Here is a 57,671-nt window from a genome sequence, read left to right as displayed (position 1 = left end):
AAAGTTTCATCTGTCCAGTCTTTTTCTTTCGGGTTGTCTATCACTTATTATAGAAACTAAACGCACTAATCGGGTTGATATGTTATAATGTTGATATTTAATTGAACGGAGGCAGTCGCATGGGAAATGGGATTATTCACTATGGAATTGGTGAAGTAGTAGATATATATATGTATATTAAAACGAGTACAAAGGCGGTTGCGAGTAATGGAAAGCCGTTTTTGACACTGATTTTGTCTGATAAAACTGGGGAGATTGAGGCTAAGTTATGGGATGTCTCCGAGACTGATGAGAAAACATACAGTGCAGAAGCTACGGTGAAAGTTCAGGGGGAAGTCCAGAATTATCGAGGACGAAGCCAATTGAAGATCCGTAATATTAGACTTACTGCGGATGCTGATGGCATCACAAAAGCGGATTTGATTCAAACGGCACCTTTAAGTCAGGATGAAATGATGGAAACGATTACTCAATTCATTTTCGAAATGAGGAACCCAAATATCCAAAGGGTGACCAGACACCTTATCAAAAAATATCAGAATGAATTCTTGACGTTTCCTGCTGCTACTAAGAACCACCATGAGTATATGTCAGGACTCGCATATCACGTTGTGTCGATGCTGGGATTAGCTAAAGCCATTTCAAGCCTATATCCTTCGCTCGATAAGGATCTTCTTTATGCAGGGGTCATTCTACATGACCTTGGAAAGGTACATGAACTATCTGGACCTGTGTCGACTGTATATACGGTTGAAGGTAACCTTCTAGGCCATATCACCATCATGGTAAATGAAGTCGGTAAAGCTGCAGAGGAATTAGGGATCGATGCAGAAGAAATCATGATCCTCAAGCACTTAATATTAAGTCACCATGGTAAAGCTGAATGGGGCAGTCCTAAACCACCAATGGTAAGGGAAGCAGAAGTACTTCATTATATAGATAACATGGATGCCAAAATAAATATGATGGACCGGGCATTGGAAAAAGTAAAACCGGGTGAATTTACGGAAAGAGTCTTTGCACTCGATAATCGTTCATTCTATAAACCAACATTTTAATGAAATATGTTTCTTTCTCAATCGAGAAAGAAGCATATTTTTTTTGTTTCTGCATATTCTCTAGTAAATGACTAGGAGACTTATTTGGGAGGGAAAAGGACATGCCAATATGGATCTGGTTTGTGTTTATTGGAATCATCGTTAGTGCAGTCATGTCAATATGGACAGCTAGGCAAGAACGCCTTATAGATGATGCTTGGATTGAGAAGGAAGGTCAGAAGTATATTGAAAGGATGGAAGAGGAAAGAGAGAGGCGTAAAAAGGATATAAACCAGGGAGCCTAGCCTGAAATAAAAAAAGCGACAGGACATAGTCCTGTCGCTTTTACTATTCAAAATTACTTTTCTTCTTTAGTTGTGCCACCAGATGTAATAGCATCTTTTAAATCTTTATCATTAATCTTCACGTCTGCTTTTTTAACCTCTGCATCCAGAATATCTTGAACTTTAGTTTGGTCAATTTGAGCGACCTTCAAATCATATTCAAGATCTTTTTTCATATCTTTGTATGGTTTCTTTTCTTTTGTATCAAGCAGTTGGATAATGTGGTAGCCGTAATCAGATTTAATCGGTGCGCTGATTTCGTCTTTCTTCATTTTGTAGGCTGCTTCTTCAAATGCAGGAACCATTTCACCTTTACCGAACCAGCCTAGCTCTCCACCTTTATCTTTTGTGCCTGTGTCAGTAGAATACTCTTTAGCAAGTTTAGCAAAGTCTTCGCCTTTATCCAATTTTGCTTTAACTTCGTCTGCTGTTTTTTTGTCTTTTACAAGGATATGCCTAGCTTTGATTTGTGGTTTATAGTCTTCATAAGCTTTTTTTACTTCAGCTTCTTTCACGGTAATATCCGCGATGGCTGCTTTCTCTTGAAGCATGCCGATTTTTAGTGCACGTTTAAGATCATCTTCGCTCTTATATCCGGAAGAGGCTAGAGCTGTTTCGAAATTCTCACCCATTTGCTCTTTAAGCTCGTCCGTTTTAGCTTTAACTTCTTTATCCGTTACGGTATATTTTTCAGAAAGAACTTTTTCATAAACAAGTTCTTGAAGAACTGTATCACCATAACGGTCCTTCATGACATTGTAAAACTCTTCTTTAGATATATCTCCTGCTTTAGTTTCTACGACTGCTTCCTTGTCGCTGTTGCATGCTGTAAGTCCGATCAATCCTGCTGTAACAGCAATCGATAATGCCCATTTCTTCATTAAAAAACAACTCCTAGTTTTAAGTTTCTTGTTTGCTCTTCTTAGTATTTCCACAAAATTAACTATAACATATTCTGGTTACTTTACAAAAAATAATATATTGATGTATGAATAAGAATTTTACGAAAATTGGGTAAATACCTAACCGGATAATAAACCTTAACATATGATAAATCGAGGACAACAAAGGAGGTAGGAAAATGGGTAATGGATTTAACGGAGGTTTCGCTTTGTTAGTAGTGTTATTCATTTTATTAATAATTGTAGGGGCAGCCTTTTGCTAATTATACTCAAAATTAATAATGGAAAGAGCCCACTCCTTTTGCAATGGAGTTGAATAGGATAGGGTAGCCGCTCAACAAGAAATGAATAAAATGCTTATCAAGCTAATGAAAGGAATGATTCCTTTTAGCGGATATAAGAGTGTGCATGAAATTGCTATTACTTAAGAATGGAAAGGAGGAAGATCAATGTCTGGAGGAATAGGTGGAGGCTTTGCTCTAATTGTCGTTCTTTTCATCCTGTTAGTCATAATTGGAGCTTCTTGGTTATAAACTCATAAACAAAAAGGCGAAGCTGCTCGCTTCGCCCTTTTCTTTATGTGGATAATGCCCCGGGTATCATCAATGTATGTAACAAATGATAATCAACATTTGTTGCTCATCTCTACGTATACAAAATTTCAATATAGGAGGATAATAACATAATAGTAATTAATACATTAATGGTCCTGAATACTTTAGGCTGCCGGTCTTCAGCAATTTCCTTTTGAATACATAAAGAATTTGTCATTCTATTAATATTATAAAGAATCAGTATAGCAAAAATAATAAACCAGAACGAGATCAAAACCTAAAATCCCTCCTTACAAAACATCATGTATAAATACGATACCAAATTATAATGAAAAAAGATACCTAAAAATCTGTCAGTCATCTTTTTGAATAAAAAGACAATCAATTACTTTTGGATGAGGATGTCGTATCCTTCTCCATGTTCTTCAATAAAGGAATGCCCTGGCGAACCAACTAGATTTTTTATATAAATGAAATCCGATACACATAATCCGGTGTGCAGGGAAAATAAAATAGTGAAATAATGGATGTAATGTGGATAACTAAGGGCACACCCAATTAATATGACAGACATAATTAAAAAGGGTAGCACTAGCGTCAAGAGATATAGGTGCTTTCGAATGGGGTAATGCACATTTATTTTGCATGTGAGCACGAGTCTCCACTTCAAAGACCAGGATGTTTTCACTTTTTTACATAGTAATCGTAGAGGTAAATAGTGTAATAGTTTGTGAACAGGATATAATAAGAGCAATAGGCTAAAAAATACCATTGTTTGATCGTCATACAAAACGACATGAGTTGAAAAGACACTTAATAATGTATAGATCATAACAAAAGACATCAATATAGTAAAAACTGAAAAAATAATTAAACGGCAACTCCCATATTGTTTTGTTACGTCTATTGTTTTCCACGAATTCATTTTGAAATCAGCCCTCCATAGACCGTTGAATTTACTTACATACATTACGATGAATGAGTTGAAAAAGCAATAGAATTTTTGGATTTAGTTTGAAGATAAAAAACAGTGCAGAATGAAGAAGGCTACAATAAGATAAAATCGAGTTCTAAATGAAGAATAAGGTGGATTTTGGGCGGAATAATGGTTTGGAGTCTTTATGCTAAATAATGATTGATTGGGGATTAATAATGTATGGGAAATATAAATGAAGAAATAGAAATACTCCGTTTTCATCAGCAACTATTATTAAACCTTATACGTAATCCGGAGGCAAAGTTAGACTTTCTTTTTGTGGAAAAAAATTTCACGAAGAAGGAAGCGGAAGAGTTGTTGGAGACATGTGATATATTGAGCAAACGCTATGAAATAGAAAAAGCGGAAGGGTACATGAACTTTCGACCGCTTTTTATTCAATTTGAAAAAAGGTTGAATCCTAAAATAACCATAAAAGAATGTATTAACGCATGCCTCTCACAAGGTTTATATGTATCATTCATGAAGGAAATGAATAGAGTGTGAGATTAAATTAAACTGGCTCAGTTTCTTTCTCTATCTTTTTTTTTGTGATTTTGCCTTCAACGTCAGTAAACTCCTGATCAATGTTATCGAATGACCGTTCAAAGATTTGCATGAAATCTTCCCCGTATATGTTACGAATGACAGCCATCATTTCAATCATATCCGGAAACTTACCATAAAGTTCACGAAGTGGAAGTGCACCTGAGAAAGCTGAGTTTTTACTTGGGTCATATGACTCCATTAACTCAAGTAGAACTCTTTCACCTTCTGGAGTTATCTCAATATACGTATTTCTTTTGTCATTCTCTTTCTTGGAGAATGTTAAAAATCCACGTTCCTCTAATTTTTTTGAAAAGTTAAATGCTGTTGAAACATGCATGACCCCAAATTTTGCAACGTCTGAAATGGAAGAGCCATTAAGATGATAAGCAATCCAAAGAATATGGTGCTCATTGATGTTTAAATCATAGGGCTTAATCCATTGCTGCCAATCTTTTTCAATCGATTTCCATAATGCTTTGCTTAATTGTGCAATTCGTTGACTAAAAATCATTGCTTCTTTCATAGAATAATTTTTATTCTGCATTTTATGGGCTCACCTACTTATCAGATTCTGTATATTTATTATGACAATAAAATAAAAATTAATAAAGATAATATTTGCAAAATTTTTAGAAAATTTAAGGTTTTTTAATAGATTCTCCATTTTTCTCTAATAAACTATGCAAATTATTGGGAAAAATGGAGAATCAGCCTTGTATGATGGTGTTAACTTTTAGTTTTTAGGAGAAGGTAATGCTGTTTCTAATTCTTTCAGAGAATCTTCAATTTCTTGAACATTCTTCAATAATTCCGTTTTATTTGGTTCAATTTCCTGCTTCCAGTTCTCAATGACCACCTGAACATCTGAAATGAAGGTTTTCACCGTTTCTTTGCTGATTTGTGTAGCTTCCATTGTGTCATCTTTAATATTTAACAATTTTGCCTTTAACTCATCAATGACTGCCTTAATTTCTTCCGTGTTTGTTTTGATGCGAGTCCGTAAGTCTTTACCAGAACTTGGTGCAGAAAGTAAGGTTGCTGCTCCCGCTACAACTGTTCCAGTTAAAAAGCCAATTAGTAATGATTTTGCTTTCATTAGGATCACCTCATTTTATAATATTGATTTCGCTTTACATGGTCTAAATCCCTGCTGGAAAAACATCAATTGGAAATTAAGTTATATAGGGATATAAATACTATTGATAACAAAATACCATAATTTTCATCCTTAGGGAAGAGTCTCTACCATTTTATCTTTATATCACAAAAATATTTTTTTAAACTTAGATATTAAATATATAATATTTAAAAATAACTTGAAAATTAATCTATAAATGCTTCATATAAAGAAAAGAACGGCATATAGATAGTAAAAAACTAGCTGTCGGATCATTGATGGCATTGGTGGGTAATAATGAAATTTATATTTTTATTAGGCCTAATATGCCTGTGTGGAATGGGGTATTTTCTAAGGAAAGCAAAAAATCCTGGTATCTATCCTCCTAAGAGGGTGCATCAAACTAGAGCGTTCGCTTTGGGCCTACCTGGGGTCTTTCTGCTTTTTATTTGGTTTATGTGGGTATTGATTCATTAAGCCTCAGAGGATTTGTTTTAATGTCAGAGATAAGTCTAGATGCTGACTAAATCCCAGATTCATAAGGAGAAAAAAAAGCACCGGTCATTCCGGTGCTTTTTTAAGTATGATATTCCTGCTGTTTAAGCATGAGCGGGTATATTTGATTTTTTTACAATGCCGTTCACAATTGGATAAATGATAACCATCGCAACTGTATTTAGCAGTACGGCAGGAAGGACAACAGCTCCGAATAGTGCAACGAAAGGCCCTGGTAGGGAGACGATATAATAAGCCGAACCAAGGAAGGCAGCGCCGGAAATAATTGTTCCTACGGCAGTCAATATACTTACGGTGACAACGGATGTTGAAAACTTCTTAAGACTGATAAATAAAAGATAAAACAGAAAAGCTGTTACCAACTTGTCTATGATATTTGGAATTTGTCCTCCGGGGAATGTTGTTGTCATGGCAGAGATAGCTCCAGCAGCCAAGGCTACAATGAATACATTCTTTTTCTCGGGAAACAGTGCAATCGCCAAAAACATCATCAACAGCATCATGTCCGGTTTCATTCCTAGGAAGAATCCTGGAACAATAAAATGCAAAGCAGCCCCAATCCCGATTAAAAGGGATATTGACACAAGAGTTTTCGTTTTCATTTACTCATCTCTCCTATTCTCATCTCAACTAAAATCTTTTCTTCAACAATGCACTACTGCTTGTTGCAAGAAGTTTAAAATAGTATATCATAAGACCTATTTTTTTAGAAGTCTTAAATTTGCATAGAAACTAGAGGGCTTGTGCTTCAGTTGCTTTATAGGATTCTTGAAACTTTTTCATGAAGTCAGCAAGATCTTGGCAATGTGAAAGCGGTACCGCATTATAAATGGATGCTCTGCAGCCTCCAATAGATCGGTGACCGTTTAGTCCCACAAATCCAGCTTGCTTAACTTCTTTCAGGAATTGTTTTTCAGCTTCTTCAGTCGGAAGTGTGAACGTTACATTCATATGTGAACGGCTGTCTGGAAGGGCATGGCCTTTGTAAAAACCATTGCTGTTGTCGATAGCATCGTAAATGACTTTTGCCTTTTCTCCATTTACTTCGGCAATCTTCTCTACACCGCCCTGTTCTTTGGCCCAATCCAACACAAGTGACAATAAGTAAATCGCTAATGTCGGCGGTGTGTTATATAATGAGTTATTTTTTGAATGAATAGAATAATTCAACATGGATGGGATTTTTTCATTATCAGTTATTAAATCTTTACGGATGATAACGACGGTAATTCCAGAAGGTCCTAGATTTTTTTGTGCACCAGCATAAATGATTCCGAATTTACTAACATCAATTTTTTTGCTAAGGATATCACTTGACATATCAGCTACTAGTGGAACGTTACCTGTTTCTGGGAAATGTTTCCATTGTGTTCCGTAAATTGTATTATTACTTGTAATATGAAGATATGCCGCATCTTCATTCAATTTGATATCCTCAAGTTTAGGAATGAACGTATATTTTTCATCCTTAGATGAAGCAACGACTGCTGTATTACCAACTTTTTCGGCTTCCTTTAAAGCTTTTTCCGACCAAGAACCTGTTAGTACAAAATCTGCGCGTTGTCCCTCATTCAAAATGTTCATAGGAATCATAGAGAATTGAAGACTGGCTCCCCCTTGCAGAAAAAGAACCTCATAATTTTCAGGAATTTCCAAAAGATCTTTTAAGGATTGAATGGCATGGTTATGAATTTTTTCAAATTCAGCACTTCGATGGCTTAATTCCATGACAGACATACCAGAATCCTCAATATTCAACCATTCGTTTTGAGCTCTTTGTAAAACTTCTAAGGGAAGGGCGGCTGGCCCAGCGTTAAAATTGCGTGCACGTTTCAATTTTCTTCCTCCTATACGGCTATGTGTTAAAGTATTCTAGTCTATTTATATCCTACCAGAAAACTAAATTCAATAGGAGGAAAATTTAGAATTTTAGATGGATAATCATTTTGATTTAGGAAGGAGTAGAAGAGGAGGAAATAAATAGGTCCTTCACTGTGAGTGAGGACCTATTTAGGGTATTTAATTGTCACGGTACAACTGAATAGTATTGAACGTAAGTTGTAATCTTCTAAACATTTTGGGAGATAGACAATAACCCTTTACTGATAGCGGGAGTTTCACCTAATATGCTGTGCAATAGAGTCGGCTATTTGTTTCAGGTCATCGGGTGTATAGTCACGTGTATGTGTTTTCCAAACTGCCCCAAAGCCGTCATTTTCTCCGTGTCGTGGAATTAAGTGCATATGAAAATGGAAAACGGACTGTCCGGCTGCTTCCCCGTTATTATTTAAAAGATTAAGGCCGACAGGTTGGAATTCTTGTTTCATGGCACGGGCAATTTCAGGCACGACTTCAAATAGATTTTTGGCGATTTCCGGTGTTAACTCGTAAAGGTTTTCCTTATGTACTTTAGGAATCACCAAAGTATGGCCTTTTGTTACTTGACTGATATCAAGAAAAGCTAGCACATGTTCATTTTCAAAAACTTTCGTACTTGGAATTTCACCATCGATTATTTTGCAGAAAATGCAATCACTCATTAAAAACGCCCCTTTAAAAAAATTAATGTATTTGGTTAATCGTACCATAGCTTGATTCCCTGAGAAAAGAAAAAACCATAAAAACAGGATGCAACGGAAAGTTGCACCCTGTCTGTTTGAAAAAGGGGGTTTTGCTTCAATTCGCATTAGCATAAATTCTCTGCGACAAACACCTCATCTACAGTAAAGTAAAGTAAAATACGGTTATCTGATTAGAGATTTTCCATTCAAAGCAACCATCTCCTATATCTTTAAAGTTTCATCAACTTTCAAAGCATAAATGATAATTATTGAATGATTTTTCTGCTTTTACGTGCAAGCGAACCATCTCCTTGCTCGATACGATTTTTTATGAAGCTTCTGGTTTAATTCAGTTTATACGTCTTTAACTGACACCTCATTTACAATATGATGTGAATCATTTGTAAAAAAACGTTTGGGCATTTCAGTGTAATACGTCTTTAACTGACACCTCATTTACAATATGATGTGAATCACACGTAATGACTAACCCCTTCTTCCTTAATTATGATGGCCATTAAGTAGAAAAAATATAATTGGTTATTTGTGGAAATTTATTTCTGGGGACACTCGACTATATAAAAGCAGAAGAATTTGATAAAATGGAAATAAGAACCTCTATATAGAAAGGATCGTTTATATGTCCTTATTGGAAATTAAGCAACTAGTCGGGGGATACACGAAAACGCCCGTTTTAAAAGGAATAAGTTTTGACATTCAACCCAATGAGCTAGTTGGATTAATCGGGCTTAACGGGGCTGGGAAAAGTACAACAATTAAACATATTATCGGACTCATGGAACCGAAAGGCGGAAGTGTCTCGATTCATGGAAAAACACTTGCGCAGGATCCGGATACATATCGAAAACAATTCTCTTACGTACCAGAAACTCCTATCTTGTATGATGAGCTGACACTTGAGGAGCATTTAAAGTTGACGGCCATGGCGCATGATTTGGAAGAAGCGACATATAAAGAAAGGATGAATGTCCTTTTAAAGGAATTCCATATGGAAAAGAGACTGAAATGGTTTCCGGCCCACTTTTCAAAAGGGATGAAACAAAAGGTCATGATCATGTGTGCCTTTTTAATACAGCCATCTTTATATATTGTTGACGAACCTTTTGTAGGTCTCGATCCGCTAGGCATTCAATCGTTGCTTGATTTAATGAGGAAAATGAAAGAGAGTGGAGCCGGGATCTTAATGTCCACTCATATTCTGGCAACGGCCGAGAGGTATTGTGATTCTTTCATCATTCTGCACAATGGAGAAATTAGGGCAAAAGGTAATCTAGAGCAACTTCGCGAACAATTCTCCATGCCGGGGGCAACACTTGACGATTTGTATATCCAATTAACGAAAGAAGAAATTGGTCATGAATAGTCAAAATCTCTGGACGGAAAGATATTTAGGCTACATCAAGGAAATGCAAAAATATTTGCGCTATATTTTTAACGGCCATCTTGTCTTCGTAATGGTATTGGCATTTGGTGGTTTGGCTTATTATTACAGTGACTGGGTTAGAACATTAGACAGTAACTTCCCGGCTGAATTGATTATGGCCTTTGTTTTAGCAATCATTGTAACCAGAAGCCCAATAAATACATTTTTAAAAGAACCAGATACAGTGTTTTTGCTTCCGCTTGAAACTAAATTGAAGAGCTATTTCAAAAATTCTCTTTTATTAAGTTGGGTTATGCAAGGCTTTATCCTGTTGATTGTCTTAACTGCATTTATACCGATGTATGCGAAGGTTACGGGTGCAAGCGGTGCAGACTTTGGGGTCATTCTTGTTGTTTTGTTGATAATTAAATATTTAAATTTAATTATGCGTTGGCACGTGTTGAAATATCAGGATGCATCAGTGAGTCATTGGGACTCCTACATCCGTTTTTTACTTAATGGTGTGCTGCTCTATTTTGTTTGCACAAAAGCCAATATTCTATTTGTACTTATAACCTTCATATTATTGGTAGGACTGTATAGGTATTACCGTAGTGCAACTAGGGGCTTTGTATTGAAGTGGGAGCGGCTTGTTGATCTTGAAAACAAAAGAATGACTTCCTTTTACAAGATCGCGAATATGTTTACTGATGTTCCTCATTTGAGAGGGAAGGTTGCAAGAAGGAAATGGATGGACTGGCTGTTAGACTTCATACCGTATGGTAAGAAATCAACGTATAATTATCTTTATGCCCGAACATTACTGCGTTCCAATGATTATGTTGGACTTTGCCTGCGATTAACGGTAATTGGCTCAGTTGTTTTAGCTGTTTTTACAAACATATGGGCACATTTGATTGTCACCTTTATTTTCCTATTTATGACAGCTCTCCAACTTCTGCCGGTTTGGAAGGCACATGAATGGAAAGTATGGGTGTCACTGTATCCTTTGCCAGCAAAAATGAGAGAAGTCGCAGTAATAAAGCTTATTTCTTATTTCCTATTATTTGAGGACCTTGTCTTCAGTATAGTCCTGCTTATAAAAGGGGAATGGATGTCTGCTTTAGTCGCTTTGGCGATGGGGCTTGTTTTCCTGTTGGGCTTTAAAAATTATGCAATAAAGAAAATAAAAAACTTTTAAAGATGAAGCTGATTTTTCAAAAGAAAAATCAGCTTCATCTTTTAAAAAGGCTCTGTTAAACGATAGTAAGTTTTTCTTTCACAATCGTGGAAGAAATGTTGAATTACAACATAAAATTACTCTGAACGGGTGCTTTAGTTCATCAAGGTACTTCCAAAAGGACCGGTAACGGCCCTTTTAATTTTTCAAAAAATCAACATGTTTGTTTAACTGAGCCTTTAAGAAAGAAAATTGAAACTAAAAGCCATATCAGGAGTATATACATGAATAGTGGGGGTGGGGAAATGAATGCATACGAACAAATGGCACTTTCTGAACTTGTTTCATGGAAAAAGAAAATTGCTAAGAAATCGGGCATGCTTGAGCGCATGTCCAAAAAGGCTCAAATAAAAGTGAACAGTTATATTCCAAACCGAGTGCATAAAGTAATTGCTGATAGCATTAAAAGTATGGTAGATGCCGTATTATCAGGGTCTAAATATATGTCAAAAGAAAAAAATGTGATGCTGCTATCTTTACAACAAAAAGAAGAATGGGTTGCGGAAACTATAGCGGCCTATCGAAAAACAGCTGTTATTGAAGGTGTAGGAACAGGAGCAGCCGGTCTTTTAATAGGGTTGGCTGATTTTCCTCTCCTTTTAAGCATTAAGATGAAGTTATTATTTGAAATATCACGTTTGTATGGTTTTGACCCAAACAAGTATGAGGAACGCCTTTTTATTCTTCATATTTTTCAGCTGGCTTTTTCAAGCGAGGAAAAAAAGATGGAAACATTACAGTTTATAGAAGAATGGGATTCAGAGAATGTGCACGAAATCAACTGGCAGGAATTTCAACAGGAATATCGCGATCACATAGATGTAATCAAAATGTTTCAGGTGGTACCAGGATTTGGGGCTGCAGTTGGTGCATATGCTAATCATCATTTGCTTGAACACCTTGGCGAGACAGCAGTTAATTGTTACCGAGTTAGACTTCTAACTAAATAAAGGGACGGGGATATCCCGCCCTTTATCTTTATTTATTATGATATGTAACCGCTGCAGTGCCTAATGTCTTGGCGGCAATGAGCATCGCCTTTTCATCGATGTCAAACAAAGGATGGTGATGAGGATAGGTATGGACATCATTTTTGGGTTTGGCTCCTGTAAAGAAGAATGTACCTTTCACTTTTTGTAAATAATAAGAAAAATCTTCTCCTGTCATATCTGGGTCAATTTCCTCTGTAACTAGAACTTCTTTGACTAATTTGGTGCATTCGATAAGAAATTTTGTTTCCTCATTATGGGGGATAACAGCTGGATAACCTTGAAAATATTGATAGTCATAGGTGCAATCGGCAGCTAGACAAGTTCCTTTGACAACCCGCTCTATTTCTTCGCTTATAAATGAGCGGAGGTCTTCCTTGAAAGTGCGGACGGTCCCCACAATTTTAGCTTTATCTGCAATGACGTTAAAGGCATTATCGGCCACGAAGGAACCAATAGTGATAACTGCAGAATCTAATGGGTTAAGACGCCGACTTACGATTTGTTGTAATGCGACCACTAGCTGTGAACCTACAACAATCGCATCACGGGTTTTGTGTGGTTGGGCTCCGTGTCCTCCTTGCCCCTGAATCAGGATTTCAAATCGATCAGCAGCAGCCATTATTGGCCCTAAAGTGTATTGAACCGTTCCTGTAGGAGCCGTAGCCCATAAATGGGTGCCGAAAATTACATCCACGCCATCAAGGCAGCCAGCATCAATCATTGGTTTAGCGCCCCCTGGAGCATATTCTTCCGCATGCTGATGAATAAAAATATACTGACCTTCGAGCTCATCTTTCAGTTCATGAAGGTTTTTTGCAAGGACTAGAAGAGTCGCCGTATGGCCATCGTGACCGCATGCGTGCATGACCCCTGGGACAGTAGACCTATAGGATACTTCTTTTTCATCTTGAATAGGTAAGGCATCGAAATCAGCGCGCAATGCCACTGTTTTACCAGGTTTACTGCCGGTAATCTTTGCAACTACGCCATTACCTCCCACATTTGATTGACAGTCGATACCTAGATTTTGATAATAATCAGAGATAAAGGCTGCAGTTTTGGTTTCTTGAAAAGAAAGCTCTGGATGTTGATGAAGATATCGCCTAATGGAAACCATTTCTTCATAAGACCCTTCTAAAAGAGCGTGTAATTGGTGTATCATTATGCACCTCCTAAATGATTGTTAATTGTAAATAGTATATCATAATCTGAATAATCAAAAGTATTATAATACCACTCCGAGGAGAGTTATATCATGATTAAATATGCAAGGATTACCGTAATTTTGCTTTGCATGATCATATTCATTTTTTTGATGAATGAAGTTCAAAATGGGAAGGTTCTAGCGTTTGATGAATTTATTTTGGATCATTTAACCGTGGTGGAGAATACATATTTGTTTACATTTTTTAAATCGATTACATATTTCGGCAGTTCGATATTTATTGGCTTTGGAAGTTTACTTTTTATCCTTTATTTATGGATGAAAAAGAAGGATTATTTGGCTATAGCCGTTTTCTCGATTGGAGTTGCTGGAGGGGACTTGTTGAAGAGAGGGATAAAAAACCTTATTCAAAGAGAAAGACCGGAAAATCATTTGGTCAATGCAGCTGGCTTCAGTTTTCCAAGTGGCCACTCCATGGTGGGCCTTATTTTTTTCAGTATGATTGCTTACTTTATAATAAAAGAAGTCAAATCGAAATCGGTAAAATGGGGAGTAGGAATTAGTTTCACTCTTCTAGTACTCGTCATAGGAATCAGCAGGATTGCCCTGAAAGTACATTTTCCCACGGATGTCCTGGCTGGTTTTGTGCTTGGTGTTGGATATAGTTTAACGTGTCTGTGTTTGTATCAGTGGCTGGAACGGAGAGTAATATGAAACATTGATTTACAGGTGCGATATTTGTAACTAACAAAATCATTTCCCCGGAAATAAAGAAGAAATTTGTCGTATTTCATAGGAATTAAAACACTCAAAGCCGTATGTCAGTATCATTTTGGAAGGACGCAAGCAGCTAATCTAAATCAAACAATTCGGATTTGAAAGATAAAAAGGCCCATCCTCTTAAGGATGGGCCTTTCAGACTGTAGACAAACTCGATGAAAATCGAGTTTGTCTACAGTTTTTTTGAGGGGTTGTAAAAATTCGACGTTGATTTCCACTCCAGGCACTCGCTTTCCGCGGGCGGTCAGGGAGCCTCCTCGGCGCCTTTGCGCCTGTGGGGTCTCCCTTGGACACGCATTTCCCGCAGGAGTCTCGCACCTTCCGTTCCAATCAACTTTGTTTTAACAATTAGATATAACCACTTTTGCCTACAGTCCTTTTTGTTTTAATATAGAAGTATTAAAACTTGAGGTGATGACGATGCTTTCGAAACATAATTCTATTCAGCGAGATCAACTTGAAATGATTACTTTGGATCAACTGGTGCCAGCTAACCATTTGGTTCGTAAAATTGAGGGGGCCATTGACTTCACTTTCATTTATGACTTGGTGAAAGATATGTATTCAGAGATAGGGCGCCCAAGTATTGATCCAGTTATTTTAGTTAAATTGACATTCATTCAATATACCTTCGGTATTCGTTCGATGCGTAAAACGATTGAAGAAGTTGAAACGAATATGGCTTACCGTTGGTTTTTAGGTTACGGTTTCCATGATAAAGTACCTCACTTCTCAACGTTCGGGAAAAATTATGAGCGTCGCTTTAAAGATACAGACCTGTTTGAACGGATTTTTTATCGTATCTTAATGACAGCTTCAGAAAGAAAGTTAATAAGTGCAGAGCACGTATTCGTTGATTCAACACATGTGAAAGCCAGTGCGAATAAGCGAAAATTCGAAAAGAAAATCGTTCGTAAGGAAACACGAGCATATCAAGGACGCCTTCAAGAAGAAATAAATCAAGATCGTGAAAACAATGGAAAGAAGCCTTTTCCACCGGATAAATTTGATAAAGAAGAAACCAAAGAAATTAAAGAAAGTACAACTGACCCTGAGAGTGGCTACTATGTAAAAGATGAACGAACAAAACAGTTTGCCTATTCATTTCATGCGGCTGCGGACCGCAACGGTTTTGTGCTGGGGACGATTGTAACACCGGGAAATACGCATGATAGTCATATCTTAGAGCCTCTTGTTGAACAAGTGATTGAGAAAGTTGGAAAACCTGAAGCTGTTGCCGCAGATGCAGCTTACAAAACACCAGCCATTACAAGCTACCTTTTTGGGAAAGAAATCACACCAGCTTTACCCTATACACGTCCACGAACAAAAGAAGGGTTCTTTCGCAAGCATGACTATGTTTACGATGAACATTTTGATTGTTATCTCTGCCCATCGGGCGAGATTTTAAAGTACTCAACAACAAATAAAGAGGGCTATCGCGAGTACAAATCACCCAAACACACTTGTGCGACATGCTCATTTTTATCACAGTGTACAGTAAGCAAAGACCATCAAAAAGTGGTGACACGCCATATCTGGCAAAATTATATGGAAGAAGCAGATCATCTGCGTCATCACAAGGATGTAAAACCTATATATGCGAAACGTAAAGAAACAATAGAGCGTGTATTCGCAGATGCAAAAGAAAAGCATGGTATGCGTTGGACTACTTTAAGGGGACTTAAAAAATTGTCGATGCAGGCGATGCTTACTTTCGCTGCCATGAATTTAAAGAAGATAGCCAATTGGACATGGCAAGGTCCAAGAATGGCTTAATAAAGTGGGCTCGTAGAGGCCCAATCTCTTATTCTTGAGCAAAATTCAAAGGGAATTTCAAAAGGGGTCCGGAATTAAAACATTCCGAACCCCTTTTGTCTACAAACTGAAAGGCCCATCCTCTTAAGGATGGGCCTTTTGTTATTGATGCGGGGTTGCGACAAGAATATTTTATTCTTCAGAATCCTTCATCAAAGTATATTGCGTCACATACGCTTCCCCTGAGAACATCTTCTGGCTGGAATTCGTTACAGGAGGCTTAGAATCGCCATTATGTGCTTTTTGAAAAGAACTAGATTTTTTCCAATTCAAAAAGTCCGCTTGCTTTTCCCATATAGTCAAGATGACATAAGTTTCTGAATTGGTTGGTCGCAGGACACGGAGGGCGACAAATCCAGGTTCTTTTTCAATGAAGCCTGCTCTGTTTTTAAAACGGTGTTCAAATACCGGACGTCCTTCTTCACTGACAGGGATATTGTTCATTACCACATATCCATGATTTTGAAGGTCACCCTTTCCATCCACTACTTCAAATTTACGTGGTGAGCTAAAGATTGTTTTCCCTGGTGTTTCATGCAAAAGTACTGCAGTTTCAGAATTTTGCATAAGTAATATTTTTTCATTCGGGTGCTTATCTTTTTTGATTTTTAAAAAATCGTATGTGCCTGATGTAATGAATACATTCATATAGATCCCCTCCAAACACTAATAGTAGGTGTATACCCATTTTACCCAATCAATAGTGTTTTTACCATTTCTAATCAAATATAAATCTTCATGTCCAATTCAAATAGCTTTGGAAATTAGTCTGAGAAAATCCTAAAAACGTCGATTTTCTGACAAATAATTAGCTTGGCTATACTTCTATTATAGAAAAAGCTATAGTTTAAGGAGATTCAATTTGAAATTCAACTTCCATCTGATATTCTATGTAAGTATGAATAAAAAAATAGAACGTGACTGCTTGAAAGGTGGATATTAATGTCTAAGGAAATTACGAATGATACATTTTTAAAAGCTGCGAGAGGTGAGAAAACGGATCATGTGCCTGTTTGGTATATGCGTCAAGCTGGCCGTTCACAGCCAGAATACCGTAAATTGAAAGAAAAGTACTCCCTTTTTGAAATTACTCACCAGCCGGAATTATGCGCCTATGTGACAAGATTGCCTGTGGAGCAATATGATGTAGATGCGGCGATTTTATATAAAGATATTATGACACCGCTACCAGCCATTGGAGTGGATGTAGAAATTAAGTCAGGAATCGGTCCAGTCATATCTAATCCAATTCAATCGGTGAAAGATGTTGAAAAATTAGGAGAATTAAATCCTGAGGAAGACATACCATACGTGTTGGACACTATCAAATTATTAACTACAGAGCAATTGACTGTACCTTTGATTGGTTTTTCAGGTGCTCCATTTACGATTGCTTCTTATATGATAGAGGGCGGTCCTTCCAAAAACTACAATAAGACGAAAGCTTTTATGTATTCTGAGCCGGTAGCTTGGTTTGCTTTGATGGACAAGTTAGCAGATATGATTATCATCTATGTAAAGGCACAAATTAAAGCGGGTGTTAAAGCCATTCAAATCTTTGATTCATGGGTTGGGGCGTTAAATGTAGAAGATTATCGGGTGTTCATCAAGCCGATCATGAATCGCATTTTTGCCTCCTTACGTGAAGAAAATGTACCTTTAATTATGTTTGGTGTTGGTGCAAGTCACTTGGCATTGGAGTGGAATGATCTGCCGATTGATGTGGTGGGATTGGATTGGAGACTTCCTATCTCGGAAGCAAGAAAGATGGGTATACAGAAAACAGTTCAAGGTAACCTTGATCCGGCCCTCCTTTTATCATCTTGGGATGTTATAGAAGAGCGGACGAAACAAATCCTTGACCAAGGTATGCAGCAGGATGGCTACATCTTCAATCTTGGACATGGGGTGTTCCCTTCCGTGAATCCGGAAACTTTGAAGAAATTGACCGCTTTCATTCATGATTACTCATCAAATAAGAAGTAAACCTGAGCGAACTGTTTGCTAAAAAACCTTATGTGGATGCACAATAAAAGAACGGAATTTTTAAAAGAGGTGTAAATTCATGTCAAGAAAAAAAATGGGCCTTTTAGTCATGGCTTATGGTACTCCATACACAGAAGAGGATATTGAAAGATATTATACACATATTCGTCATGGAAGAAGGCCTAGTGAAGAATTGATTGCCGATCTTAAAGGCAGATATGAAGCGATTGGTGGATTGTCTCCCCTTGCAAAAATCACAGCAGGACAAGCAGAAGCGCTTGAAAAACAATTAAATTCAATTCAGGAAGAAATTGAATTTAAGGCATACTTAGGGCTTAAACATATCGAACCATTTGTTGAAGACGCTGTTAAACAAATGCAAGATGATGGTATCTCGGAAGCGGTCAGTATCGTATTGGCACCGCATTTTTCAACTTTCAGTGTGAAGTCTTACAATGGACGTGCGCAGGATGAAGCAGCTAAATTGGGTGGTCTGACCATTACTTCTGTTGAAAGCTGGTATGATGAGCCAAAATTCATTCAATATTGGGTGGACCAACTAAAAGAGACAATTGGAAAAATGACTTCGGAAGAACGCGATAATTATGCTTTGGTTGTTTCTGCACATAGCCTTCCGGAAAAGATTTTACAATTAGGAGATCCATATCCAAAGCAACTTGAAGAAACGGCGAATCTAATCGCTGAAGGCGCAGGGGTTTCCAATTATGCAGTAGGCTGGCAAAGTGCCGGACAAACGCCTGAACCGTGGTTAGGACCGGATGTGCAGGATTTGACTAGAGATCTCTATAAAGAAAAAGGTTATAAGGCCTTCATTTATATTCCTGTTGGTTTTGTATCCGAGCATCTTGAAGTTCTTTATGATAATGATTATGAATGTAAAGTTGTTACAGATGAAATTGGAGCCGGTTACTACCGACCTGATATGCCAAATGTAAAACCAGCATTTATCGACGCCTTGTCTACAATTATTATAAACAAATTACAGGAGAAATAATTTTCAAAATAGGGCGATGAATGGTGAATCATACAATGAAAACGATTGCCATAATCGGAGGAGGAATAACTGGTCTGCAGCTGAGTATTCCTTGCAGGTAGTATATATATGACGGGTTCAGTTTGCCGGACTGCATTGATCAATCTGAGGCCGTAGTCGATAAAGTCGTTGAGTTCATCAAACAAAATAACATCTTCAATTCTAATAAGGTGGCTGTCCAGTAACGAGGATAGCCACTGTTTCTATATACGTTTAAGATGAATACTGTGTATGTTCTGTAAGTTCGCAAAAAATTAATTGAAAAAACAGAAAGATTTTGGTAAGATATTATTGAACTTATTGACTATTCTGTTCGTTTGGTCGGAATTGAGGTGGGAAATGTCTGTTGATCGTAAAAAATTAATTTTAGAAGCCGCGACCAAGTCTTTTTCCCTTTTTGGATACAAGGCAACGACAATGGATCAAGTGGCTAAAATTGCCAATGTCGGAAAAGGAACAATCTATACCTTTTATAAAAATAAAGAAGAGCTTTTTAAAGAAATTGTTCAGCGGATGATAGAGGAAATGAAATATGAGGCTGAACAATCCCTGGATGATCAATTCTCCTTTTTTGAAAATCTTCATCGAGCTGTTTATCGTATTTTGGAGTTTAGACAGGAACATCAATTATCTTTAAAACTTCTTCAGGAAGAACGGGAAATTGGCACACCGGCTGTTCAGGAAATGGTTAATGAAATGGAAGAAGCTATTGTTTCCTATATTAAAGAAAAACTTAAATCAGCGATTGATAAAGGCTATATTCAGCCTTGTGATCCAGAAATAACAGCTTTCCTCATGTTAAAAATGTACCTTGCCCTTATTTTCGATTGGGAGAGGAATCATGAACCATTAGGAAAAGAAGAAATTGCTGAGCTATTCAAAATATATCTATTTAAAGGATTATCTGTTACTTGATAATTCTATTTTTTTGCTTATATGACCTGAAACAGCACATTCAAATTGAAGGAAATATAAAAAGACGATCCAATTAATTGGATCGTCTTTTTATATTTGGGGATAGGTCCAGCTGCGAAACTGGAACTTTATATGGGATCATCCTGCTAATTGGGAAGCGGATGGTGAAACACGTAAACTATTACTTTACAGAAAGGCAATGATCACAGTGGTTTCCATAACATTCGTGCTGTTCTTCAATCTTTTTTCCGCATTCCGTGCATTGTTTAGGAGGCAGGTTTTTAAAGAACTCAACGCTACTTTGAATCATGAACATCATCTCCTGAATTTTTTATTAATTTCTTTTCTATAGTATTCATTGTATTATAACAGAATCACTGTGTCAATGTATGTTTTATAACATGGGTAAAAAAGATGAAAATAGGGGAAGAATAGTTTATATTAATGGGGAAGTCATTGTGAGAAAAAAGGAGTGCCTAAGCATGAAAATCACCGTAATTGGTTGTTGGGGCGGATATCCAGCTAAAAATGAGGCAAGTTCTGGCTATTTGCTTGAATATGAAGATTTTCGCATTCTGCTTGATTGCGGTAGCGGTGTTCTATCACAGCTACAAAATCATATGAAGCCGGAGGAACTCAGTGCGGTAGTATTATCCCACTATCATCCAGATCACGTAGCGGATGTAGGTGTCCTGCAACACGCTGCGCTAATTCAGCAAATACTGGGCAGCGAAAAAAGGACTATTCCTATTTATGGTCATGATTTAGATGCAACCGAATTTGAAAAGTTAACCTATAAAGATATAACAAAGGGGATTGCCTACTCTGCTGATGAGCCTTTAATCATCGGTCCATGCAAATTTACTTTTATGAAAACAAAACATCCAGTTCCATGCTTTGCAATGAGAATAGAGGCTGAAAATCATTCGATTGTATACACAGGGGACAGCTCTTATATGGATGAGTTGGCTGATTTCGCCAAGGATGCAAATGTTTTATTATGTGAAAGCAACTTTTACAGCAATATGGACGGCTCAAAGGCCGGTCATATGACAGCTAGGGAAGCGGGCATACTTGCTGATAAGGCAGACGTCCAGCTTTTACTCTTAACTCATCTTCCACATTATGGTGATCTGAATCAACTGAAAAAAGAAGCATCAGAGGTATTCAAACGGGAAATTGCAGTAGCGAAAAGCAATCTCGAATTTCAACTATAAATGAATCATCAGGGGTATGAATGAAGTCGACAAGGGGGAACAACGGTGCTTTTTATTGATAACAAAGGAATCACAGATCCACAGATTAATCTGGCTATTGAAGAGTATGCACTCAAACACTTAAATATAGATGAAACCTATCTTTTATTCTATATTAATCGTCCTTCAATCATCATAGGGAGAAATCAAAATACGATTGAAGAAATTAATGCCGATTATGTTGAAGATAACGGTATTACTGTTGTCAGACGTCTTTCCGGGGGTGGAGCGGTTTATCATGATTTAGGAAATCTCAATTTCAGTTTCATCACGAAAGATGATGGGGACAGCTTCCATAATTTTAAGAAATTCACTCAACCTGTGGTAGAAACGCTTGAAAAACTAGGAATTCATGCTGAATTAAGTGGACGTAATGATATTCTTGCTGAAGGAAAGAAAATCTCTGGCAACGCGATGTTTTCAACGAAGGGCAGGATGTTCAGTCATGGGACATTGTTGTTTCAATCAGAAATGGACCATATTGTTTCCGCTTTAAAAGTGAAAAAAGATAAAATTGAGTCAAAAGGGATTAAATCAATTAGAAGCCGTGTCGGTAATATCGCTGATTTTCTAAAAAAACCGATGACTGTTGAGGAATTCCGTTCTTTCCTTCTGAAAAATATTTTTAAAGATAGTGGAGAAGTTACGGAGTATGTTTTAACAGAAGAAGATTGGGATAAGATTCATAAAATCTCAGAGGAAAGGTATCAAAACTGGGAGTGGAACTACGGAAAATCACCTAAATTCAACTTGCAAAACTCACATAGGTTCCCGGCTGGGTCTGTTGATATCCGTCTTGAAGTGAATAGGGGAATCATTGAGAACTGTAAAATTTACGGTGACTTCTTTGGAGTTGGCGAAGTTATTGACATAGAACAAAAGCTTACTGGAACTCGTTATGAAAAAGAATCTATCAGCTCGGTATTAGTTGAAATAGATGTTCGACATTATTTTGGCAATGTAACAAAAGATGAGATAGTAGCTTTAATATATTAATTTTGAAAAGCCGTCCGAGCCTATAAGGACGGCTTTTGTGTCTAATAATGACATTAATTGCTTGAATTTGGATAAAAATGTTGCTGTAATCATTTACTTTTAATATAATAAAACTGTATTTAGTTTGAGCTAAAAATGAATGATTATTCATTCATGCTTTTTACAGGGGAGGGAGAACGATGAATTTATCTGAACAGCTTCATCAAACGGCTTTAAGAAAGGCTGATAAGCCAGCTTATTATTTTATGGATCAATCCACTTCATATGGAGAATTGGATGAAGCCGTAACAAAGTTTGCAGACGAACTACATAAGCTTGGTATTTCAACTGGTGATAATGTTGCGTTGGTTTTAGGCAATTCTCCACATTTTATTATTTCGTTGTATGGGGCTTTGCGAGCAGGGGCGACCGTAATACCAGTAAATCCAATTTACACACCTGATGAAATTGGGTACATCCTGAATAATGGCGATGTAAAGGTCGTTGTAGCTTTAGATAAGCTTTTACCCTTATTAGAGAATATGAACCCCATTCTTTCAAGTGTTGAACAATATGTAATTTGTGAAACGCAACCGGCTAATGGGGATATAAGTAAACTGAATATTTACCCTAAAATGAAATCGTTTACAGAGATGCTGAAAAAGGGGGATGTCCACTTTTTAGGACCGAGACTGGATCCTGAAGATACGGCAATCATTCTATATACTTCTGGGACCACTGGAAAACCAAAAGGGGCCATGCTCTCACATACAAATATTTACTCCAATGCACATGATGTCGGCGAATATTTAAAAATCACGGAAAATGACCGTGTTGTTACGACACTGCCAATGTTTCATGTTTTCAGTTTAACAGTCGTTGTGAATGCTCCATTGTTGAGCGGAGGTACACTGTTAATTGTCCCGCAATTTAGTCCAAAGGAAATATTCAGGCTAATCAAAAAATTTAATGCGACTGTTTTTGCTGGCGTACCAACAATGTATAATTTCCTTTTCCAATATCCAGATGGTAAAGAAGAAGATTTGAATTCGTTACGAATATGTATTTCAGGTGGGTCTGCCATGCCGGTTTCGCTGCTGGAATCCTTTGAACAGAAATTTAATATTATTGTTTCAGAAGGTTACGGCTTGTCTGAAGCATCACCTGTCACATGCTTTAACCCTTTGGATCGTCCAAGGAAGGCCGGATCAATCGGAACATCAATCCTTCATGTTGAAAACAAAGTCGTAAATGAGCTTGATGAAGAAGTGCCTGTCAATGGAGTGGGCGAATTGATTGTCAGAGGTCCGAATGTAATGAAAGGGTATTACAAAATGCCGGAAGAGTCGGCTGCTGTTTTAAAAAACGGCTGGCTATATACTGGTGACCTAGCCCGGATGGATGAAGAAGGCTACTTTTTTATTGTAGATCGTAAAAAGGAATTAATCATTGTTGGTGGTTATAATGTCTATCCGCGTGAAGTCGAAGAGGTTCTATACGCCCATCCTGAAGTGGTTGAAGCCGCAGCGATAGGCGTGCCGGATCCTAATCAAGGTGAAGTCGTTCAATGCTTCGTGGTGAAAAAAAATAATGCATTGACCGAGGAAGAATTACTTGCTTATTGTTTAGAACATTTAGCTAAATATAAGGTCCCAACAAAAATTGAGTTCTTAGATGAACTTCCAAAAAATACGACAGGAAAAATTTTACGTCGTTCCTTGAAAACTCATGTAACTCAAAACTAAATATGATTTGTATCTAAGGAGATTATTGCCTATCACATGCAATAGTCTCCTTTTTGTACAAGCAAAGTGTATCGCCATGCATAAAGTATATAGTGGGGAGCTTAAAGTCTTGATTCTTATTTCAAAAAGAGTTATGATTGTCATTAAAAATTTCACTACATGTAAGGAGGGGTAAGATGAGAGATGTAGAGCTTTTAGATATTTTTACACATCCTATTGCTCAAAAATACTTGAACAGATCAGGCCTTGCACACGCGATTGCCGTTGCCTATCATGCGTTTCACCTAGCAAACGAATATAACGTAGATCCTGATATTGCTGCCAAAGCTGGTCTTTTGCATGATATGGGTCATTTCACCTGGTATCGCAATGGGAAATGGGATTATGACTTGTACAAACAAAATGATATCCATCCTATTAAAGGTGCAGAAAGAGCGCATAAACTGTTAATCCGGCTTGGAGAAAATCCGGTTAAAGCCAAGACTATTTCCCTCGCCATTTTATTTCACACCGATTCATTTTTACCTTCAAATGATATTATTCGAACACCGCTTCAGCAAGTCGTCAAATGGGCCGACGAAAAAGATGAAGAAGAAGGTGGAAAACACCATTATCGCAAAATTGATTTCCAACGTGCAAAGGAAAGCATAATCCAACTAGACAAACTCATTGATGAGGAACAAAGAAAAAGGCTATCATCCTGAAAATATACGGTGATAGCTTTTTTTGTGATTAAAAACAGGAGTTCTATATGGAGTATGAAAGGGTTACTACTCAAGAGGGTGTTTTTTTCGCAATTAATCGACTTCTTTCAAAATAGCTTTATACACTGCCTCTTTATCGAAATCAAATTCACCCATTCCAAAAACTTTGACGACACGATTTTCAACATCGAGCAATTAGGTTGCGGTAGTATGGACAAATTCGTCGGTTCCTGAATCTCGAAAAAGAAAATCAAATTGGTCAGTTAGCTTTTTGGTATCTTCGGGTGAACCTCGTAATATCTCCCAGCCATCCGTTTTATTTACTTCAAAGGTATTTGCTTACGCATCTATTTTTTCAGCTGAATCCTTTTCCGGATTAAAAGTGATAGTTAAAAACTCCACTTTACTTCCAAAAATATTTTTCTTAACTAATTGATCTCGAATATTTTCCATTTGAAATGTGGTATTTGGACATAAATCTGGACAATCAATATACATAAACTCCAATAGCCGGACTTTAGGTTCTAATTCAGAGAAGCTGAATGTTTCACCCTCTTGTGTTTTCATCACTATATCATCTGGAAAATACATTTTTGACTGACGGTATTCTGTAAAATAAAAGATACCTGATCCAATGCCCATCACTAATAAAATTGTAAAAATAATATAAATTTTTTTCATCTTTGTTGGTCACCCCAAGTCTTTATAATTATCTATCTTCACTATACAGGACTGAATTCTAAACAATGGAATGAAAACGGGCGAAATGATGAAGATTATTTGAACATTTATTGTCATTATATGATATGGAGACGGAAATACGGTTCTAACCTGTCCATTTTGGATTAAACTATAAGAGGTAGGTTAGATTTAAAGGAGGGTCGTAATGGTTAGGAAATGGGCAGGAAGAGCAGTTCTTTTATATATACTTTTTGTAGCAGTGATGTATTGGTATATTTTCTATGGGGCAGATACCTCTATTCCCCAAGCATTACGTGGTACTGCAGCAGATCCTGCAACATTTCTGAATGCAAGGGAACTAAAGCTTAGCGAAGAGTATTCAGGGTTGCGGAATTTTCTTTTTTTCGTTTCGACTCCATATGAATGGCTAATGTATTTTTTTGTTTTATTATTTGGGTTTTCAAAAGCATTTGAAAAATCGGCTTTGGGGACCTCTAAATGGAAAGTGATCCAAACAGGTATTTATTTATTTTGGCTTTCGGTGGTTTCTTATCTAGCGCTGTTTCCAATCAGTTTCATTGGTTACAGGATGAGTAAAAGTTACCATATCAGTACCCAGAGTTTCTCTTCGTGGATGAAGGATGAAGTCATCGATTTCTGGGTGAACTTTGGGATGATGTTCATCATCGTTTCAGTTTTATATTGGTTAATGAAGAAAAGTGTGAAGAAGTGGTGGCTCTACGCTTGGTTGTTGTCGATTCCATTTTCATTGTTCCTGATGTTTTTACAGCCTGTATTGATTGATCCGCTGTATAATGAATTTTATCCACTGAAAAATAAAGAATTAGAAACGGAAATATTGGCACTTGCCGCACAGGCAGAAATTCCGGCGGAACATGTATATGAAGTAAATATGGCAGAAAAGACAAATGCCTTGAATGCATATGTAACTGGAATAGGTTCGAACTCAAGAATTGTTCTTTGGGATACGATCTTGAACAAACTAGAAGAAGATGAAATACTTTTTATCATGGCACATGAAATGGCTCATTATGTTGAAAAGCATATATATATTGGTATAGCAGGTTATTTAGGAATGACTTTAGTTGGTTTGTGGCTGACATCGAAAATCATGAATTACTTTATTAGACGTTGGGGCCACATGTTAAAAATACATTCGGTTGATAGCATCTCTTCACTTCCATTATTTCTCTTAATTACGGCTGTATTACTGTTTGCCTCCAGTCCGCTTTCCAATTATGTTTCCAGATATCAAGAAACAAGGGCTGACCGTTATGCTATTGAAATGACTGGTGATAAAGAATCGGCAATCACAACGTTCCAGGAACTCACGAGGGCGGGGTTGAGTCAGGTGAATCCCCCATTACTAGTTAAATGGCTGCGTTATTCCCATCCAACGATGCTTGAGCGGATTTCTACTGTTGAAAATGATGATACAAAGGATTATTGAAAGCCAGCTGAAAATCAGCTGGCTTTTTTACTTGCCTTATTTCGGGGAAAGTGGAAGTTTGTAGTTTGTTTTCAGAAAAAACTTTTAATTTATAAATCTTAGGTTCTCTACTATAATAAATTAAATTCCCAGTTGGTTTATAAGGAGATCAGTTATGTATAATGTACTTTTCATCATTATAGGCTCAGTGCTTGTTGCATTAGCCTACAATCTATTTTTGATTCCTCATTTAATTTTGAGCAGCGGACTTAGTGGGCTTGCGATTATGTTAGGAATCATTACCCCAGTTAACACAGGGATATTGAATTTCCTGTTAAATCTGCCACTGTTGATTCTGGGATATATAAAATTAGGAAGACGTTTTATCACATATACGATATTATCAGTTGTCGTAATATCTGTCAGTTTGTATATCATTCCGATTCATGGAGTGTCCACTGAACCAATTCTGTCTTCTTTATTTGGAGGAATCATTTCGGGGGTTGGTATCGGTATCATCTTCCGTGCTTCAGGATCTTCCGGCGGATTTGATATCATTGCAATGCTTTTGGCTAAGAAAAGCGACTTTCCACTTGGTTCATTACTATCGGTGATGAATGCAGTTGTGGTTGTTATCTCAGGGTTCATCTTTGGTTGGGATGCCGCATTATATACATTGATTTCAATATATGCAGCAGGAAAAGTGATCGATACAATTCATTCTAATCACATTAAATTAACATTAATGATTGTTACGAAACAGAGTGACGAATTGAAAGAGAAGCTTCTTACCAACTTATATCGGGGAATTACTGTCATGGATGGTGAAGGTGCATACTCCGGAGAAAAGAGTAAAGTAATGATGACCGTCATTACTCGTTATCAATTAACCGATGTAAAAGCTATGATAAAAGAAGTGGATCCGAATGCTTTTGTAAATATTACTGAAACAGCCGAGGTCATGGGGATGTTTCATAAAGAATGATAAAGACATAGAAAAGCCTCCCGACATTTGGGGAGGCTTTTTGATTATTTAGCTATTTTTAATCAAACATTTTTAATTTCCAAACTGTTTTAGCAAAATGTTCATTTCAGAACTTAGTTTTAGGAATAAAGGTTTGTCTTTAGTATCTAACGCTTCATCAATTTGTTTCGCAAGGATATTCTTTTTGGTATTAAGGACGGATTCTAGAATAATCATATCAATTAACATTTCCTGAACTACAGCATCGTTTTTCATTTCGCTCATTGATAAGGACTTCACTGACTCTGAATAAGATTTTTCATTTTTCAAAGTAACCACCCCTGACCCTTTTTATTAGTATATGGATTTAAGTGGATAAAATCAACAGAAAATTTAAAATATTTGGAAATGTGTCGTTTAGATGACGAAATGACCACGTTTAAAAAGAATTTTTAATTTTTTGTGAACTTGCTTATAACCTATTCTAATTGTGCTATTATAGTGAGGAATTTAACACATATTAACTAACTGTCCTATATTCTATAGCCATATGAGGTATTAGGGAGGGGGACAGGGTAAAAGGTTTGATCGAAATCTTAGCTGTTTTCTCAGTAGAGGGAAAATAATAACCAAATGCTGAAAGTTACACTTTTTAATGCAGTGAGGAAGAGGTGGTTGTAAGTTGAAGGAAAGTTGTCAGGGAATTATCGAAGAATATGAAATCACTCCCTATACTTTAATGGTAATGCCAATCAATTATGGAAGTAAAATATACGCCCAAATCGTTGAATTGGAGGACGAGTTCATTTCCCCTTTCAAACCTTTGGAAATTGTCAAGAAAAGCTGTGAGTACTTTGGATCGAGTTATGAGGGACGAAAGGATGGAACGAAACAGCTTATAAATATCACTCATAAAGCACCGATCGCGATTGACCCAACTAGTTCAATTTTCTTCTTTCCTACTACATCTCCCTTACGTCCTCAATGCATCTGGTTATCTCATGAGCATGTGGTATCCTATGATCGCGTAGATTCAAAACATACAAAGGTTACATTCCGAAATAAACAAACCATCGAAATAGAAGTATCATGCAGTTCTTTTGAAAACCAGCTGTATCGGACATCTTTTTTAAAAACTAAACTAATTCAAAGGATTGAGGAAACAAAAAGGAAGTCTTTCTATTTGTTCACCGATGCAAATGGGGGAAAAGCTTCAGAGATGATGTCAAAGTATAATCCACGCTAGCTAATTATGTTAAGCAAAGCATTTGCAAGAAGTGTTGATTTGTATCAATCAATATTAAAACCTCAAAAAGCGAACTTCCTAAGAGGAGGTTCGCCTATTCTAATTTAAGCAGGTATATAAACTGCCCTAAATTAAAAACCTGCCTTACAAAACTGTAAGACAGGCGTCATTTAGATAGATGTGCCGTAATAAGTATATCTCCTATAATGAAATCAATGGAAAGATATATTTTACAATGATATGAAAAACCCATCAACCTTTTCGCTGAATCAGGAATTGAGCATCCTTTTATATGCATTCGATTGTGGAAAACATCATAACCTTTTTGACATTTCATTAGTATTAATATATAATGAATGACAGTCATTCATTCGCGAAGGAGGTTCATAATATGGCAAGCAGTCCTGATGGAAAATATGAAAAAATTTTAAAGGCCGCCATTGATGTCATCCCTGAAAAAGGCCTTGATAAGACTTCCATTTCAGATATCGTAAAAAAGGCTGGAGTGGCACAAGGAACTTTTTATTTATATTTCTCTTCAAAAAAGGCTTTAATACCAGCTATTGCAGATAACCTTCTTACCATTACTTTAGAAGGAATTAAGGAAAAGATTCAAACGGAAGAAAACTTTTGGGACGTCTTGGAAGTTGTGATTGATGAAACCTTTAACGTAACAGATGCACATAAAGATGTTATTGTCCTTTGTTATTCCGGGCTTGCTATAGATTATTCAATGGAGAAATGGGAATCGATATATCAGCCTTATTATTCTTGGCTTGAGGATATAATAGATAATGCCATTAAAAATAACCAGATAATCAGTGACATTAATGTTAAATGGACGGCTAGAATGATTATAAACCTTATTGAAAATTCAGCGGAACGATTTTTTATAAGTCATGAGCAAGATGATACCCTCGAAGTATTTAAGGGTGAGATATTTAACTTTTTAAAAAGAGCGTTATTTAGAACATAAATAAGTTATTGGATCTTTTCCAATACTTTTTATTACATTAAAAATGACTGACATTCATTCAGTAAGAGAGGTGATTAATATGAGTTGGTTATTAGTGCTTGTTGCTGGTATTTTAGAAGTAGTTTGGGCATCAGGACTTAAGTATGCAGATTCCTTTTTAGATTGGGTAATCACCTTTCTTTTAATTGCAGTAAGTTTCATTTTACTCATTCGTTCTTATAAAACGATTCCTGTAGCCGCGGCTTATACTGTATTCGTAGGAATTGGAACTGTAGGCACATATATCGCGGGGGTATTTTTAGGTGAATCTTACTCTTTTGGACAAATTTTCTTTCTAATGATTCTTTTATCAGGAATTATCGGAATGAAGACATTCACTAAAAAAGATAATGAGAAAACAAGAGGTGAGCATTAATGGCTTGGGGATTATTATTAATAGCTGGTCTTGAGGAAGTCATTGCTACGATTGCAATGAAATACATGGATGGTACAAGAAAAAAATGGCCTATATACGTGATGACGATCGGCTTTTTACTCTCATTTTACTGTCTTTCTAAAGCTATGCAAGTACTTTCTGCTGGAGTTGCTTATGGAGTATGGACTGGTATTGGTAGTGTAGGAATCACTTTAGTCGGTATATTATGGTTTAAAGAACGATTTGTTTTTTCTCAATTTATATCACTTGGTCTTATTTTAATAGGGGTCATTGGTTTAAAGATGACATCATCGTAATAACAATTGAAAATAAAGTGAAAAACGTCATTGGAATAGAATGACAAACAAGAGGTGATAATATAGCTAGGTTCTATTTTTTATTAGAGGAATGTTAGAGATTGGCATTTTATAAGTAAAGAAGAAATGATAAAAACGGCATGGGTCATGTTAATAATGGCAATATTAGCATAAATTAGCGGTGTGATTTCATTGAAACTTACAGATAGCTTTACAAAATTCAACCAACGATTTCTTGTCTTTTTTCGCCGGAATTAGCTTTTATTTATTATCTGTGGCCATACAAACTCTTCCTGTAGGATAGGCTTATGCCATCTGGACTGGTATTGGTTCAGATGGCATAAGCGTTTTGAGTGGAATGCTTTTTTTCAAAAAATTAAAAAATATTAAACGAATTATACTTATTAGTGGTATAGGCATCAGTATAATGGATGTCAATTGTTTCATGATATTAAAGAAAATGATTTTGTTATACTTATAATTTAGTACTCTTTTATTTTTTAAGAGGATTTGTTCGAAATGGTCGTTGTAAAACTACCTTGCGAAATTCACGATTGCATGACGAGTCCTTTCATACACCAAGATGCTGTTTGAATCTGATATTCATTTTAAATGGGGGATATTTATATGCCCCCATTTAAAATGAATATTTGGTAAGGGGTATAAAGAGAGGGACATCCCTTTCCAAACAATACGTATATACTTCGTTTATCTGCCATTTTAATATCTCTTATACTTATGTTGTTAGTTGTTAACAATAGGGGACTTGTGAGACATCGTAGACAGAAGATGACCAATCTTTTTTTAAGAGAACCACCATACGATTAAAACATGCCCTTTTTGAAAAAATCCAGTCAGAAATGCTTCTTTATAACGCACCAGATGGATTTACATAGTTATGGAATAAAGGTGTTAATCCTTTAAATCTTCTGGAGTCATTTTCTTTAACAATATTGTTATTATCATGGAGAACCTTTTTAACCATAATTAAGGTGTTTATATTGACTAAAAGTTATGAAGCAATTGGAGTGAGTGATATACAGATACTTCTTCTGAAGAGTTTGAGCCTATAACACTATTTTTCCAAGAAAAATATAGCCAACAGCGTTCCATTAACCCCTTATATATCTCTCTACGAATTTCTTTGAATGTAAATATTCACATTCATATATAGGAATAAACAACCCCTAGTAAGTGCATGAAGTTTCTGAAATGAATAATAAAACCAAGTAGCCCATCATTTAAATTATTATAACTTTCAATAGGCGGTTTTAAACAAATACATCCCCTAAACTTCCTTGGATCGTTGACTTCTTTCGAAAAAGTAATTACACAATAAGTCTTCGGTTTTGTTGCGAAGGCGAGGATTGAAATAATTATGATGTTCCTCGTATCCTTTATATAAAAAACAATACATCGTAAAGGATTCATCGCGTTTAATTTCACTTACCTTAATATTCTCCTTGCGCAAATAGCGCCGCACCTCGGCAAGCTCTTCCTGAACGGCTTTTAAAACAAGTTCCACTAGTTCTGAATAGGGCCTTTTTAATTTAAACGGACTTATTTCGATGACCTTGAGATCCCGGTTTAAGACTGTAATCACCATAGGAAGGTAGATGGCTTTTTCAATCATATTTCGGTCATCCTCTGGAATGCGGGTCATCATGACCGCTCCTTTCTAAAAAAGCAGGTTTTCATATTAATATGTATGCTTCATATAAATAAGAACATATGTTCTTTAATTCATCTTAATGGATTATCAGTTGATATGCAAGCGGTTTGTTGGAATGATGAAATTTCTGTTAATAAGATTATGTTTTCCTGAGATAGGGAAAGTATGATTATATATGGATAATAATTCTTGCAATTTTTCAGAGGAAAGTGATATATCTAAAATAGAACAGCTTTTTAATAAGTTTATGCTGCTTTAATAGTCGGCATGTCGAGGGAGATAATTATGGACTTGGATACTATACGTGAGTGGTTTACACTTGATAATATATCGGCACTTATTCAGCAATATCGCTCATTCGGTCCAATCCCGGGAATTTTGCTACCGATGCTGGAAGCTTTTTTGCCCTTTTTACCCTTAGTTGTGTTTGTACTCGCTAACGCAACGGCTTTTGGTCTCTGGTGGGGTTTTTTATTTTCTTGGATTGGGGCGGTAGCGGGAGCTTTTCTGATCTTTTTAGTTATTAGAAGATATGGTCAAATGAGGCTTTTTCGACTTTTGCAGAAACATAAACAGGTGCAAAAGCTAATGGTTTGGGTAGAAAATCATGGATTCGGACCGCTGTTTATACTGCTCTGCTTCCCTTTTACACCATCGGCTATTGTGAACATAGTGGCGGGGCTTTCAAAGGTCAGCCCGTTGCAATATGGACTAGCTGTCATAGGAGGGAAAGCGGTGATGATCTTTACGATTAGCTTCGTAGGTTATGATCTTGTATCCCTTATTCATAAGCCTGTGCGTACAATCATCATAGGTATTGTCATTTTTATCTTATGGTATGTAGGAAAAAGACTGGAAGTCCGGCTAAATAAAAGCATGAAGAGAGAAGAAGGGAAATAAGTATTAGAATATAAATGCAGCAGTAGGGGTTGAAATAGATGGAAAAAACAAACAGAAATTCTTTATCCGACTGGGTAAAAGCAGCCATGATTGCTTTTGTTATTTACATCTTAATCCGTACATTTTTCTTTTCAAGCTATGATGTTGAAGGGGAGTCGATGCAGCCGACACTTGAAGAAGGTAACAAACTTGTTGTGAATAAAATTAATTATCAAATCAGGGATATCAGCCGATTTGACATAATTGTTTTTCATGCGAATTCACACGAAGATTATGTTAAACGAGTTATAGGGATTGCAGGTGACCGTATTCGTTACAAGGATGATTGGCTTTATGTAAATGGTGAGAAAGTGAATGAGCCTTATCTTGAGAAGTTTAAGGAGGGGTTCCCGGGGCAGAACTTTACGGGTGATTTTACATTAAAAGAAATCACTGATACGACCACTGTCCCAGATGGCAAGCTGTTTGTCATGGGGGATAATCGTCTTGAAAGTGCGGACAGCCGCCACTTTGGTTACATACCAGTTGAAAATGTAGTTGGTAAAGTTGATGTGCGATATTGGCCAATCAAAGAATTTAATTTGCAGTTTAAAGGTGAATGATTGCGGAAGCCCGAAATTATTGAGGGCTTTTTCTTTTGATTAAAACACGAACGTACGATTGGTATTTTTATTAAGGAAACGGTAAAATAATAGGAAACAAATCGTAACTGGAAACAGAAACCACGTCAAAAAGACGGCAGTATTTCTGGTATGATAGATCTAGATATTATGTTGTATAAGGGGGAAAAAGATGTCACTACGTTTTTTACTAGGAAGATCGGGTGCAGGGAAAACTTCGAATGTTTTGGACGAAATTCGCTCCAGATTGGATAAGGACCCCGAAGGCAATCCAATAATTTACCTCGTTCCTGATCAGATGACGTTTCTATCGGAATATAAATTAATTAAAACGCCAGGCCTCGCTGGAATGATACGGACACAGGTATTCAGTTTTAGTAGGCTAGCTTGGCGCGTTCTGCAGGAAACTGGAGGAATGAGCCGTCTTCATTTGGACAGTGTTGGCGTTAATATGTTGATACGAAAGATTATGGATGATAAAAAAGAAGATTTGAAAATGTTTCGCCGATCTGCTGATAAGCAGGGATTCATTGCTCAAATGGAACAAATACTGGCTGAATTCAAGCAATATTGCATCCAACCGGATGACATTCAAAACTATTTGACCGAAACATCACCGGGAGGCAATGGAATTCAGGATAAACTACATGACCTTGAACTGGTTTATCAGGCTTTTGAGGATGAAATGATTGGAAAATATTTAGATTCTGAAGACTATTTTACTTTACTTATAGAAAAAATGTCAGAGTCTTCATATATAAGAGACGCGGATATATACATCGATGGTTTTTACAGCTTGACACCACAGGAATTATTGATTGTAGAAGAAATGATGAAGCTGTGCAAGAGTGTAACAATTGCGTTGACATTAGATCAGCCCTACAGACAATATGCGCCTGATGATCTGCAGCTTTTCAGGCAAACAGGGAATCTGTATCATCAGCTTTATCAATCGGGATTAAGGGCTGGAATTCCAATAGCAGAAGATCGCATCCTAAACGGTACAGCAAGGTTTGGTGGGAGTCCGGGGCTGAATCATCTGGAAACCTATTTTGCCCAACGTCCTGCGCGAACTTTTGAGAACCCCTCTGAAGTAACGATTGCTCAGGCAGTTAACCGCAGGGCTGAAATTGAAGGGGTCGCCCGGAACATCTTGACACTTGTCAGACAAAAACAGCACCGCTTTCGGGATATTGCGATTTTAGTTCGCAATGGAGAAGCATACGAAGATATTTTACAAACAGTTTTTCGGGATTATCAAATTCCACTGTTCGTGGATTCAAAACGAACTATGCTCAATCATCCCCTGATTGAACTGATTCGATCGACATTGGAGATCATAAATGGCTATTGGCGTTATGAACCTGTATTTCGGGCAATCAAAACGGAGCTACTATTCCCGCTTCAAAAAAGCCACGACCGAATGCGTGAGCAGGTAGATAAGCTTGAAAATTATGTGCTTGCTCGTGGGATTAAAGGAGGTAAGTGGACTTCTAAAGATCGATGGACCTACCGCCGCTTCCGTGGACTAGAGCTCGAAGACCGAGCCCAAACGGATAAGGAAATGAAGCTAGAGCAGGAACTGAATGAGCTGAAGCAATTATTTACTGAGCCCATTTTGAAGCTCTCAAAACGAGTGAAAAAGTCTCAAAATGGTAGAGAAATATGCGAAGCCCTTTATCTATATCTTGAAGAATTACATGTACCGGAAAAATTGGAAAAGCTAAAGCTGGAGGCCGAAGAAGCAGGAGATTTGGTTTCAGCTAGAGAGCATGAACAATCGTGGAACGCAGTCGTCGACCTGCTAGATCAATTCGTCGAGCTGTTAAGCGAAGAAGAGCTTTCTATGAAACAGTTTGCGGTAATCATTGAAGCAGGTCTGGAATCCCTTGAATTTTCTTTAGTACCGCCGGCAATTGACCAAGTCCTTGTCGCTAATCTCGATCTATCACGTCTTGATGATGTTAAGACAGCTTTTGTCATTGGTCTAAATGAAGGGGTCTTGCCAGGAAAAGCTGTATCTGATGGAGTATTTTCCGATAGTGATCGCGAAACGCTTTTGGCAAGTGGACTTGACGTTGCCCCAAGCTCGAAGGTTCGCCTCTTGGATGAGGAGTTTACAGCGTATAAAGCATTTACTACACCGGCTGAAGCGCTCTATTTATCGTATCCGCTTGCCGATGAGGAAGGAAAAGCTCTCTTACCCTCTTCTTATTTAAAGAGGGTAAGGGACGTCCTGCCGCACGTTACCGATTCTTTTTATATGAACGACCCATCGGACCTGTCTGCTGAGGAGCAGGTGAAGTATGCCGCGAATTATGATGTGGCCCTGTCTTATCTGGCTGCCCAATTGCAGTTGAAAAAACGAAACTACCCCATCCATTCACTCTGGTGGGATGTATACAATACCATTATTGAAGATGAAATGGTTGGTCCCGCAGCAGCTAAGGTATTATCGAGTCTTTTTTACCAAAATAAAACGAAGAAATTATCTGAAGAAACAAGCAAGCAATTATATGGTGAAAGCATTCTTACAAGTGTATCGCGGATGGAAATGTTTAATAGCTGCCCGTTTTCCCATTACGCTGCTCATGGTTTGAAATTAAGGGAAAGGCAGATTTTCCGTCTGGATGCACCGGATATTGGTGAAATGTTCCATGGAGCGCTAAAAATGATTTCGGATTATTTAAAGGAAAATGATATTCCTTGGTCTTCATTGACAAAAGAGCAATGCTTGGAATTGGCTAGAAACGCAGTGGAAAGGCTTGCTCCAAAGCTTCAAAATCAGATTTTGTTAAGTACGAACCGACATCATTATTTGCGAAGGAAATTGGAACATGTAATTGGGCGGGCATCAATCGTCTTAAGTGAACATGCCAAGGTGAGCGGATTTGCTCCAATAGGATTGGAACTTGGCTTCGGGAAAAATGGAGAGCTGCCGCCGCTTTCGTTCACACTGAAAAACGGGACGGAAATGGAATTAATTGGACGGATTGATCGCGTTGATAAAGCGGAAGAAGGTGAGGGTGTCTATTTGCGTGTGCTCGATTATAAATCGAGTGAAAAGGAGCTAAACATGAGTGAAGTGTACTATGGACTTGCTCTGCAAATGCTGACATATCTTGATATCGTCGTTACCCACTCCCATTCACTTATCGGCAAAGAAGCGATTCCAGCCGGTGTTTTGTATTTTCATGTTCATAATCCGGTTGTTAAATCAAAGGGTATGCTCAGTTTGGATAAAATTGATGAAGAAATCTATAAGAGCTTTAAAATGAATGGACTTGTATTGGATCATACAAATGTTATTCAGATGATGGATACATCGCTTGATATAGAGACTTCCAGTAAATCTGACATCATTCCAGCTGGATTTAAAAAGGATGGATCGCTTTTAGCAGCTTCCAAAGTTGCGAGTAGGGAAGAGTTTTCACTTTTGAATCATCACGTACGCCGGGTCTATCAGGAGGCTGGTGATCGAATGGTCGATGGTGACGTAGATATCACACCATATAAATTAAAGGAAAAAACCCCATGTACCTTCTGTTCGTTTAAATCAGTGTGTCAATTCGATCAGTCTTTGGAGGAGAATCAATTTAGGAATTTAGCACAGAAGAAACAAAATGATGTTTTGGATTTATTAAGAGGGGAGGGTGAAAGATGAGTAAAACAATAATTCCTGCGCTTCCGGGTGACGTTACTTGGACGGAAGATCAATGGAAAGCGATTTGGGCAAAAAATCAGGACATTCTGGTTGCAGCGGCGGCAGGTTCAGGGAAAACTGCGGTGCTAGTCAATCGGATTATTCAAAAGGTTGTTTCAGAAGATGATCCGATTGATGTTGATGAACTCCTTGTTGTGACATTCACGAATGCTTCGGCTGCCGAGATGCGTCACAGGGTCAGCGAGGCATTAGAAAAAGCGATTAATGAAAATCCGCATTCACAGCATCTGCGTAAGCAGTTGAGCTTGATTAATCGAGCTTCGATCTCCACGCTTCACTCCTTTTGTTTAGAGGTGATTAGGAAGTATTATTATCTGACGGAAATCGACCCAGGCTTTCGAATTGCGGACTCTACAGAGGCACAGTTACTACGTGATGAAGTAATGGAAGTGCTTTTCGAAGAGCAGTATGGTCAGAGTGATAATGAAGAGTTCTTTAATTTGGTTGATGCTTTTACAAGTGATCGAAACGACGATGCACTTCAGAATATAGTCCGATCTCTCTATGATTTTTCGCGATCGAATCCAGATCCAAATCAATGGCTAAATAGTGCCGCTGCCATGTATGATCTGGCTGATGATGCAGGAATAGACGATCTTACATTTATCGAGTCCTTGAAATTCGATATTGGTTTGCAGTTGGATACAGCCAAGGATTTATTGGAGCGCTCCCTCGAACTGACAAAGGTACCAGGGGGGCCAGCACCAAGGGCAGAGAATTATTTAGCTGACCTTGCTCTTGTTGCCAAATTATCGGGAGTTAAAGATCACTCTTGGAACGCTCTTTATGAAGAAATTCAAAACGTGAAGTTTGGTACGGCAAAACGATGCACGGGAGCAGACTTTATCAAAGATATTGCGGATGAGGCTACCAAATATCGTGATAAGGCAAAGAAAATTATAAAATCGTTGCAGGAAGAGTTATTTTCTCGTAAACCCGAAAGTTATCTACGTGATATAAGAGAACTGAAGGGATATGTCGATACCCTGGTTATGCTCGTTAAACAGTTTGACGAAAGATTCTTCGCCGCAAAAGCGGAAAAAAACTTGGTCGATTTCGCTGATTTGGAGCATTACTGTCTTCAAATCTTGACAGAGGAAAACGTAGATGGTGAACGAAAGCCATCAGCAGCCGCTATTGAATATCGGAAACAGTTTAAAGAGGTACTTGTCGATGAATATCAGGATACCAATCTAGTTCAGGAATCAATTTTAAAACTGGTGACGGCAGATGGAGAATATAGTGGAAATCTGTTTATGGTGGGCGATGTCAAACAGTCGATATACCGTTTCAGGCTTGCGGAACCGAATCTTTTCCTTGGAAAGTACACACGCTTTACCCATGATGGGAACGAATCAGGTCTGAGGATCGATTTAAACCGGAATTTCCGGAGCCGAAAGGAAGTTCTCGATGGAACGAACTTCTTATTTCAACAGCTGATGGGGATTACAGTCGGTGAGATTAAATATGATGAGGACGCCCAGTTGAAAAAAGGAGCGCCGTATCCCGAAGACAAACCAAACCCTATTGAACTCCATTTAATTGATGGAGCAGAATCCCATTCAGAAACAGAAGAGTCGGAAATCGGATTCGAGGCCGAGGAACTTGAAAAGGCGCAACTCGAAGCAAGATTGATGGCCAAGCTCATTAAAAAGACTATAAACGAAAAGCATCAGATATATGATATGAAAACCCAACAATACCGTTCTGCGACTTATCGTGATATGGTCATTCTCCTTCGTTCTATGCCATGGGCACCGCAAATTATGGAAGAATTTAAGAAGCAGGGGATTCCTGTTTATGCTAACTTGTCATCAGGGTATTTTGAGGCGACAGAAGTAGCAATCATGATTTCCTTATTAAAAGTGATTGATAATCCCCAGCAGGATATTCCTTTGGCTTCCGTTCTGCGTTCACCTATCGTCGGGATGGATGAAGAAGAAATGTCGCAGGTCCGTTTATTCCATACAGGTAGCTATTATGAAGCATTAGCTGATTTTTACAGAAAGAGTGACTCAGATGAGCATCCTGGGCTTTATGAAAAAGCTTCATCATTTTATAAAAAGCTAGTAAAATGGCGAAAGCTTGCCAGGCAGGAGGCATTGTCCGACTTAATCTGGTTGCTGTATCGTGAAACTCAGTTCTATGATTTTGCAGGAGGAATGCCGGGTGGCAAACAGCGTCAGGCCAATTTAAGGGCATTGTACGACAGGGCAAGGCAATATGAAGCGAGTTCATTCCGTGGTCTGTTTCGTTTTCTGCGTTTCATTGATAGAATGCAGGAACGTGGAGATGATTTAGGGGCAGCTCGGGCTTTAGGTGAACAGGAAGATGTAGTCCGCCTGATGACGATTCACTCCTCAAAGGGTCTGGAGTTTCCGATTGTGTTTATTGCCGGACTTTCTAAACAATTCAATATGATGGATTTACGAAAGCCTTATTTACTGGATAAGGATTATGGTTTTGCGGCTAAGTATGTGAATTCTGAATTACGGATAACGTATCCATCTCTTCCACAGTTGGCTTTTAAGAAGAAGAAGCAGCTTGAATTAATTGCAGAGGAGATGCGTGTCCTCTATGTTGCGCTTACAAGGGCTAAGGAAAAGCTGTATTTAATTTCCAGTATCAGTGATGCAGAAAAAATGCAGCATAATTGGGCAAGTAATGCGACACACGGTGATTGGTTATTAAAGGACTATGTACGAGCTGGTGCAAAAAGCTATCTTGATTGGATCGGTCCATCCCTTGTCCGTCATCGAGACTTTCAGGGGGCAGCTGGTCTTGGCTGGGAAATGGAGTCACATCCATCAAATTGGTCCATCTCTGTCATTCCTAGTGAAGAGCTGGCAGTTCTGGATGATGAAGAGGCACTCGCACAAGAGCAATTACTAGAGCATGTTCAGAAGTCAGAGAAGGTCGAAATGGTTTCCGAGTTTTCTCAGGATATCAAGGAACAGCTTAAATGGGAGTACCCAGAACATGAGGCTTCCGTGCATCGTTCCAAGCAGTCCGTTTCTGAACTAAAACGTCAATATGAACTGAAGGATGAGCAAAGTTCCACAGAGTTGTTGAGAAAATTTAAGCGGCCAATCACGAAGCGTCCGACTTTTATGCAAGAAAAGTCACTAACTCCTGCTGAAAGAGGAACGATTACCCATTTAGTCATGCAGCATATCGACTTATCAAACGAGATTACCATTCAATCGATTCAGCAATTGATGGTTGAACTGATTCAACGCGAGTTGTTAACCGACGAACAGAAAGAAGCTGTGAATCCGGATACGATTGTTGATTTCTTTGACAGTGATATCGGTCAAAGAATGCAGAAGGCTCAAAGTATTCGCCGTGAAGTGCCATTTACAATGTCATTGCCGGCTAAAGAGGCTTACAGTGATTGGGCAACTGGAGAAGAGGAAATTCTGATTCAGGGTGTTATTGATTGTATTTTTGAGGATGAACAAGGGCTTGTGTTGCTTGATTATAAAACGGATACAATAACTGGTCGTTTTGCTAGTGGGTATGAAGGGGCAAAAGAGATTCTTGCCGATCGATACCGGATGCAGCTACAGCTTTACACAAGGGCTGTCGAAGGAATATTAAATAAAAAAGTAACGAGCCGTTATTTATTTTTCTTCGATGGAGCGCATTTATTGGAAGTATAAAGAGAAGTGCGTAAAACCCTGGCAAATAGACAATGAAAAAAAGAATAGATTAAGCTATGGTCTTTTCTCGATATTCAATCGGGGAAAGACCGTTTTGCCATATAAAAATCCCCACATAGGTAGACAGTAGGTGATAATACTAAGGCACTCTTTTTACTTAAAAAATAAACAGAATTGTTTGAAAAATATTGCAAGGTTGCTATATACTAATGTATAAAATACCTTTCTAAAGGAGAAGAGCTGAGTATGACGAGTAAGATGGAGAGCAGAGGATACTTTGGTGAGTTCGGGGGAAGCTTTGTACCGGAAGAACTTCAGAAAGTAATGGATATTTTAGAAGCAGAATTCTTGAAATATAAGGATGATCCGGAATTTAAAGAGGAGTTTCAATACTATCTAAAAGAATATGTGGGACGTGAAAATCCTTTAACCTATGCACAAAATTTAACGAAAAAAATTGGTGGAGCCAAAATTTATTTAAAGCGTGAAGACCTAAATCATACGGGTGCTCACAAAATCAATAATGCGATTGGCCAAATCCTGCTGGCTAAACGGATGGGTGCTAAACGCATCATTGCAGAAACAGGAGCAGGGCAGCACGGTGTAGCGACTGCGACAGCTTGTGCGATGTTTGGTTTAGAGTGTGTTATCTATATGGGCAAGCTAGATACAGAGAGACAGGCGCTGAATGTCTTTCGGATGGAATTGTTGGGTGCCAAGGTTGTTGCAGTTGAAAAAGGACAGGGACGATTAAAGGATGCTGTTGATGAGGCGTTAAATGACTTGGTCCAAAACTACGAAAATACTTTTTATTTGCTTGGTTCAGCTGTAGGGCCACATCCTTATCCATCTATCGTTAAGCATTTTCAGGCAATCATAAGTGAAGAATCAAAACGCCAGATTCTTGAAAAAGAGGGCAAGCTGCCTACTGCCATTATTGCCTGTGCTGGAGGTGGAAGTAATGCCATCGGTGCTTTTACTCACTATATCGATGAAGAAAATGTCCGTTTAGTTGGTGTCGAACCGGCTGAAGCCCCAAGTATTTCACAAGGTGTACCGGCAGTATTGCATGGATTTAAAAGTTTGACGTTATTGGATGAAAAGGGAGACCCGCAGCCAACTTTTTCAATTGCTGCAGGTTTGGATTATCCAAGCGTGGGTCCGGAACATAGCTTCTTGAAAGATAGTGGTCGAGCGGAGTATGTAACAATAAAAGGTGAAGAAGCTCTTGAGGCCTTTCAAATTTTGTCCAAAACAGAAGGGATAATTCCGGCTCTCGAAAGCTCTCATGCTGTAGCGCACGCGCTGAATTTGGCAAAAGAGTTAACAAAGGATGACATATTAATTGTTAATTTATCAGGACGTGGTGATAAAGATGTAGAGCAAGTATTTAAAATGCTTGATAAATAAATGTAATGGGAAAAGCCTCCTGGAAATAGGAGGCTTTTGTTTGGCTAATTATTCCCTGAAATGGGTTGATCGACTCCATTGATATCAAGGATATTGTTTCCGTTCAGACCACTGGCCGTAAAGACGATTCCACCTGTGTTTGCTGAGCCGGATCCAGTGACAGTTTTGTTGGAAGATTTCGGCGAAATGACGGCTGCATCACCGAATAATAGATTTCCATCCGCTACATTGAATACTTGAACTGGGCCGACAATGGCTGGCATATGAATTCCTCCTTTTTCATTTTAAGTTTCATTCGATCCATCCTCTGTTTGTGTCTCTTCATTTTTTTTTTGAACCTGTCGAATGTGATGGACTCTGGATTCCATGCGTATATGGCCGACATTGCCAACACTGATAACGGATGAAGATGATATCCCAATAATGCGGACATTGCCAACACGGATAAAGGGGTTAGGGTTTGAAAATTGTGGAAGAAAAGGTTCATCAATCCTCGGAATATAGAGAGGCCTCTTAAAGATGCTGAAATCGCTGAATTGAAATTCTTGTGGCTGGAAATTATCGCTTTTCTTCTGAATTGCCAATGCTTGTGAATTTCCGTCAATATAAGAACAGTCTCCGATTTGCATGGTGGAACTTAAAATTAACGTCTTGGAAGAAAGGGACTTTACTTTTGAGATTCTTGAAAACATGTCTTTTATGCTTTTGGACCTAGCGGAACAAATGGTCCGACGATAAAAGATTCTGGGGGCGTATCGAATGCGGAAGATAGTTGGACGGTTTGGACGTCCCCAATGAGAAATAAAGCAGAGCTTGCTACCCCGGTAATTTGAATATCGCCAACACATAGTTGGTGATTGGTTACATTAAACTCCATTTGAATTTCCTCCTGTCTCGGCTTGTGAGTTGGTAATGAATTGAATCAAAGCTGCCTGAATATCAGACTTTACTTTTTCTCTGATTTTTTCTTTAACGTTATCCCGCTGCTGCGGTGCGCGTTCTGGAAACGTAAGATTATCAAAATACATGTTGATGCGTTGATGTAGCTGGCGCTCCACATCCTGTCTCATGAAGTCGTGATAGGCAGGTTCAAGAGATATTTTCAATTGTCCTTCCGTATCACTGATCATATTTTCTAAGTCTGAAAGAATCTCGTTGTAGATTTCCTGTGCGACAATCTCCCGGCCAGGAAATAGATAAGGTGCAGGTGGGACCGTTTGGTTATTTACAGCAAATTCATCAATGTTACTTAAATCATTAGGGTTTAAACCGATATTCAGCGTTCCATCTAAAGATTCGACCTTTAATTGATCAAATTTATATTCAATTTTATCAACGTGGATTGGCGGTTTTTTTTTCAATTCGGCAAGTTCATCTGTCAGGCGTTTGAGTTCGTGTTCAAGTTTCATAATCCGCTTATCCTGGGCTTCAAGAAAACGCTGCATTTGTATGGAATATGAATATAAATCATGATTCACGATTCAACACCTCAACTTTACCTGATATAAGTTTCATATATGACAGTATATGAAATTGATGGATGTAGGTGAATGCCTAAGAATTTGGAGGTCTAAATGGGACGAAAGTGGTCTCTGGAACTACATCAGCCTCAATCTGAGGAGCGGCTGTAGTGTATCCCCCGGTATTGGCTAACTCGGAGTATGGTTTAATCACTCCGGCGCTGCCTATTTGAAAAACGGATGAATTGGCTATGCTTTCAATTTTAATCATATTGATTTGAATCGTTTGGTGGATATTGAAGATCATGGCGACCTCCTTTCTAAAATAATACGGCTAGAGATTTAATACCAATGGCTGATCAATACCATCAGAATCATACGTATTAGTGGTACTGTAGGCATTATATAGTGAAACGGATTCCCCTGTATTAAAAGAGCCAGCACCTGCAAATGTTTTTGAAGTGGAATATGGACTTATCTTAAAGACGTCGCCAATATGGACAACTCCACTGCTACCGACGTTAATAACTTGAACAACTCCTACGATAGCCGGCATGAAAAATCACCCTTTTTTTATTCTGTTTTTTCCCGAGTGAATAGGCAGTAAGCCTACCTTGTTATTGGAAGTTTCAATGTATTGTATGTTGTTTCCTTATTGATGTGATTCATCTGTCTATTTCATATTGTTATAGAACAGTGATAAATGTCATTGGATAATAAGATACAGATATGGTAATATAATGATAAATTCGCAATTTTCAAATAAAATAAGAGGTGATGAGATGAACGTACCTTTGGTATTATCGCATTTTTTGGATCGAGCAGCCTTACTATATGGCGATAAGAAAGCTATTATTGGAGATGATAAGCTCTTAACGTACTTGGAGTTAAATGGCCGTGTCAACCAGCTTTCTAATGGGTTAAGGGATATTGGAATTAAAAAGGGAGATAAAGTGGCTTATTTGGCACCGAATTCGATTGAAATGCTTGAAGGCTTTTATGGGGTATTTCAACTTGGAGCCGTAATTGTTCCTTTGAATATCCGGTTAACTCCTGCTGATTATGTATTCATTTTGAATCATAGTGAGTCCAAGGTGCTTTTCGTAGACCAGGATTTGTACCATCTTATTTCATCTGTTAAGGACCAACTTGAATCAGTGGAACATATCATTGTGCACTATAAAGAGGAAGAAATAAATGAAACCGATTACAACAAATGGTTGGAGCATTTTGATAAAGAGAGCTTCGATCGGGAGCAAGTTGATGAAAATGATGTTTCGAGTCTCCTTTATACAAGCGGAACGACCGGTAACCCTAAAGGGGTCATGCTGACTCACCGCAATAACTATTTGCATGCACTAGGTGCGATGCATCATATCAGAGTCAATGATCGCGATACATATTTGCACGTTCTGCCAATGTTCCACGTGAATGGCTGGGGCGCTCCATTTTATTATACGGCCAATGGTGCCACTCAAGTTTGTTTAAGAAAAACTACCCCTGAATTGATATTTAATGCGCTTGAAAAGCATAAGGTTTCCATTATGCATATGGCACCAACTGTTCTTAATTCATTGTTTCAATATTATGAACAGAATGTGCCCACAATAGAGCAGGATATCCGTATAGTTGTTGCGGGTTCCGCTCCGCCGCCTGCATTTGTCACAAGGGTAGAAAAAGAGCTAGGGTGGGAATTTATCCAAATATACGGAATGACTGAATCAACCCCGATTAGTTTGATTTCATTGATACGTTCTGAATTCGACGACCTTTCTGAAAAAGAAAAATACAAAATGAAAGCGAAAGCCGGTTATCCTATCATAGGCAGTGAAGTAAAGGTTATACATGACAGCGGTGAGGAAGTAGCTCATGATGGCGTGGATATCGGGGAGCTCATTATCCGCAGTCACGGGGTAATGTTAGGTTATTGGAAAAATGAAGAAGCGACCATGAAGGCACTGAAAAATGGCTGGTTGCATACAGGAGATATGGCGACAATTGATAAGGATGGGAATGTCGATATTGTCGACCGTAAGAAGGATATAATTATAAGCGGAGGAGAAAACATCTCTTCCATTGAAGTCGAAGGAATACTATATGAACACCCGTATATTCTTGAAGCGGCAGTCATAGCCGTTCCTCATGAAAAATGGGGAGAAACACCACATGCCTTTATTGTGCTAAAATTGGGGGTGGAATTAACCGAAGCGGATATCAAGACCTATACACGAGAAAAATTAGCTCACTTCAAGTCAGTCACCAGTGTAACTTTCGTTAAGGAACTGCCAAAAACGGCATCCGGAAAAATACAAAAAATCCATCTTCGTAATGATTATTGGGAGGCTAAAGGAAAATCAGGTAGATTCGTTAATTAATGCTCGTAAACGCTGCTCAGTGATGGGCAGCGTTTTTTCATGTTCGACGACTAACACTGCTAAATTGTATTATAGATCCAGAGATGTGGAAGTTGGAAAATGAAATAAAATTGGGAGGATCTGCACTTATTTTAATTGTGTTCCCAGCTTGATTATTTGTTTCCTATTCTAAATCGTTAGAGAAGGTGCCTCACAAAAAAATATACATACTCTCTTTCGAATATCAAAATCCCTTTTATAATGTACAGTAGGATTGATTGGCACATATGACCACTTTAGCGGCCCAACATTTCCCTGCATGTAAAAACAATCTTTATATCAGAAAGCTCATATTCAATTAGTAAAGTAAAGGTAATTTTAACCTATTGGCAATTTTCCAAAGTATATTTGTAAACCATTCCTCTAAGCTCATTTTTCTAATATTCTTTATTTTATCAGATATTATCCTTGAATTTGTTCAATAAAAAAGCTCCTGTTGAACTATATAGTGTTAATATTATTAATATTTCAAATTATTGAGAATGTGGGTGTGGCATGAATCGTTTTCATTATAGCTGGATTATTTTAATCATTACATTCTTCTCCATTATCGTAGCGGGAATAGTTAGGTCATCATCAGGGGTATTCATCGTACCATTTGAAAATGAGTTCGGATGGGATCGTTCCGTCATTTCTTTAGCCTTTGCGATAAGTCTTTTTCTATATGGATTATCAGGTCCATTTATGGCCGCTTTAATTGAAGTGCTTGGATTAAAGAAAATGATGGTGTTTGCCATGTCAACTTTATTGGCAGGGGTTATTCTCACATTTTTCATGGAGCATGAGTGGCAACTAATTCTAATTTGGGGGATTATTATTGGATTAGGGTCCGGACTATTTTTAACGGTATTAAGTCCATATGTGGCGAATCGTTGGTTCGAGAAGAGAAGGGGTCTAGCAGTAGGGATATTAACAGCAAGTACGGCTACAGGTCAACTGGTTTTACTGCCTGTTTTAGCCATTATTATAGAGAATTATTCTTGGAGATGGGCGATTGGCTTAATTATGGTCCTTAGCTTAATCATGCTAGCAATCATCCTATTATTTATGAAAAACACCCCGAAGGAAGTAGGCATTCTTCCATATGGACTAGAAGAGGAAAGCCAAGAGGCTATTTTAGTTCAAAAGAAGAATCCCATTGTTATGGCTTTCCAGTCTTTAATTGAAGCAGTGAGAGTAAAGGAATTCTGGTTATTAGCAGGAAGCTTTTTTATATGTGGACTTTCAACGAGCGGATTGATAGGGACTCATTTCATTTCTTACTGTATTAGTTTTGGATTACCTGTTGTTACGGCTGCGTCTCTGCTTTCTTTTATGGGAATCTTTGACCTAATTGGTACGACTGTATCTGGCTGGTTATCAGATCGTTTTGATAACCGTTGGTTGTTGTTTTGGTATTACGGTCTAAGGGGGGATTCTCTCGTATTACTACCTTTTGCGCTACAAGAAGGCTCAATCATCCTACTGATTATCTTCTCTGTGTTTTACGGATTGGATTGGATAGCGACTGTACCTCCAACCATTAGTATCTCAAGACAAGTCTTTGGGATAGAGAAAAGTGGAATTGTATACGGTTGGATATTCGCGTCCCATCAGGCAGGTGCAGCAGTGGCGGCGTATGGCGGGGGACTTATATTTAAAATATTCAGCTCCTATACATGGGCATTCTTTCTTGCAGGAATCTTTTGCGTATTGGGTAGCTTGTTTGTCATACTAATAAAAAAACAAAAATCGGATTTATTGGTTAAAGATGATGCAATGAGGCTATAAAATATTCGTGTACGCTCCATTTCTTATTCTTGTACCTTTTTGCAACAAGGACTGGAGCTAAATCTGAATGAAAGAGGGTGAAACTGTGAAGGACACGATGGTTCCATTGCAGGAAAGTAAACGGATTGTCAGCATTGATATTTTACGGGGATTAGCCATTTTGGGGATCTTTTTAGTGAATATGCCTTCTTTTCATTCTCCGCTCTTGTATATAGATGGTGTTGAACGATGGACTGAAGGTTGGGACCGGATTTTGTACAGATTCAGTGATATTGTTGCGCAAGCCAGTTTCTATCCGCTATTTGCGTTTCTATTCGGTTTCGGGGCAATCATACTAGCGGTACGATGTGAGGAAAAGGGTGTTTCATTTCCTTTCCTATATATGAAAAGACTCTTTTTTCTACTAATGCTTGGGTGCATTCATGCCTTTGCCATCTGGCATGGGGACATACTTATTAATTATGCGATATTTGGATTTGCATTTTTACTTTTTTATAAGGTGCGGGGAAAGAATTTGATTTTGCTGGGCTCGTTTTTTTATGTCATCCCTTTTGCGATATTGGGCTCGCTTTTTCTTATTATAGGAGTTTTTGATAGGGAAGAGATGGAGATTACGACTGATTTGACGATGATGAAACAGTCTCTTCAAATTTATCAATCTGGTACATTTACGGAAATAATAAGTCAAAGGGCACTAGATTGGTATATGGTGAATAACCCATTTAATGCTATTATCCTCTTTTTATCCATTTTTCCGTTCTTTTTAATTGGTGCTGGCGTAGCAAAGCAAGGCTGGCTACATAATCCAGTTCGGTATAAACGACAATTGAAGGCGATATCGATCGTAAGCTTGATATTAGGATTGTCGATTAAGGTTCTGCCATATGTGACCGTATACCATTTTGGCACGATATTTGTGCAGGATTATTTTGGTGGACCGCTACTGACGATGTTTTATATCACTGGGATTACTCTGCTGGCTGAAAAAACCAGAGCTTCTCGCCTGTTCCAAGCGCTTTCGTATGTCGGTAGGATGTCGATGAGTAATTACTTATTTCAATCGATTGTTTGTACGTCCATTTTTTACTCGTATGGCCTAGGCTTATATGGCACAGTCTCTTACACAACAGGGTTCATCTTACTTCTTGGTGTGTTTTTCGTTCAAATTCTACTCAGCCTATTGTGGATGAAAATGTATAGATACGGACCGGTTGAATATGTATGGCGTTTTGTTACATATGGTAAAAAACCAATTATGAGTCGGAGAGGACTAGTGGAGAAGAAATGTAAATGATGTTCATTAAATTGTTGGTTTTAACTATTTAGGCGAAACCTTAGTTTTGTTTTTTTGTAAAAGCCTATGATATGATGAAATAGAAACTGAACGAGGGGGCAAAAAAATGACTCATATACACATTACAGCTTGGGTTATCGGAATCATTCTTTTCTTTGTCACATATTCGATGCTTAAAAGTGGAAATCCGAAAGCAAAAATGGTACATATGATAACACGTTTATTCTATCTATTGATTTTCCTTACTGGCGGAATGCTGATTACAGATTTTGGTGTTTACGCAGTGAAAATGATTGTCGGAATCATCGTTATTGCCGCGATGGAAATGGTGTTGGTCCGTACGAAAAAAGGAAAAGGCACGAGTGCAATGTGGATATTGTTCATCGTTGCATTTATTTTCGTCCTTTATTTAGGGCTCTCCCTACCACAAGGAATGGACTTTTTTTAAGACATAATGAAAACGGGTGAATGAGGATATCTCATTCGCCCGTTTTTTTTATACTCGAAACTGGTGGGAATTGTAGTTATATTTTTTTATTGTGAATTCACTTTTTCTATGATGATCCGTTTTCCTGTGTTCAGGGTGAACTCAAAGCGATCGTGATCCTTTTTACCATATGAAAAATGGTGCTGAACGAGGCAAATTTGGGCTTCATTATCAAAGGTGAAGAAGTTTACCCCGGACTGGTTAGAGAGTGCCCTTAAAAAAGTGAGCTGATTATAGCTATATATACAATCATAAATAGAAAAATCAAGTGAATTTAAGGTCGTTACAAATTGAAAAAAAGAGTCGTCGTTCAATTCTTCCAATAATCTTTCAAAAGAGTAAAGCAGTTTTTTGCGAATCCGGATGGGTTCATTTTCTCTTAAGAAGGTTATTTCTCGATGAAGGAGGATTTTCCCCTCTTCTTCTACCACTCCTTGCTGCCAACGGCCCCCCCTGTACACTTCGATGATACTGTCAATGTGGTCTTCAATAGAACAAGCCTCATCAGTTTCATCATCAAAAAAAATCCATTGTTGATTGATATTTTCCACTGTGCCTTCGGTAAAAGCTCTCGTTTGTCTGTTCATTAACTTAGCTCGTTGTTGCTGACTCATACATATACCTCCAATAGTGGAATCCTCACCTACTTTTTAGTCAAAATCCAATGAAAATATAACTGTATATTTTAAAATATTATGGACAAATAACCAACTTTCCGTCTTTGCATAGGCTATGTTTAAACAGTGGATGCTTTGCTCAACAATTCATTATCTACATGAACGTTGAGGGTAGGGGAGTCCCACGGAATCATGCTAATAAATACTTAAGATTTCTTTGCAATTGGCGCTCAAATTCAGAAATATAGGGACGGTAAATTTCTTTTTGACAGGAGCAATATTTTTTTGATAGACCGGATAGAAAGGATGAAGTGTGATGTGTGGGATTACAGGCTGGGTGCATTTTCAAAAGGATTTACGGACAGAAACAAAAACACTTGAAAATATGACAAAAACGTTGGCAAAGCGGGGCCCGGATGAGGAAAATGTTTGGAGCGAAGCCCATGTTGCTTTTGGTCATAAAAGGTTGACGGTTGTCGATGCAGAAGGCGGAAAACAGCCGATGACGAAAGAACACGAATACGGCAGATATACGCTTTGTTATAATGGAGAGCTATATAACACCGAAGACATTCGAAAACAGCTATTATTAAAAGGATATTCCTTTAAAGGTCATTCTGATACAGAAGTTTTACTAACTTCTTATATAGAATGGAAAGAAAAATGTGTCGACTTGTTTAATGGGATTTTTGCGTTTGCGATTTGGGATGAAAAAGAACAGAAATTATTCATCGGAAGAGATCGGATGGGAGTAAAGCCATTCTTTTATGCGGAAAGAGACGGTGGGCTCATTTTTGGTTCGGAATTAAAGGCAATCCTTGCCCATCCTGACGTCAAAACGGAGATCGACCGCGAAGGCTTATCTGAAGTGTTTGGCGTTGGTCCTTCCCGAAAGCCAGGATCAGGTGTATTTCATAATATCCAGGAGTTAAGACCTGCCCATGCGCTTACCTTATCAAGGAAAGGGCTCCGAATTTGGAGGTATTGGAATGTGAAAAGTGAAGAACATCGAGATACCCTCGATGAGACGGCCGAGAAGGTCCGCTTCCTTGTTAAAGATGCAGTGACGCGACAACTCGTATCTGATGTTCCACTATGTACCTTCTTGTCAGGAGGACTGGACTCAAGCGCTATTACGGCTATTGCAGCAAATGCCTATCAAAAAGAAGGTAAAGGCCCGCTTCATACGTATTCTATTGATTATGAAGATAATGAACGATATTTTAAGGCTAATGATTTTCAGCCTAACTCTGATGGGCACTGGATTAAAAAGATGTCGGATACCTTTAATACGGTGCACCATTCATCGATAATTACTCAAGAACAGCTAACAGATTATCTAACCGAAGCGGTTCATGTCCGTGACCTCCCCGGCATGGCGGATGTCGATTCTTCTTTGCTTTGGTTTTGTAAGGAAATTAAGCAGGATTTTGTCGTGGGTCTATCTGGAGAGTGCGCGGATGAAATCTTCGGAGGTTATCCATGGTTTCATCGTGAAGACGATTTGAGTCGTGCTGGGTTTCCATGGATGAGATCGACTGGAGAGCGGGTATCTTTATTGAAAGCGGGATGGCGTGAGAAATTAAAGTTGGAAGAATATGCGCAAGAAGCCTATTTAACAACTGTTGCTGAAACACCTAGATTGGAAGGAGAAAGTGGTGAAGCGGCAAAGCGCAGGGAGCTTTTCTACGTGAATTTATTATGGTTTATGACGACACTTCTTGATCGGAAGGATCGAATGAGTATGGGAGCCAGCCTGGAGGTTCGCGTGCCGTTTGCCGATCATCGCCTTGTGGAATATGCATGGAACATTCCTTGGGAAATGAAAATGGCTGGAAACCGTGAAAAGGGGATACTGCGAAAAGCATTGGAAGGATTGTTACCGGATGAGGTTTTGTACCGTAAAAAAAGTCCATACCCTAAAACCCATAACCCGATATATACGGACCGTGTTCAAGGGTGGCTGAAAGACTTACTAACGGACAAAAGTTCGGTCCTGCATGAGTTTTTCGATAAACAGAAGCTAACCGATATTGTAGATTCTAAAGGTACTGCCTTTAAGGTACCATGGTTCGGGCAATTGATGTCTGGCCCTCAGTTACTAGCCCATTTGGCGCAAACTCATGTGTGGTTCAAGGAATATGATATTCAGATTATTGAATGAAAAAACGGGGCTGGATGATATTCTTTGCCCCGTTTCTCTTTTCTCAATGATTAAATGCAAGAATTTTATATTGATAGCCATCTATTTCAAATTGACTATCCTTCGTTGTTTCTTTTGTCCTTAAATCTGTAAGTGAACGGCCTTCTAAATCAAAAGGAAGCGTAAATGATTGCTGGACATCCGTCGGATTAATTAGTATCACGACAGAACGAGCATCGTTGTACTTTTGGTAGGCAACTATATTTTCGTTTCCGGTTGTATCAAGGAATTTAAACTTTCCATCATTTGCAAGCAATCGTTCCTCTTTTCTTAACAAAATTAAAGCTTTAATTTCATTAAGAAGCTCGCTATTCTGTTTTTCTTCTTCCCAAACCATACATTTTCGGCAACCTGGATCTTGGCCTCCGGTTAAGCCAATTTCATCTCCATAATATATACAGGGACTGCCATTGAATGTCAGCAAGATAGCGTGGATGAGCTTAGCTCGAGCTACGTCTTCCCCACAATCCGTGAAAATCCTAGGTGTATCATGGCTACCGAGAAGATTGAACATCACGTCAAAAACATTGGTGGGATAACTTTGATAGACAGCTGTCATTTCCTCAATAAACTGGCGCGCATGGATGGTTTGCGAAGCGACCAGGCGGAAAACATGGTTAGTAAATGGGTAATTCATGACGGCATCAAACTGATCGCCGCGTAGCCACGGCATGGAGTCGTGCCAAATTTCACCGAGAATATAAAGATCAGGTTTGATATCTTTCACCGTTTTTCGGAATTCGCGCCAGAATGGTTGATCTACTTCATTGGCCACATCAAGTCTCCAGCCGTCTATATTGAATTCCTCAATCCAATAAGTTGAGACTTCGAGCAGATATTTTTTTACATCCGGATTCGCAGTATTCAATTTTGGCATCGATTCAAAAAAACCGAATGTTTCATAATTAGGTCTTTCCCCTCCTTTTAGAGGAAAGCCGTGAGGATGAAACCAATCCTTATATTCTGAGTTCTCGCCTTTTTCAAGGAGATCCTGGAAAGGAGGAAAGTAGTATCCACTATGGTTAAAAACGGCATCCAGCATGACACGGATATTCCTTTTATGGCATTCCTCGATTAGTGTTTTCAAAGTCTCCTTTGTTCCGAATTGCGGATCAATTTCCCGATAATCAATCGTATCGTATTTATGGTTAGAGTATGCTAGGAAGATCGGCGTAAAATAGATTCCGTTAATGCCAAGCGCCTCTAAATAATCAAGGTGTTCAATGATTCCTTCGAAGTCTCCACCAAAAAAATTATCTACGGTCGGGTCTTCACTACCCCAAGGTTTTGCACCTTCAGGATCGTTGTTAGGGTTTCCGTTCGCAAAGCGTTCAGGGAATATTTGATACCAAATAGTATCTTTGACCCATTCTGGTGCCCCAAATACTTCATTTTGATGAAGATAGGGGATGGCGAAATAGCTCCCGGGGTCATTCGGAGGTTCATTAAAGAATCCCTTTTCCGTGTAAATGACCTCTTCATCTCCAGAGAGAACTTTAAATCCATACCGAATCCTTCTGTAGGGAGGCTTCACATAAATATGCCAATAATCATAATGGTTATCGCTGCCGGAGAGGCTCATTGCTTTTTCTTCATGCTGCCATTGTCCTTTATCCGAAATATATGGGTCTCCAAAAATAAGTCCGGCGTATGAGATATCCTGTTTTTTTGTACGAAGTCGGATATGAAGAGTTTCAGCGTTGGTGGTATAAGCGTAATTGTCATTAGCTCTATGATGGATGGATGAACGTTCCATAGAAAACCACTCCAATTCTTAAAAGAGTATTTGAGGAAATTAATATTGAAAACAGGGAATTTTAGGCTGTTATGAGGTTTTCTATATGTAGTTAAAATTAGCCATTTTTAAGTAGTATTAAATGCTATTTTTCCAATATGGTTATATACCCAATTAATAGAAAAAAGCACCTATTAATTAAAAAATAACAAAAAGTACTCATCACTACAAGAAAATAAATAGATAAAGGAAAATGTTGTAAAAATCGAAGCCTTTCATATAATGATAACAGAAGGATTTGGTGCCGCTTTCATTATTAAAAAACTTTATTCGATTAGATGGGCTGCAAACTGAAGTGTAAACAATCTGGTGCTTTTGGACATGATAGAATAAACATTTTAAAAAGGAGAATGAAAGTGAAGAAGTTGATTTTTCATTTATTCATGTCCATGTTCTTGATTGTTATTGGAAGTGCTTGTGAATCCAGTTCAGAATTGGAAAGTAAAATAGTAAAAGAAAATAAAAAAATCGAAAAAGAAGACACGAATGAAGCGAAACCAGAAAAATTGATCGTTTGGGAGGAAAAAGGTAAAGCAAATGGTCTAAAGCCAGCGATTGAAGCATTTGAAAAGAAATACGGAATCAAGGTTGAGTATGAAGAGATAGAAATGGCTAATGAGATGTATGACCAACTTCGTCGCAATGGGCCAATCGGGAAAGCTCCAGATGTAGTGACTTTTTCGCATGAAAAGGTCGGGCGGATTGTGAAAGAAGGCCTGATTCAGGAACTGAAGGTGAATGAAGACGTACTAAATACCTTTATTGAATCCTCAATCCGAGCCGAAATGTATCAAGGAAAGGTTTTTGGACTTCCAAAGTCCGCTGTAACCTCTGTTTTAATTTACAACAAAAAATTAATGGCTAACGTTCCTGAAACGATGGATGATTTATATAAAAAGGCGAAGGAATTGAGAAAAGGAAAAGTATATGGTTTCTATGCTGAATGGAATGACTTATATGATGCGTATGGAATAATGGCCGGGATGGGCGGTTATGTATTTAAAGAAAAAGATGGGAATCTAGATCCTACGAACATCGGATTAAATAATAAAAGTGCTGTAAAGGGTGCTAAGTATATTCAAAAATGGTATAAAGCAGATGTGATGCCAAAAGGGGACGAAGCAGCGATAGAGAAGTTGTTTATAGAAGGGAAATTGGCTTCCTTCATGAGTAAAGGTAGTACACTTTCTGAGAGGAAGAATACAGGGGTGGCGCCATTGCCTGTATTGCCAAATGGCCAGCCGATGAAAACGTTCATGGATATCAATGGCTGGCATGTAACAGCCTTCACAAAATATCCTTACTGGTCTACAAAGTTAGTAGAATTTTTGACAAAAGATAAATATGCAATGCTCCGCTATGAAAAAACAGGAGAAATACCTCCTGTAAAATCTATCATGAACAATGAAGCAATCAATGAAAATGAAAGAGCACAAGCCTTAAGCATACAATTACAATATGCTGAACCTGTGCCGAATATACCGGAAATGAATGAAGTATGGAAGCCGATGAAATCTGCCATGAAAGAGATAGCTTCTGGAAAATCAAAGCCGAAAAGGACTTTAGATGAAGCAGTAAAGAGGATAAAAAAAGAATATTAATTGCGAATTACTTTTTCCAATTCGACAACGTTCATTTGAATCTCCATTTTGTCCCTTTAGTGTAAAGAATTTTATAATTTGGATTTGACGTTATGGGGGCAAAAGGCTAATCTTAAAGGCGTAAAGAGATAGCTAGGAGGAGAGCGGATATGAGAAAAAGAGTGTTATCACTCGCTTTAATTCCGTTGCTTCTTTTTTACGCCATTCCAGTAGGAGCAGCTGAAAAAGAACAACGAACATGGAAGGACGAAATCGTATATTCATTAATGATTGACCGATTTTTCGATGGTAATACACAAAATAATGGAGATGCGGATGTAAATAATCCTTCTGCTTTTAATGGTGGAGATTTTGAAGGTATTACAAAGAAACTAAATTATTTAAAAGATATGGGATATACCGCTATCATCCTATCGCCGATTTTCGCTAATGAAGAAAATGGCTATCATGGGGATTGGGTTAACGATTTTTATAAAACAGATGAGCACTACGGTACGATTAAAGAATTTAAAAAACTTGTGAATGAGGCTCATAACCGTGATATGAAAGTAATTATTGACTTTCAGGCCAATAATGTGGGACCTAATCATTCTTGGTTAACTGATCCTAATAAACAAGACTGGTTCCATGAAGAAAAAGAGATTTCTAATGACAGTAATCAGGAAGATTTGGAAACAGCCTGGATCGATGGCCTTCCGGATTTGAATCAGGATAACAAGGAAACGCGAGATTATTTGCTTGATGCTGCCAAATGGTGGATTACGGAAACGGATATTGATGGGTACCGTCTGAATAAAGTCCAATACGTAGCAAAGGATTTCTGGAAGGATTTTGTCGAAACAGTCAAGTCTGAAAAATCAAATTTCTATACAATTGGCGATGTTCAAGGTGATGCCGACTTGATTTCCAGCTATAAGAAAACGGGTATCGATGCTTTTATGGCTTATCCGCAAAATGTTGAGTTAAAGGAGACATTTGCTGCGCCCGATAAAGATTTGAATCCGGTGTTTGATGCATTTATGAAAAGTGAAGATGTAAGCGAGAGCAAAGGTTCGCAGGCATTGTTTATGGATACTCAGAACATGCCTCGTTTTACAAAGGCTGCAGCCGATCATAATGAAAACCCCGGTACACGGTGGAAAATGGCGTTATCATATCTTTATACGATGCCAGGAGTACCAATCGTATTTTATGGATCGGAAATTGCCTTAAACGGCGATAAGGCCCCTGATAATCATAAATTAATGGATTTCAAGACGGAACAGGAATTAGTGGATTATATAACGAAGCTTTCTGAACTTAGAGACATGTATCCTGCTTTGACAAAAGGGGATATGGAGCTTTTATATGAAAAGGGAGGAACATCGGTATTCAAGCGCGTCTATGGTGATGAAACAATAGTTGTCGCCATGAATAATACGAC

The 57,671-nt window shown here is 38.0% G+C and carries 58 protein-coding genes (1 of these 58 only partly in view); 36 read left to right on the top strand and 22 right to left on the bottom strand.

Features of this window, described 5'->3' with window-relative positions:
• Positions 1–119: 119 nt before the first annotated feature.
• Positions 120–1,058 carry a 3'-5' exoribonuclease YhaM gene (gene yhaM / locus JFU24_RS10020; protein ID WP_201181969.1) on the top strand — a complete coding sequence of 313 codons (939 nt, stop codon included), beginning with the start codon at positions 120–122 and terminating at the stop codon, positions 1,056–1,058.
• A gap of 101 nt (positions 1,059–1,159) precedes the next feature.
• Positions 1,160–1,342: a sporulation YhaL family protein gene (locus tag JFU24_RS10015; RefSeq protein ID WP_053344914.1), complete on the top strand. Its 183-nt coding sequence runs from the start codon at positions 1,160–1,162 to the stop codon at positions 1,340–1,342.
• 53 nt (positions 1,343–1,395) lie between these two features.
• Here JFU24_RS10015 and JFU24_RS10010 read toward each other — a convergent pair whose 3' ends face one another.
• Entirely contained in the window at positions 1,396–2,262 is an 867-nt protein-coding gene (locus tag JFU24_RS10010; protein WP_201221719.1) for a peptidylprolyl isomerase, read from the bottom strand.
• 200 nt (positions 2,263–2,462) lie between these two features.
• On the opposite strand from JFU24_RS10010, the gene JFU24_RS10005 reads away from it, so the two are divergent.
• Entirely contained in the window at positions 2,463–2,546 is an 84-nt protein-coding gene (locus JFU24_RS10005; protein WP_083450669.1) for a YjcZ family sporulation protein, read from the top strand.
• Between the two features lie 186 nt (positions 2,547–2,732).
• Positions 2,733–2,816: a YjcZ family sporulation protein gene (locus tag JFU24_RS10000; RefSeq protein WP_034314699.1), complete on the top strand. Its 84-nt coding sequence runs from the start codon at positions 2,733–2,735 to the stop codon at positions 2,814–2,816.
• A 112-nt stretch (positions 2,817–2,928) separates the two neighbouring features.
• Here the strand turns inward: JFU24_RS10000 and JFU24_RS30215 are convergent, their stop codons facing one another.
• Positions 2,929–3,111, bottom strand: coding sequence for a hypothetical protein (locus JFU24_RS30215; RefSeq protein ID WP_034314696.1), 183 nt, complete (start codon positions 3,109–3,111; stop codon positions 2,929–2,931).
• A 111-nt stretch (positions 3,112–3,222) separates the two neighbouring features.
• Positions 3,223–3,609 (bottom strand): DUF3267 domain-containing protein, encoded by a 387-nt coding sequence (locus JFU24_RS31295; protein ID WP_223305572.1) that lies wholly within the window; start codon positions 3,607–3,609, stop codon positions 3,223–3,225.
• Between the two features lie 384 nt (positions 3,610–3,993).
• Between JFU24_RS31295 and JFU24_RS09990 the strand changes: the two genes are divergently transcribed.
• Positions 3,994–4,320: a DUF1878 family protein gene (locus JFU24_RS09990; protein WP_201181962.1), complete on the top strand. Its 327-nt coding sequence runs from the start codon at positions 3,994–3,996 to the stop codon at positions 4,318–4,320.
• Between the two features lie 7 nt (positions 4,321–4,327).
• Here JFU24_RS09990 and JFU24_RS09985 read toward each other — a convergent pair whose 3' ends face one another.
• From JFU24_RS09985 to JFU24_RS09965, 5 genes are all read right to left on the bottom strand, one after another.
• Complete coding sequence (locus JFU24_RS09985) at positions 4,328–4,906, bottom strand: HTH-type transcriptional regulator Hpr (protein ID WP_053344917.1); 579 nt, start codon at positions 4,904–4,906, stop codon at positions 4,328–4,330.
• A gap of 189 nt (positions 4,907–5,095) precedes the next feature.
• A complete protein-coding gene (locus JFU24_RS09980) occupies positions 5,096–5,458 on the bottom strand; it encodes a YtxH domain-containing protein (protein WP_201221717.1) in 363 nt (120 codons plus the stop codon).
• 620 nt (positions 5,459–6,078) lie between these two features.
• Positions 6,079–6,597 carry a tryptophan transporter gene (locus JFU24_RS09975; protein ID WP_098174919.1) on the bottom strand — a complete coding sequence of 173 codons (519 nt, stop codon included), beginning with the start codon at positions 6,595–6,597 and terminating at the stop codon, positions 6,079–6,081.
• Between the two features lie 130 nt (positions 6,598–6,727).
• A complete protein-coding gene (serC, locus tag JFU24_RS09970) occupies positions 6,728–7,831 on the bottom strand; it encodes a 3-phosphoserine/phosphohydroxythreonine transaminase (protein WP_201181956.1) in 1,104 nt (367 codons plus the stop codon).
• A 281-nt stretch (positions 7,832–8,112) separates the two neighbouring features.
• A complete protein-coding gene (locus JFU24_RS09965; RefSeq protein WP_201249905.1) occupies positions 8,113–8,535 on the bottom strand; it encodes an HIT family protein in 423 nt (140 codons plus the stop codon).
• A 661-nt stretch (positions 8,536–9,196) separates the two neighbouring features.
• Between JFU24_RS09965 and JFU24_RS09960 the strand changes: the two genes are divergently transcribed.
• The 3 genes from JFU24_RS09960 (at position 9,197) to JFU24_RS09950 (ending at position 12,130) form a co-directional block, all read left to right on the top strand.
• Positions 9,197–9,940, top strand: a complete 744-nt coding sequence (locus tag JFU24_RS09960) for an ABC transporter ATP-binding protein (protein ID WP_053344923.1) — start codon at positions 9,197–9,199, stop codon at positions 9,938–9,940.
• Entirely contained in the window at positions 9,933–11,141 is a 1,209-nt protein-coding gene (locus tag JFU24_RS09955) for an ABC transporter permease (protein WP_201249904.1), read from the top strand. Before JFU24_RS09960 ends, JFU24_RS09955 begins: the two co-directional genes overlap by 8 nt.
• A 284-nt stretch (positions 11,142–11,425) precedes the next feature.
• Positions 11,426–12,130: an EcsC family protein gene (locus JFU24_RS09950; protein WP_201249903.1), complete on the top strand. Its 705-nt coding sequence runs from the start codon at positions 11,426–11,428 to the stop codon at positions 12,128–12,130.
• Positions 12,131–12,158: 28 nt separating this feature from the next.
• On the opposite strand, the gene JFU24_RS09945 is transcribed toward JFU24_RS09950, so the two are convergent.
• Complete coding sequence (locus tag JFU24_RS09945) at positions 12,159–13,334, bottom strand: M20 family metallopeptidase (protein ID WP_201249902.1); 1,176 nt, start codon at positions 13,332–13,334, stop codon at positions 12,159–12,161.
• 93 nt (positions 13,335–13,427) lie between these two features.
• On the opposite strand from JFU24_RS09945, the gene JFU24_RS09940 reads away from it, so the two are divergent.
• Together JFU24_RS09940 and JFU24_RS09935 are read left to right on the top strand one after the other, a co-directional pair.
• Positions 13,428–14,051, top strand: coding sequence for a phosphatase PAP2 family protein (locus JFU24_RS09940; RefSeq protein WP_201181951.1), 624 nt, complete (start codon positions 13,428–13,430; stop codon positions 14,049–14,051).
• Between the two features lie 486 nt (positions 14,052–14,537).
• A complete protein-coding gene (locus JFU24_RS09935; protein WP_201180978.1) occupies positions 14,538–15,896 on the top strand; it encodes an IS1182 family transposase in 1,359 nt (452 codons plus the stop codon).
• Between the two features lie 171 nt (positions 15,897–16,067).
• On the opposite strand, the gene JFU24_RS09930 is transcribed toward JFU24_RS09935, so the two are convergent.
• Entirely contained in the window at positions 16,068–16,583 is a 516-nt protein-coding gene (locus JFU24_RS09930) for an antibiotic biosynthesis monooxygenase family protein (RefSeq protein WP_056528055.1), read from the bottom strand.
• Positions 16,584–16,877: 294 nt separating this feature from the next.
• On the opposite strand from JFU24_RS09930, the gene hemE reads away from it, so the two are divergent.
• The 3 genes from hemE (at position 16,878) to JFU24_RS09915 (ending at position 19,890) form a co-directional block, all read left to right on the top strand.
• The gene (gene hemE / locus JFU24_RS09925; protein WP_053344929.1) at positions 16,878–17,921 is read left to right on the top strand and encodes a uroporphyrinogen decarboxylase; all 1,044 of its coding nucleotides are present in this window, start codon (positions 16,878–16,880) and stop codon (positions 17,919–17,921) included.
• Positions 17,922–18,000: 79 nt separating this feature from the next.
• The gene (gene hemH, locus JFU24_RS09920) at positions 18,001–18,936 is read left to right on the top strand and encodes a ferrochelatase (protein WP_201249901.1); all 936 of its coding nucleotides are present in this window, start codon (positions 18,001–18,003) and stop codon (positions 18,934–18,936) included.
• A gap of 378 nt (positions 18,937–19,314) precedes the next feature.
• Complete coding sequence (locus JFU24_RS09915; protein ID WP_056528061.1) at positions 19,315–19,890, top strand: TetR/AcrR family transcriptional regulator; 576 nt, start codon at positions 19,315–19,317, stop codon at positions 19,888–19,890.
• A gap of 181 nt (positions 19,891–20,071) precedes the next feature.
• Here the strand turns inward: JFU24_RS09915 and yhfH are convergent, their stop codons facing one another.
• Positions 20,072–20,200 carry a protein YhfH gene (gene yhfH, locus JFU24_RS09910; RefSeq protein WP_082527657.1) on the bottom strand — a complete coding sequence of 43 codons (129 nt, stop codon included), beginning with the start codon at positions 20,198–20,200 and terminating at the stop codon, positions 20,072–20,074.
• 172 nt (positions 20,201–20,372) lie between these two features.
• Here yhfH and JFU24_RS09905 point away from each other — a divergent pair, with 172 nt between their 5' ends.
• The 4 genes from JFU24_RS09905 (at position 20,373) to JFU24_RS09890 (ending at position 24,570) form a co-directional block, all read left to right on the top strand.
• Positions 20,373–21,107 carry an MBL fold metallo-hydrolase gene (locus JFU24_RS09905; RefSeq protein WP_201249900.1) on the top strand — a complete coding sequence of 245 codons (735 nt, stop codon included), beginning with the start codon at positions 20,373–20,375 and terminating at the stop codon, positions 21,105–21,107.
• Positions 21,108–21,152: 45 nt separating this feature from the next.
• Positions 21,153–22,142, top strand: coding sequence for a lipoate--protein ligase (locus tag JFU24_RS09900; RefSeq protein WP_201221704.1), 990 nt, complete (start codon positions 21,153–21,155; stop codon positions 22,140–22,142).
• A gap of 179 nt (positions 22,143–22,321) precedes the next feature.
• On the top strand, positions 22,322–23,866 hold the full coding sequence (locus JFU24_RS09895) for a fatty acid--CoA ligase family protein (protein WP_201249899.1): 1,545 nt from the start codon (positions 22,322–22,324) through the stop codon (positions 23,864–23,866).
• Between the two features lie 176 nt (positions 23,867–24,042).
• Entirely contained in the window at positions 24,043–24,570 is a 528-nt protein-coding gene (locus tag JFU24_RS09890) for an HD domain-containing protein (RefSeq protein ID WP_053344935.1), read from the top strand.
• Between the two features lie 339 nt (positions 24,571–24,909).
• Here the strand turns inward: JFU24_RS09890 and JFU24_RS30210 are convergent, their stop codons facing one another.
• On the bottom strand, positions 24,910–25,251 hold the full coding sequence (locus JFU24_RS30210) for an SCO family protein (protein ID WP_242485314.1): 342 nt from the start codon (positions 25,249–25,251) through the stop codon (positions 24,910–24,912).
• A gap of 205 nt (positions 25,252–25,456) precedes the next feature.
• Here JFU24_RS30210 and JFU24_RS09880 point away from each other — a divergent pair, with 205 nt between their 5' ends.
• Together JFU24_RS09880 and JFU24_RS09875 are read left to right on the top strand one after the other, a co-directional pair.
• Positions 25,457–26,722 (top strand): M48 family metallopeptidase, encoded by a 1,266-nt coding sequence (locus JFU24_RS09880; protein ID WP_201181940.1) that lies wholly within the window; start codon positions 25,457–25,459, stop codon positions 26,720–26,722.
• Positions 26,723–26,876: 154 nt separating this feature from the next.
• On the top strand, positions 26,877–27,686 hold the full coding sequence (locus JFU24_RS09875) for a YitT family protein (protein WP_053344938.1): 810 nt from the start codon (positions 26,877–26,879) through the stop codon (positions 27,684–27,686).
• Between the two features lie 72 nt (positions 27,687–27,758).
• Here the strand turns inward: JFU24_RS09875 and JFU24_RS09870 are convergent, their stop codons facing one another.
• Entirely contained in the window at positions 27,759–27,995 is a 237-nt protein-coding gene (locus tag JFU24_RS09870; protein WP_056528078.1) for an IDEAL domain-containing protein, read from the bottom strand.
• A 352-nt stretch (positions 27,996–28,347) separates the two neighbouring features.
• Here JFU24_RS09870 and JFU24_RS09865 point away from each other — a divergent pair, with 352 nt between their 5' ends.
• The 5 genes from JFU24_RS09865 to JFU24_RS31030 all read left to right on the top strand — a co-directional run bounded on the left by JFU24_RS09865 (position 28,348) and on the right by JFU24_RS31030 (position 31,100).
• A complete protein-coding gene (locus tag JFU24_RS09865) occupies positions 28,348–28,911 on the top strand; it encodes a competence protein ComK (RefSeq protein ID WP_201249898.1) in 564 nt (187 codons plus the stop codon).
• Between the two features lie 391 nt (positions 28,912–29,302).
• Positions 29,303–29,887, top strand: coding sequence for a TetR family transcriptional regulator (locus JFU24_RS09860; RefSeq protein WP_201181934.1), 585 nt, complete (start codon positions 29,303–29,305; stop codon positions 29,885–29,887).
• A 79-nt stretch (positions 29,888–29,966) separates the two neighbouring features.
• Positions 29,967–30,302 carry a DMT family transporter gene (locus JFU24_RS09855; protein ID WP_056528084.1) on the top strand — a complete coding sequence of 112 codons (336 nt, stop codon included), beginning with the start codon at positions 29,967–29,969 and terminating at the stop codon, positions 30,300–30,302.
• The gene (locus JFU24_RS09850) at positions 30,302–30,619 is read left to right on the top strand and encodes a DMT family transporter (RefSeq protein WP_056528086.1); all 318 of its coding nucleotides are present in this window, start codon (positions 30,302–30,304) and stop codon (positions 30,617–30,619) included. Before JFU24_RS09855 ends, JFU24_RS09850 begins: the two co-directional genes overlap by 1 nt.
• Positions 30,620–30,968: 349 nt before the next feature.
• Positions 30,969–31,100, top strand: coding sequence for a hypothetical protein (locus tag JFU24_RS31030; RefSeq protein ID WP_309558743.1), 132 nt, complete (start codon positions 30,969–30,971; stop codon positions 31,098–31,100).
• 807 nt (positions 31,101–31,907) lie between these two features.
• On the opposite strand, the gene JFU24_RS09845 is transcribed toward JFU24_RS31030, so the two are convergent.
• The gene (locus tag JFU24_RS09845; RefSeq protein ID WP_201249897.1) at positions 31,908–32,282 is read right to left on the bottom strand and encodes a hypothetical protein; all 375 of its coding nucleotides are present in this window, start codon (positions 32,280–32,282) and stop codon (positions 31,908–31,910) included.
• 294 nt (positions 32,283–32,576) lie between these two features.
• Between JFU24_RS09845 and JFU24_RS09840 the strand changes: the two genes are divergently transcribed.
• From JFU24_RS09840 to trpB, 5 genes are all read left to right on the top strand, one after another.
• A complete protein-coding gene (locus JFU24_RS09840) occupies positions 32,577–33,191 on the top strand; it encodes a TVP38/TMEM64 family protein (protein WP_201249896.1) in 615 nt (204 codons plus the stop codon).
• Between the two features lie 38 nt (positions 33,192–33,229).
• The gene (gene lepB / locus JFU24_RS09835; protein WP_201181928.1) at positions 33,230–33,793 is read left to right on the top strand and encodes a signal peptidase I; all 564 of its coding nucleotides are present in this window, start codon (positions 33,230–33,232) and stop codon (positions 33,791–33,793) included.
• A 190-nt stretch (positions 33,794–33,983) separates the two neighbouring features.
• A complete protein-coding gene (gene addB / locus JFU24_RS09830) occupies positions 33,984–37,475 on the top strand; it encodes a helicase-exonuclease AddAB subunit AddB (protein ID WP_201249895.1) in 3,492 nt (1,163 codons plus the stop codon).
• Positions 37,472–41,197, top strand: coding sequence for a helicase-exonuclease AddAB subunit AddA (addA, locus tag JFU24_RS09825; RefSeq protein WP_201249894.1), 3,726 nt, complete (start codon positions 37,472–37,474; stop codon positions 41,195–41,197). The genes addB and addA overlap by 4 nt, the downstream gene beginning before the upstream one ends.
• 246 nt (positions 41,198–41,443) lie before the next feature.
• Positions 41,444–42,607 carry a tryptophan synthase subunit beta gene (gene trpB / locus JFU24_RS09820; RefSeq protein ID WP_201221694.1) on the top strand — a complete coding sequence of 388 codons (1,164 nt, stop codon included), beginning with the start codon at positions 41,444–41,446 and terminating at the stop codon, positions 42,605–42,607.
• A 44-nt stretch (positions 42,608–42,651) separates the two neighbouring features.
• On the opposite strand, the gene JFU24_RS09815 is transcribed toward trpB, so the two are convergent.
• The 6 genes from JFU24_RS09815 to JFU24_RS09790 form a co-directional block, all read right to left on the bottom strand.
• Complete coding sequence (locus tag JFU24_RS09815; protein WP_201181920.1) at positions 42,652–42,870, bottom strand: spore germination protein; 219 nt, start codon at positions 42,868–42,870, stop codon at positions 42,652–42,654.
• Positions 42,871–42,891: 21 nt separating this feature from the next.
• A complete protein-coding gene (locus JFU24_RS09810) occupies positions 42,892–43,299 on the bottom strand; it encodes a spore germination protein GerPE (protein ID WP_201221692.1) in 408 nt (135 codons plus the stop codon).
• A 5-nt stretch (positions 43,300–43,304) separates the two neighbouring features.
• Positions 43,305–43,484, bottom strand: a complete 180-nt coding sequence (locus JFU24_RS09805) for a spore gernimation protein GerPD (RefSeq protein WP_201181916.1) — start codon at positions 43,482–43,484, stop codon at positions 43,305–43,307.
• Positions 43,474–44,085, bottom strand: a complete 612-nt coding sequence (gene gerPC / locus JFU24_RS09800) for a spore germination protein GerPC (RefSeq protein ID WP_201181914.1) — start codon at positions 44,083–44,085, stop codon at positions 43,474–43,476. The genes JFU24_RS09805 and gerPC overlap by 11 nt, the downstream gene beginning before the upstream one ends.
• A 76-nt stretch (positions 44,086–44,161) precedes the next feature.
• Complete coding sequence (locus JFU24_RS09795; protein WP_201181912.1) at positions 44,162–44,374, bottom strand: spore germination protein GerPB; 213 nt, start codon at positions 44,372–44,374, stop codon at positions 44,162–44,164.
• A 27-nt stretch (positions 44,375–44,401) separates the two neighbouring features.
• Positions 44,402–44,623: a spore germination protein gene (locus JFU24_RS09790; RefSeq protein WP_201181909.1), complete on the bottom strand. Its 222-nt coding sequence runs from the start codon at positions 44,621–44,623 to the stop codon at positions 44,402–44,404.
• 226 nt (positions 44,624–44,849) lie between these two features.
• Here JFU24_RS09790 and JFU24_RS09785 point away from each other — a divergent pair, with 226 nt between their 5' ends.
• The 4 genes from JFU24_RS09785 to JFU24_RS09770 all read left to right on the top strand — a co-directional run bounded on the left by JFU24_RS09785 (position 44,850) and on the right by JFU24_RS09770 (position 49,993).
• Positions 44,850–46,442 (top strand): long-chain-fatty-acid--CoA ligase, encoded by a 1,593-nt coding sequence (locus tag JFU24_RS09785; protein ID WP_201249893.1) that lies wholly within the window; start codon positions 44,850–44,852, stop codon positions 46,440–46,442.
• A gap of 534 nt (positions 46,443–46,976) precedes the next feature.
• Positions 46,977–48,251, top strand: a complete 1,275-nt coding sequence (locus JFU24_RS09780) for an MFS transporter (RefSeq protein ID WP_201249892.1) — start codon at positions 46,977–46,979, stop codon at positions 48,249–48,251.
• Between the two features lie 67 nt (positions 48,252–48,318).
• Positions 48,319–49,545 carry a DUF418 domain-containing protein gene (locus JFU24_RS09775; RefSeq protein ID WP_201221687.1) on the top strand — a complete coding sequence of 409 codons (1,227 nt, stop codon included), beginning with the start codon at positions 48,319–48,321 and terminating at the stop codon, positions 49,543–49,545.
• Positions 49,546–49,651: 106 nt separating this feature from the next.
• On the top strand, positions 49,652–49,993 hold the full coding sequence (locus tag JFU24_RS09770) for a YisL family protein (protein WP_053344957.1): 342 nt from the start codon (positions 49,652–49,654) through the stop codon (positions 49,991–49,993).
• Positions 49,994–50,079: 86 nt separating this feature from the next.
• Here JFU24_RS09770 and JFU24_RS09765 read toward each other — a convergent pair whose 3' ends face one another.
• Positions 50,080–50,646: a DUF2777 domain-containing protein gene (locus tag JFU24_RS09765; protein ID WP_201221685.1), complete on the bottom strand. Its 567-nt coding sequence runs from the start codon at positions 50,644–50,646 to the stop codon at positions 50,080–50,082.
• Between the two features lie 319 nt (positions 50,647–50,965).
• Here JFU24_RS09765 and asnB point away from each other — a divergent pair, with 319 nt between their 5' ends.
• A complete protein-coding gene (gene asnB / locus JFU24_RS09760) occupies positions 50,966–52,813 on the top strand; it encodes an asparagine synthase (glutamine-hydrolyzing) (protein ID WP_201221683.1) in 1,848 nt (615 codons plus the stop codon).
• 43 nt (positions 52,814–52,856) lie between these two features.
• Here the strand turns inward: asnB and JFU24_RS09755 are convergent, their stop codons facing one another.
• Positions 52,857–54,608, bottom strand: coding sequence for a glycoside hydrolase family 13 protein (locus tag JFU24_RS09755; protein WP_201221681.1), 1,752 nt, complete (start codon positions 54,606–54,608; stop codon positions 52,857–52,859).
• 395 nt (positions 54,609–55,003) lie between these two features.
• Between JFU24_RS09755 and JFU24_RS09750 the strand changes: the two genes are divergently transcribed.
• Complete coding sequence (locus JFU24_RS09750) at positions 55,004–56,248, top strand: extracellular solute-binding protein (RefSeq protein WP_201249891.1); 1,245 nt, start codon at positions 55,004–55,006, stop codon at positions 56,246–56,248.
• Between the two features lie 149 nt (positions 56,249–56,397).
• Positions 56,398–57,671, top strand: partial view of an alpha-amylase family glycosyl hydrolase gene (locus JFU24_RS09745; protein WP_201221679.1) — the 5' portion only. 262 nt of this gene lie beyond the right edge of the window; the window shows 1,274 of its 1,536 coding nt (coding positions 1–1,274); it begins with the start codon at positions 56,398–56,400; the stop codon falls past the right edge of the window.

This window comes from Peribacillus sp. TH27, assembly GCF_016650915.1.
Lineage (GTDB): Bacteria > Bacillota > Bacilli > Bacillales > DSM-1321 > Peribacillus > Peribacillus butanolivorans.
Note: the sequence above shows the minus strand (reverse complement) of the source record. Positions and strands in the feature narration are given on the sequence as shown.

Bases quoted from the DNA above. Each gene is read 5' to 3' on its own strand.
- JFU24_RS09980 (WP_201221717.1), bottom strand. From the start codon at position 5,458: ATGAAAGCAAAATCATTACTAATTGGCTTTTTAACTGGAACAGTTGTA.
- JFU24_RS09780 (WP_201249892.1), top strand. From the start codon at position 46,977: ATGAATCGTTTTCATTATAGCTGGATTATTTTAATCATTACATTCTTC.
- JFU24_RS09950 (WP_201249903.1), top strand. From the start codon at position 11,426: ATGAATGCATACGAACAAATGGCACTTTCTGAACTTGTTTCATGGAAA.
- JFU24_RS09945 (WP_201249902.1), bottom strand. From the start codon at position 13,334: ATGATACACCAATTACACGCTCTTTTAGAAGGGTCTTATGAAGAAATG.
- JFU24_RS10015 (WP_053344914.1), top strand. From the start codon at position 1,160: ATGCCAATATGGATCTGGTTTGTGTTTATTGGAATCATCGTTAGTGCA.
- JFU24_RS09940 (WP_201181951.1), top strand. From the start codon at position 13,428: ATGATTAAATATGCAAGGATTACCGTAATTTTGCTTTGCATGATCATA.
- JFU24_RS09915 (WP_056528061.1), top strand. From the start codon at position 19,315: ATGTCTGTTGATCGTAAAAAATTAATTTTAGAAGCCGCGACCAAGTCT.
- JFU24_RS31295 (WP_223305572.1), bottom strand. From the start codon at position 3,609: ATGGTATTTTTTAGCCTATTGCTCTTATTATATCCTGTTCACAAACTA.
- JFU24_RS09770 (WP_053344957.1), top strand. From the start codon at position 49,652: ATGACTCATATACACATTACAGCTTGGGTTATCGGAATCATTCTTTTC.
- addB (WP_201249895.1), top strand. From the start codon at position 33,984: ATGTCACTACGTTTTTTACTAGGAAGATCGGGTGCAGGGAAAACTTCG.
- hemH (WP_201249901.1), top strand. From the start codon at position 18,001: ATGTCAAGAAAAAAAATGGGCCTTTTAGTCATGGCTTATGGTACTCCA.
- JFU24_RS09810 (WP_201221692.1), bottom strand. From the start codon at position 43,299: ATGTTTTCAAGAATCTCAAAAGTAAAGTCCCTTTCTTCCAAGACGTTA.
- JFU24_RS09815 (WP_201181920.1), bottom strand. From the start codon at position 42,870: ATGCCAGCCATTGTCGGCCCAGTTCAAGTATTCAATGTAGCGGATGGA.
- JFU24_RS09905 (WP_201249900.1), top strand. From the start codon at position 20,373: ATGAAAATCACCGTAATTGGTTGTTGGGGCGGATATCCAGCTAAAAAT.
- JFU24_RS09880 (WP_201181940.1), top strand. From the start codon at position 25,457: ATGGTTAGGAAATGGGCAGGAAGAGCAGTTCTTTTATATATACTTTTT.
- JFU24_RS09805 (WP_201181916.1), bottom strand. From the start codon at position 43,484: ATGGAGTTTAATGTAACCAATCACCAACTATGTGTTGGCGATATTCAA.
- JFU24_RS10005 (WP_083450669.1), top strand. From the start codon at position 2,463: ATGGGTAATGGATTTAACGGAGGTTTCGCTTTGTTAGTAGTGTTATTC.
- JFU24_RS09860 (WP_201181934.1), top strand. From the start codon at position 29,303: ATGGCAAGCAGTCCTGATGGAAAATATGAAAAAATTTTAAAGGCCGCC.
- trpB (WP_201221694.1), top strand. From the start codon at position 41,444: ATGACGAGTAAGATGGAGAGCAGAGGATACTTTGGTGAGTTCGGGGGA.
- yhfH (WP_082527657.1), bottom strand. From the start codon at position 20,200: ATGATTCAAAGTAGCGTTGAGTTCTTTAAAAACCTGCCTCCTAAACAA.
- JFU24_RS09785 (WP_201249893.1), top strand. From the start codon at position 44,850: ATGAACGTACCTTTGGTATTATCGCATTTTTTGGATCGAGCAGCCTTA.
- JFU24_RS30210 (WP_242485314.1), bottom strand. From the start codon at position 25,251: ATGAAAAAAATTTATATTATTTTTACAATTTTATTAGTGATGGGCATT.
- JFU24_RS09795 (WP_201181912.1), bottom strand. From the start codon at position 44,374: ATGATCTTCAATATCCACCAAACGATTCAAATCAATATGATTAAAATT.
- JFU24_RS09975 (WP_098174919.1), bottom strand. From the start codon at position 6,597: ATGAAAACGAAAACTCTTGTGTCAATATCCCTTTTAATCGGGATTGGG.
- JFU24_RS09985 (WP_053344917.1), bottom strand. From the start codon at position 4,906: ATGCAGAATAAAAATTATTCTATGAAAGAAGCAATGATTTTTAGTCAA.
- JFU24_RS09775 (WP_201221687.1), top strand. From the start codon at position 48,319: ATGAAAGAGGGTGAAACTGTGAAGGACACGATGGTTCCATTGCAGGAA.
- JFU24_RS09855 (WP_056528084.1), top strand. From the start codon at position 29,967: ATGAGTTGGTTATTAGTGCTTGTTGCTGGTATTTTAGAAGTAGTTTGG.
- asnB (WP_201221683.1), top strand. From the start codon at position 50,966: ATGTGTGGGATTACAGGCTGGGTGCATTTTCAAAAGGATTTACGGACA.
- JFU24_RS09955 (WP_201249904.1), top strand. From the start codon at position 9,933: ATGAATAGTCAAAATCTCTGGACGGAAAGATATTTAGGCTACATCAAG.
- JFU24_RS09840 (WP_201249896.1), top strand. From the start codon at position 32,577: ATGGACTTGGATACTATACGTGAGTGGTTTACACTTGATAATATATCG.
- JFU24_RS09895 (WP_201249899.1), top strand. From the start codon at position 22,322: ATGAATTTATCTGAACAGCTTCATCAAACGGCTTTAAGAAAGGCTGAT.
- hemE (WP_053344929.1), top strand. From the start codon at position 16,878: ATGTCTAAGGAAATTACGAATGATACATTTTTAAAAGCTGCGAGAGGT.
- JFU24_RS09965 (WP_201249905.1), bottom strand. From the start codon at position 8,535: ATGAGTGATTGCATTTTCTGCAAAATAATCGATGGTGAAATTCCAAGT.
- JFU24_RS09875 (WP_053344938.1), top strand. From the start codon at position 26,877: ATGTATAATGTACTTTTCATCATTATAGGCTCAGTGCTTGTTGCATTA.
- JFU24_RS09790 (WP_201181909.1), bottom strand. From the start codon at position 44,623: ATGCCGGCTATCGTAGGAGTTGTTCAAGTTATTAACGTCGGTAGCAGT.
- JFU24_RS09930 (WP_056528055.1), bottom strand. From the start codon at position 16,583: ATGAATGTATTCATTACATCAGGCACATACGATTTTTTAAAAATCAAA.
- JFU24_RS09845 (WP_201249897.1), bottom strand. From the start codon at position 32,282: ATGACCCGCATTCCAGAGGATGACCGAAATATGATTGAAAAAGCCATC.
- lepB (WP_201181928.1), top strand. From the start codon at position 33,230: ATGGAAAAAACAAACAGAAATTCTTTATCCGACTGGGTAAAAGCAGCC.
- addA (WP_201249894.1), top strand. From the start codon at position 37,472: ATGAGTAAAACAATAATTCCTGCGCTTCCGGGTGACGTTACTTGGACG.
- JFU24_RS09960 (WP_053344923.1), top strand. From the start codon at position 9,197: ATGTCCTTATTGGAAATTAAGCAACTAGTCGGGGGATACACGAAAACG.
- JFU24_RS10000 (WP_034314699.1), top strand. From the start codon at position 2,733: ATGTCTGGAGGAATAGGTGGAGGCTTTGCTCTAATTGTCGTTCTTTTC.
- JFU24_RS09850 (WP_056528086.1), top strand. From the start codon at position 30,302: ATGGCTTGGGGATTATTATTAATAGCTGGTCTTGAGGAAGTCATTGCT.
- JFU24_RS09765 (WP_201221685.1), bottom strand. From the start codon at position 50,646: ATGAGTCAGCAACAACGAGCTAAGTTAATGAACAGACAAACGAGAGCT.
- JFU24_RS09990 (WP_201181962.1), top strand. From the start codon at position 3,994: ATGGGAAATATAAATGAAGAAATAGAAATACTCCGTTTTCATCAGCAA.
- yhaM (WP_201181969.1), top strand. From the start codon at position 120: ATGGGAAATGGGATTATTCACTATGGAATTGGTGAAGTAGTAGATATA.
- JFU24_RS10010 (WP_201221719.1), bottom strand. From the start codon at position 2,262: ATGAAGAAATGGGCATTATCGATTGCTGTTACAGCAGGATTGATCGGA.
- JFU24_RS09755 (WP_201221681.1), bottom strand. From the start codon at position 54,608: ATGGAACGTTCATCCATCCATCATAGAGCTAATGACAATTACGCTTAT.
- JFU24_RS09890 (WP_053344935.1), top strand. From the start codon at position 24,043: ATGAGAGATGTAGAGCTTTTAGATATTTTTACACATCCTATTGCTCAA.
- JFU24_RS09935 (WP_201180978.1), top strand. From the start codon at position 14,538: ATGCTTTCGAAACATAATTCTATTCAGCGAGATCAACTTGAAATGATT.